This is a genomic window from Parafrankia irregularis (assembly GCF_001536285.1).
GTDB classification, from domain to species: Bacteria; Actinomycetota; Actinomycetes; order Frankiales; family Frankiaceae; genus Parafrankia; species Parafrankia irregularis.
In genome coordinates, this window is record NZ_FAOZ01000033.1 from 57,672 (window position 1) to 101,946 (window position 44,275).

Annotated in this window: 43 protein-coding genes and 2 pseudogenes (1 of these 45 running past the window's edge); 28 read left to right on the top strand and 17 right to left on the bottom strand. The window is 70.0% G+C overall.

The window, feature by feature from the left end:
• Positions 1-324: the 5' portion of a hypothetical protein gene (locus AWX74_RS31990; protein WP_091284364.1), read on the bottom strand. The gene continues 186 nt to the left of window position 1, outside the view; the window shows 324 of its 510 coding nt (coding positions 1-324); its start codon is at positions 322-324; its stop codon lies beyond the left edge, outside the window.
• A gap of 789 nt (positions 325-1,113) precedes the next feature.
• On the opposite strand from AWX74_RS31990, the gene AWX74_RS32000 reads away from it, so the two are divergent.
• Positions 1,114-2,565, top strand: a complete 1,452-nt coding sequence (locus AWX74_RS32000; RefSeq protein WP_091284365.1) for a YhgE/Pip domain-containing protein — start codon at positions 1,114-1,116, stop codon at positions 2,563-2,565.
• A 266-nt stretch (positions 2,566-2,831) separates the two neighbouring features.
• Here the strand turns inward: AWX74_RS32000 and AWX74_RS32005 are convergent, their stop codons facing one another.
• A complete protein-coding gene (locus AWX74_RS32005) occupies positions 2,832-3,809 on the bottom strand; it encodes an SRA domain-containing endonuclease (protein WP_226931370.1) in 978 nt (325 codons plus the stop codon).
• Between the two features lie 939 nt (positions 3,810-4,748).
• Here AWX74_RS32005 and AWX74_RS32010 point away from each other — a divergent pair.
• The 6 genes from AWX74_RS32010 (at position 4,749) to AWX74_RS32035 (ending at position 12,667) form a co-directional block, all read left to right on the top strand.
• Positions 4,749-7,979, top strand: a complete 3,231-nt coding sequence (locus AWX74_RS32010; RefSeq protein WP_091284367.1) for an FG-GAP-like repeat-containing protein — start codon at positions 4,749-4,751, stop codon at positions 7,977-7,979.
• Between the two features lie 165 nt (positions 7,980-8,144).
• Positions 8,145-8,579, top strand: a complete 435-nt coding sequence (locus AWX74_RS32015) for a hypothetical protein (RefSeq protein ID WP_091284369.1) — start codon at positions 8,145-8,147, stop codon at positions 8,577-8,579.
• 8 nt (positions 8,580-8,587) lie between these two features.
• Complete coding sequence (locus AWX74_RS32020; RefSeq protein WP_226931372.1) at positions 8,588-8,821, top strand: helix-turn-helix transcriptional regulator; 234 nt, start codon at positions 8,588-8,590, stop codon at positions 8,819-8,821.
• Entirely contained in the window at positions 8,818-9,753 is a 936-nt protein-coding gene (locus tag AWX74_RS32025; protein ID WP_226931373.1) for an SCO6745 family protein, read from the top strand. Before AWX74_RS32020 ends, AWX74_RS32025 begins: the two co-directional genes overlap by 4 nt.
• Positions 9,754-9,994: 241 nt before the next feature.
• Positions 9,995-11,266 carry an FAD-binding protein gene (locus tag AWX74_RS32030; RefSeq protein WP_091284373.1) on the top strand — a complete coding sequence of 424 codons (1,272 nt, stop codon included), beginning with the start codon at positions 9,995-9,997 and terminating at the stop codon, positions 11,264-11,266.
• Between the two features lie 27 nt (positions 11,267-11,293).
• Positions 11,294-12,667, top strand: coding sequence for a M20/M25/M40 family metallo-hydrolase (locus AWX74_RS32035; RefSeq protein WP_091284374.1), 1,374 nt, complete (start codon positions 11,294-11,296; stop codon positions 12,665-12,667).
• A 124-nt stretch (positions 12,668-12,791) separates the two neighbouring features.
• On the opposite strand, the gene AWX74_RS32040 is transcribed toward AWX74_RS32035, so the two are convergent.
• The 6 genes from AWX74_RS32040 to AWX74_RS32065 form a co-directional block, all read right to left on the bottom strand.
• Positions 12,792-13,823 carry an NAD(P)H-dependent amine dehydrogenase family protein gene (locus AWX74_RS32040; protein ID WP_091284376.1) on the bottom strand — a complete coding sequence of 344 codons (1,032 nt, stop codon included), beginning with the start codon at positions 13,821-13,823 and terminating at the stop codon, positions 12,792-12,794.
• Between the two features lie 57 nt (positions 13,824-13,880).
• Entirely contained in the window at positions 13,881-14,738 is an 858-nt protein-coding gene (locus AWX74_RS32045) for an SDR family NAD(P)-dependent oxidoreductase (protein ID WP_091284378.1), read from the bottom strand.
• Positions 14,739-14,894: 156 nt separating this feature from the next.
• The gene (locus AWX74_RS32050; RefSeq protein WP_091284379.1) at positions 14,895-15,872 is read right to left on the bottom strand and encodes an NAD(P)H-dependent amine dehydrogenase family protein; all 978 of its coding nucleotides are present in this window, start codon (positions 15,870-15,872) and stop codon (positions 14,895-14,897) included.
• On the bottom strand, positions 15,869-16,273 hold the full coding sequence (locus AWX74_RS32055) for an SDR family oxidoreductase (protein ID WP_242666508.1): 405 nt from the start codon (positions 16,271-16,273) through the stop codon (positions 15,869-15,871). The genes AWX74_RS32050 and AWX74_RS32055 overlap by 4 nt, the downstream gene beginning before the upstream one ends.
• Positions 16,274-16,307: 34 nt before the next feature.
• The gene (locus AWX74_RS32060; protein WP_091284381.1) at positions 16,308-17,021 is read right to left on the bottom strand and encodes a TetR/AcrR family transcriptional regulator; all 714 of its coding nucleotides are present in this window, start codon (positions 17,019-17,021) and stop codon (positions 16,308-16,310) included.
• The gene (locus tag AWX74_RS32065; protein ID WP_091284383.1) at positions 17,018-18,088 is read right to left on the bottom strand and encodes an NAD(P)H-dependent amine dehydrogenase family protein; all 1,071 of its coding nucleotides are present in this window, start codon (positions 18,086-18,088) and stop codon (positions 17,018-17,020) included. The genes AWX74_RS32060 and AWX74_RS32065 overlap by 4 nt, the downstream gene beginning before the upstream one ends.
• A gap of 367 nt (positions 18,089-18,455) precedes the next feature.
• On the opposite strand from AWX74_RS32065, the gene acpP reads away from it, so the two are divergent.
• Entirely contained in the window at positions 18,456-18,692 is a 237-nt protein-coding gene (acpP, locus tag AWX74_RS32070; protein ID WP_091284385.1) for an acyl carrier protein, read from the top strand.
• Positions 18,693-19,087: 395 nt separating this feature from the next.
• On the opposite strand, the gene AWX74_RS32075 is transcribed toward acpP, so the two are convergent.
• Positions 19,088-19,603: an SRPBCC family protein gene (locus AWX74_RS32075; RefSeq protein WP_091284388.1), complete on the bottom strand. Its 516-nt coding sequence runs from the start codon at positions 19,601-19,603 to the stop codon at positions 19,088-19,090.
• A gap of 10 nt (positions 19,604-19,613) precedes the next feature.
• Positions 19,614-20,171 (bottom strand): CGNR zinc finger domain-containing protein, encoded by a 558-nt coding sequence (locus tag AWX74_RS32080; RefSeq protein ID WP_226931374.1) that lies wholly within the window; start codon positions 20,169-20,171, stop codon positions 19,614-19,616.
• An 86-nt stretch (positions 20,172-20,257) separates the two neighbouring features.
• Between AWX74_RS32080 and AWX74_RS32085 the strand changes: the two genes are divergently transcribed.
• Positions 20,258-20,602 (top strand): hypothetical protein, encoded by a 345-nt coding sequence (locus tag AWX74_RS32085; protein ID WP_207550463.1) that lies wholly within the window; start codon positions 20,258-20,260, stop codon positions 20,600-20,602.
• Positions 20,568-21,518 carry an EamA family transporter gene (locus tag AWX74_RS32090; protein ID WP_114476443.1) on the top strand — a complete coding sequence of 317 codons (951 nt, stop codon included), beginning with the start codon at positions 20,568-20,570 and terminating at the stop codon, positions 21,516-21,518. Before AWX74_RS32085 ends, AWX74_RS32090 begins: the two co-directional genes overlap by 35 nt.
• A 71-nt stretch (positions 21,519-21,589) precedes the next feature.
• Here the strand turns inward: AWX74_RS32090 and AWX74_RS32095 are convergent, their stop codons facing one another.
• Entirely contained in the window at positions 21,590-22,456 is an 867-nt protein-coding gene (locus AWX74_RS32095) for a polysaccharide deacetylase family protein (RefSeq protein WP_091284394.1), read from the bottom strand.
• A 335-nt stretch (positions 22,457-22,791) separates the two neighbouring features.
• Here AWX74_RS32095 and AWX74_RS32100 point away from each other — a divergent pair, with 335 nt between their 5' ends.
• The 3 genes from AWX74_RS32100 (at position 22,792) to AWX74_RS32110 (ending at position 24,803) form a co-directional block, all read left to right on the top strand.
• Complete coding sequence (locus AWX74_RS32100) at positions 22,792-24,069, top strand: YncE family protein (RefSeq protein ID WP_091284435.1); 1,278 nt, start codon at positions 22,792-22,794, stop codon at positions 24,067-24,069.
• 171 nt (positions 24,070-24,240) lie between these two features.
• The gene (locus AWX74_RS32105) at positions 24,241-24,426 is read left to right on the top strand and encodes a hypothetical protein (protein ID WP_232295235.1); all 186 of its coding nucleotides are present in this window, start codon (positions 24,241-24,243) and stop codon (positions 24,424-24,426) included.
• Entirely contained in the window at positions 24,423-24,803 is a 381-nt protein-coding gene (locus AWX74_RS32110; protein ID WP_091284396.1) for a type II toxin-antitoxin system death-on-curing family toxin, read from the top strand. Before AWX74_RS32105 ends, AWX74_RS32110 begins: the two co-directional genes overlap by 4 nt.
• 221 nt (positions 24,804-25,024) lie before the next feature.
• On the opposite strand, the gene AWX74_RS32115 is transcribed toward AWX74_RS32110, so the two are convergent.
• Positions 25,025-26,221, bottom strand: coding sequence for a nucleotidyltransferase family protein (locus AWX74_RS32115; protein ID WP_193209877.1), 1,197 nt, complete (start codon positions 26,219-26,221; stop codon positions 25,025-25,027).
• A gap of 61 nt (positions 26,222-26,282) precedes the next feature.
• Between AWX74_RS32115 and AWX74_RS32120 the strand changes: the two genes are divergently transcribed.
• The 9 genes and pseudogenes from AWX74_RS32120 to AWX74_RS32155 all read left to right on the top strand — a co-directional run.
• A complete protein-coding gene (locus AWX74_RS32120; protein WP_242666509.1) occupies positions 26,283-28,082 on the top strand; it encodes an ATP-binding cassette domain-containing protein in 1,800 nt (599 codons plus the stop codon).
• A gap of 57 nt (positions 28,083-28,139) precedes the next feature.
• The gene (locus AWX74_RS32125) at positions 28,140-28,505 is read left to right on the top strand and encodes a PqqD family protein (RefSeq protein ID WP_207550464.1); all 366 of its coding nucleotides are present in this window, start codon (positions 28,140-28,142) and stop codon (positions 28,503-28,505) included.
• A gap of 125 nt (positions 28,506-28,630) precedes the next feature.
• A complete protein-coding gene (locus tag AWX74_RS32130) occupies positions 28,631-29,167 on the top strand; it encodes a lasso peptide biosynthesis B2 protein (protein WP_091284399.1) in 537 nt (178 codons plus the stop codon).
• Positions 29,164-31,011, top strand: coding sequence for an asparagine synthase-related protein (locus AWX74_RS32135; protein ID WP_091284401.1), 1,848 nt, complete (start codon positions 29,164-29,166; stop codon positions 31,009-31,011). Before AWX74_RS32130 ends, AWX74_RS32135 begins: the two co-directional genes overlap by 4 nt.
• A 63-nt stretch (positions 31,012-31,074) precedes the next feature.
• Complete coding sequence (locus tag AWX74_RS40340) at positions 31,075-31,236, top strand: hypothetical protein (RefSeq protein ID WP_165615876.1); 162 nt, start codon at positions 31,075-31,077, stop codon at positions 31,234-31,236.
• Between the two features lie 43 nt (positions 31,237-31,279).
• On the top strand, positions 31,280-32,341 hold the full coding sequence (locus tag AWX74_RS32140; protein ID WP_091284403.1) for an AAA family ATPase: 1,062 nt from the start codon (positions 31,280-31,282) through the stop codon (positions 32,339-32,341).
• A 104-nt stretch (positions 32,342-32,445) separates the two neighbouring features.
• Positions 32,446-32,805 (top strand): type II toxin-antitoxin system PemK/MazF family toxin, encoded by a 360-nt coding sequence (locus AWX74_RS32145; RefSeq protein ID WP_091284405.1) that lies wholly within the window; start codon positions 32,446-32,448, stop codon positions 32,803-32,805.
• A 200-nt stretch (positions 32,806-33,005) separates the two neighbouring features.
• Positions 33,006-33,287 (top strand): PfkB family carbohydrate kinase, encoded by a 282-nt coding sequence (locus AWX74_RS32150; RefSeq protein WP_242666510.1) that lies wholly within the window; start codon positions 33,006-33,008, stop codon positions 33,285-33,287.
• A gap of 196 nt (positions 33,288-33,483) precedes the next feature.
• A pseudogene (locus AWX74_RS32155) lies at positions 33,484-34,083 on the top strand (methylenetetrahydrofolate reductase); the annotation flags it as partial.
• A gap of 153 nt (positions 34,084-34,236) precedes the next feature.
• On the opposite strand, the gene AWX74_RS32160 reads toward AWX74_RS32155, so the two are convergent.
• Complete coding sequence (locus AWX74_RS32160; RefSeq protein WP_091284407.1) at positions 34,237-35,112, bottom strand: LysR family transcriptional regulator; 876 nt, start codon at positions 35,110-35,112, stop codon at positions 34,237-34,239.
• 346 nt (positions 35,113-35,458) lie between these two features.
• Here AWX74_RS32160 and AWX74_RS42895 point away from each other — a divergent pair.
• From AWX74_RS42895 to AWX74_RS32170, 3 genes and pseudogenes are all read left to right on the top strand, one after another.
• A pseudogene (locus AWX74_RS42895) lies at positions 35,459-35,764 on the top strand (mycothiol-dependent nitroreductase Rv2466c family protein); the annotation flags it as partial.
• 70 nt (positions 35,765-35,834) lie between these two features.
• Positions 35,835-36,011, top strand: a complete 177-nt coding sequence (locus AWX74_RS42900) for a mycothiol-dependent nitroreductase Rv2466c family protein (RefSeq protein WP_242666512.1) — start codon at positions 35,835-35,837, stop codon at positions 36,009-36,011.
• 48 nt (positions 36,012-36,059) lie between these two features.
• Positions 36,060-37,013 (top strand): EamA family transporter, encoded by a 954-nt coding sequence (locus AWX74_RS32170; protein ID WP_091284441.1) that lies wholly within the window; start codon positions 36,060-36,062, stop codon positions 37,011-37,013.
• 59 nt (positions 37,014-37,072) lie between these two features.
• Here the strand turns inward: AWX74_RS32170 and AWX74_RS39220 are convergent, their stop codons facing one another.
• Genes AWX74_RS39220 through AWX74_RS32180 form a run of 3 tightly spaced genes read right to left on the bottom strand, consistent with a single transcriptional unit; the run spans position 37,073 to position 40,740 of the window.
• A complete protein-coding gene (locus AWX74_RS39220) occupies positions 37,073-37,231 on the bottom strand; it encodes a hypothetical protein (RefSeq protein WP_207550465.1) in 159 nt (52 codons plus the stop codon).
• 60 nt (positions 37,232-37,291) lie between these two features.
• Positions 37,292-38,374, bottom strand: coding sequence for an endonuclease domain-containing protein (locus AWX74_RS42175; protein WP_091284409.1), 1,083 nt, complete (start codon positions 38,372-38,374; stop codon positions 37,292-37,294).
• The gene (locus AWX74_RS32180; RefSeq protein WP_091284442.1) at positions 38,374-40,740 is read right to left on the bottom strand and encodes a nuclease-related domain-containing DEAD/DEAH box helicase; all 2,367 of its coding nucleotides are present in this window, start codon (positions 40,738-40,740) and stop codon (positions 38,374-38,376) included. Before AWX74_RS32180 ends, AWX74_RS42175 begins: the two co-directional genes overlap by 1 nt.
• A 427-nt stretch (positions 40,741-41,167) precedes the next feature.
• On the opposite strand from AWX74_RS32180, the gene AWX74_RS40950 reads away from it, so the two are divergent.
• The 3 genes from AWX74_RS40950 to AWX74_RS32190 are packed head-to-tail and all read left to right on the top strand — an operon-like array spanning position 41,168 to position 41,948.
• Positions 41,168-41,404, top strand: a complete 237-nt coding sequence (locus AWX74_RS40950) for a hypothetical protein (protein WP_207550467.1) — start codon at positions 41,168-41,170, stop codon at positions 41,402-41,404.
• A gap of 41 nt (positions 41,405-41,445) precedes the next feature.
• Positions 41,446-41,574: a hypothetical protein gene (locus AWX74_RS42180; protein ID WP_278184671.1), complete on the top strand. Its 129-nt coding sequence runs from the start codon at positions 41,446-41,448 to the stop codon at positions 41,572-41,574.
• On the top strand, positions 41,571-41,948 hold the full coding sequence (locus AWX74_RS32190; RefSeq protein WP_091284411.1) for a helix-turn-helix domain-containing protein: 378 nt from the start codon (positions 41,571-41,573) through the stop codon (positions 41,946-41,948). The genes AWX74_RS42180 and AWX74_RS32190 overlap by 4 nt, the downstream gene beginning before the upstream one ends.
• Positions 41,949-42,459: 511 nt before the next feature.
• Here AWX74_RS32190 and AWX74_RS32195 read toward each other — a convergent pair.
• Positions 42,460-43,605 (bottom strand): IS630 family transposase, encoded by a 1,146-nt coding sequence (locus AWX74_RS32195; RefSeq protein WP_091284413.1) that lies wholly within the window; start codon positions 43,603-43,605, stop codon positions 42,460-42,462.
• Between the last annotated feature and the right edge of the window lie 670 nt (positions 43,606-44,275).

A 44,275-nucleotide genomic window follows, 5' to 3' on the forward strand; every position in this document is an offset into this window, starting at 1 on the left:
GACGGTCTCCCGGTGGCGGGCAACCAGCCTGATCTCGATCTGCAGCTTGAGCGTCTCCACCTGCGCCGGGCCGCCGTCCGCATGCCGCCCGCGGGCGACGTTGCCGCCCTCCCGGACAACCACCTGATCGCTTTGCACGACCGCGCGCCACTCGCGAGCCGAGGAGATGAACCTGGCATAGACCGACTGGCGGGTGTCCCTTTCGCGGCCGGCTTCCTCCCGCCGCCAGGTGACGGTCTGCGCCCGGCCGGCGATGATCCCGCCGGTGGCCACCCCGACGAGAGTTCCCAGCGAGGCGATCAGCGGTTCGACAATCCCGCCCAACACCCCTCCCAACGAGGATGGTCAGTGCCGGAATTACATCACGGTTGTCGCGTTCATGCCGCCTCGTGGGACGGGCCCGATCGTCGTGAGGCCTGGGTCGCCGGGATCGGGGACCCTGACGGATTCCCGCCCACGCGGCCCGCAGACGGCGGTGTTCAGACGCGACGCCGGCTGCGGCCGGAGGGCCCGGGGCTGCGCTCATCCAGCGGCGTTCGTGTTGGTCCCGGCCGCCGTCGGCGATATCGGCGACCAGTGCACGAGATCAGGGTTGCCTGCCGGCGGGATCTCGGGCGGGCCCTGTCGGATTCCGGTCCGTGTCGTTGTCTTCGGCCGCGAGATCTGGAAACCTCGAATTCAGCCGTAACAGAGGGAAGGCTTGCCATGGGGCTCGTACTGATCGGTTTCCTGTTGCTCTTCGTCTTCGTGGCTCTCGTCCTGCGTGGACGGGCGGTCCGGCGGCTGCGAGCCACCCCGCAGGACATGCTGAGGGCAGGAGTCGATTCCACTTCGGTTGATTCGCATCAGGCCGCACGGAACGCATCGGGCCAAACTGCGTGGATGATGGGTCCGTTCTAGTCGCAACGACATCTGACGGCTTGTCTGCGCGATGTTCCTCTACCTGAGGAAGCCGCGCATCCGGTGCGCCATTGCCAAAGAGCGGCCGAAACGGGATCGCCTGGTTCAGTGATCGTGCACAGATCGTCCAGTACTCCCTGGTGTACTCGCAGCGGCTGCTGGCGGCCACATACCGTGTGGCCCACGGGGGACTGAGCGAAACGAGACAGTCTGTTGGCTCCGAAGGACGCAACGCCGCCGCGGGACGACTTCCCGGTTCGGGTTCATGACCTGCTGCGGGAACGCGCGGTGTGGGTGCTGCCGCTGATCCTGGCCTCGGTCGTCGTCTCGGCGATGACCGCGCTGTACCTCGCGTCGGCGGTCGACCCCCTCGGCCATGTGCGTGGCCTGCCGGTCGAGGTGGTCAACAACGACCGCGGCGCCACGCTGGGAGCAGAGCACCTCGACATCGGTGCGCGTATCGAGGCCGGTCTGCGGACGAGCCCGGAGGTGTCCCGCCGGCTACGGCTGGAATCCGTCACCCTGCCGGAGGCAGAACGGGCCATGAGCCGCGGGCGGGCCTACGCGACCGTGGTGATCCCGCCCGGCTTCACCGCCTCGCTCCTGGCCCAGGCCGGCCTGCCGGCAGCTGGGGCGTCGGGGGGCGCGGCTGCCCAGGCAGGAGACCGATCGGTCCAACTGCTGACCAACCCGCGGGCCAGCACGCTCGGAGTGAGCCTGGCCAGCGGTGTCCTGCAGCCCGCCCTCGCCGCCGCCTCCCGGACGATCAGTGCTCAGCTCACCGCGGCGGCCGACACGACGGCCGGGGCCTCGACCGGCGCCGGAAGCGCGACGACCGGCGGTGCGGCGACTGAGGGCGCGGGCGCTGGCGGCGCGGCGACGCAGGCGTTCCTGGCGAACCCGGTCACGGTCACCACCAGCCAGTTCCACCCTCCGCCCGCGAACAGCGCGCTCGGCCTGAGTGCCTTCTACCTGGCCCTGCTGACCCTCATGTGTGGATTCCTCGTCGGGACCCTCCTGCATTCCACGGTGGACGCAGCCCTCGGCTACGGCACCTCCGAGGTCGGCCCCCGCTGGACCCAGCTCCAGCCGAAGGCGATCAGCCGCTGGCGAACCCTGCTGATCAAATGGGTGATGGCGGCGGCGTTGACCGCGGTCGTCACCGGCCTGATGATCGCGATCGGAGCCGGCGCGGTGGGCATGGACGCCCCGCATCCGCTGCTGTTGTGGGCCTTCTCCTGGCTGTGCGCGGCCAGTGTCGCCGCCGGGACGATCGTGCTCTTCGCGGCGCTCGGCACCCCCGGGCAGCTGGTCGCGCTCCTGCTGTTCGTCTACGCCGGTCTGGCCTCGGCCGGTGGAACCGTGCCCATCGAAGCGCTGCCCGGCTTCTTCCGGCTGCTCAGCGAGGCCGAGCCGCTGCGGCAGATCCTCGCCGGCGACCGGGCCATCCTGTACTTCGACGCCCAGGCCGACACGGGCCTGACCCGCGGAGCCGTGTCCGCCGTGATCGGGCTGCTCTGCTGGCTCGCCCTGGGCGCACTGATCGTCCGCTGGTACGACCGCCGAGCGCTGCACCGGATGAACCCGGAACTCCTCACCTACGTCAACCGCGCCGTCCAGGAATATCGGGCCCAAGACCAGGCCACAGAAGCCCACGGACCGTAAGTACCGTGATCTGCCTCCGGGCCCCGTGCAGCGGATGGTCACCGGTGCGACTGAGACCGCCTCTTCGCTACCGTCACAAAGTTCGGTGGTCAAAGTCGGGGGGTCGGAGATGTGGTGCGACCTCAACGCCAAGGTGATTCGAGCCTTCTATACCGCGACCTCTGAGCCGGTCTCCGAAACCGCGGCCGCGGATTATGTACCCAACCAGGACCACCGATGAGGCCTACGACGTCGTGATGACCACCGCGATCACCGAGACTGGCGCCTCAGGGCAATCTCAGGGATGCGTTCCGTTGCCAGTCGTTGCCGGCCTTCCATACGACGCTGACGTCCACGGTGGAGCAAAGGTGTAGCAGGTCCGGGCGCGGTTTCGAGTCGACAAGAAGGACTAGACGCGGGGATGGATCTATGAAGCGTTGGTAGTCGAGGAGTTGGCCTATGCCCATGCGGATAGCCTCGCGTGTGCTGGTGCCTTTGGCTTCGATGAGCTCGCCGGCCGTCGCGTCATAGAGATCAGTGAACAGGGGTCGCATCTCGTTAGGCGGCACGATCTGCTTTCTGCACACCTCGTGACCGAGTGACCGAAGATGCTCGGCGTAGGACTGGACAAGCGCGGCCTCCCGACGGAAAGCGGTGGTCGGCTCCTCTGGGCCAATCATTCCGTACTGCTCGGTATTCGACGCCTCTACCGGTATAGAGGTGACACGGCCGGCCGCAGTGGGGGTCGCAGGAAGGGGCGCGTCGAACGGCTGGACGGGTCCCTCAGGGCGTAGCCGGAACATGATGACCGTCCGAAGCGGCCCGCCGCCGGTCTCGGGGGCTTCGCTGGTATACCAGGGGCGGTCAGGGTCCACCTCGAACGGTCCCAGATACTCGACACCTTCTTGGACGGCACGGAAGAGGCGAAGGGTGCGGCCCTGCTCTCTGTGGCGCAAGATGGCCAGGTTTCCCTGGGTCATCTGCTGATCTCCGAGCTGTCCTTCCCCGGTGTAGTGGAAGCAGCCATCGTCGCCCCACCCATCGAAGTAGCCATGTGCCCTCCCTCGCTCCGGATTGACGAAGATCAGAACGTTGGGCGTGGTCCGGGACGGACCGATACCGCCTTGTCTGCGACCGCCGTACCGCGCGTGGATGTCGCGCCGCATCGCGACCACCCCCGGCTGGATCTCCCAGAACACGTCAGCGGTCTCGCGCACACCGGTGGCCTGCGCCGCCAAAGCGCTTAAAGCGTAATCGATATCCACTGTGTAACCGTACGGCGCGTGCCCCTTGGTGTGATGCCTGGATGTCGCTACCGACGCACGAACAGACCTCTGTTTTGCAAAGTGGTTTCGGTTCGTCAGTCGACGTCCGCGCCCGTGCACGGTGGGTGTTTGTTCCGATGCTGCCCATGATCGTCTGATCGCTTGGCTGCTCGAACCTAAACCTGCAGGTCAACGGCTCGACGTCGGGTTGGCCGGTCTCTGTCGAACCCGCTTACGCGAACATCGCCTCTCGTGCCACCCGCGAGATTGGCGAGTTCAGCATGATCGCGTCCAGGAGTTGTGGTGTATGGAGAGTGGCTCCGTGTGGAACCAGTCGCCCTTCCGGAGGTCGAACGGTCTACGTTCCCCGGCGGGCTTACGCGACCGCGGTGATCCCGCCCGGCTTCACCGCCTCGCTCCTGGCCCAGGCCGGCCCGCCGGCATCCGGGGGGTCGGAGGAGGCGGCGGTCCAGACAGAAGGGGCCGATCGGTCCAACTGCTGACCCGATGTTTGCACCATGCGCAGGGTTTGATGTTCATCCTTCGGACTTTCAGTCTTCATCAAATTCTCCGTGTCCTCGCCATGTTCGGGTGGGTCGTTATTTCGCGGGCAGTGATCATGTGGTGCTTGGAATGGCGTCGCAGTCGCCGGGCGCGTCTTTGGCTGGGTAAGGGGCGGCGTCGCCGGAGTGCCGTACCGCGCTAATTAGGTCGAACCAGGCCGGAATGTCTCCCGGGAATGCCTGAAAGTGGATAGTCTGCGCGAGCTGTTTCCGGTGGTCGGTGCCTGTCGTGCTCCGGCGATCGCTCGGTTCCGGCGCCCGCCAGGGTGGTCCGGTACGGACTCCAGGCAGGGAGCGCCCAGGAATGGACGGCCGTTCTCAGGTAGGACCTCGGCTGAGGGGAACGCTGACGCGCATCCGCCGGATCGCCGTAGGCATGGTCGTGGCTGTCGCGCTCGGCGCCGGCGCCGTGCATCCGGTCGCGGAGACTGCCCAGCTGGCCGGGCCGAACGAGTCGATGGTGATCGACGGGGTCGGCGCGATCACGCTCGCGGCGGCCCTGGAGGACCTCGCCGCGGGGGTCACGCCCCAGGACATCGTTGTCGAGGTGGAGCTCGGTGACGATGTGGACCGCGCCTTCCTGGAGGATCTCGTCGCCGAGCAGAACTCCCGGCAGGGGTCGCTGAGCGACGTGTTCAAGCAGAATCTGCTCGCGCTTCCGACGGACCTGCCGGGAGGCGCGGCCGATGTCGGCGCCTACCCGGACGTCGACGGCGTCGTCGAGGTGACGGACACCGTCCTGCGCGTGACCATCCCCGCGGCCGAGGTAAGCACCCAGGTGAGCGCGCTGTTTCACACCATCGCGATCGCTCTCGGCACCGGGCTGGGCATGGTGGTGCGTGCCGCCTGCATCGGGGGGACGGCGGTGGCCGGCGCGTTGTGCGCGGCCATTGGCGGCGCGATCGGCGGGTTCGCCGGGCAGTTCCTGGTGCAGGCGATAGACAAGAAGCTCGGCACGCTCGACGCGTGGGCCAAGATCATCGTCTCCACCGTCATCGGCGCCGCGGCCGGCTACGCCTGGGAAACCTGGATCAAGAACTGGGCGAAAGACGACCTGCCCGGCTATTTCGCGGCGATCGGCCGGACCGCGGTCAAGGTCGGCAAGACGCTGGCGGGCTGGTGGACCGGCGGCGCCGGCGTGGCCCTGGAGGACGCGGGCCTCGAGCTCCAGAACCTCGCGCCGATCCTCGAACGCATCGCCCGGGACGCGGCGGGCGCGGCGTCGGTCCTGTCCGGGATACGCCTGATGCCGGTGGGTGACTCGATCACCTACGGCGTCGGGTCGTCGGACGAGAACGGCTATCGGGACGAGCTGTGGGACTCCCTGAGCCAGACGGTGCTGACGCTGGACTTCGTGGGCTCCAACTCGTCGGGGACCATGTCCGACAGGAACCACAACGGGTGGCGGGGCGCGGTGATCGACGAGATCGCGAACGTGGCGGTCCCCGACGCGGCGTCGATGCGGCCGAACGTCGTGACGCTGATGGCGGGCACGAACGACATCCAGAAGGACCTGGATGTCGCGGGCGCGCCGGCCCGGCTGGGCGAGCTGATCGACGGGCTGCGGGCGGCCTCGCCGGGGGTGGCGATCGTGGTGGCGACGCTGGTGCCGGTGAAGGGCGACACGGAGGCGCAGAAGCGGCGCAACGCCTACAACGTGGCGGTGCGGTCGCTGGTGGCGGACCGGCAGGAGGGCGGGCAGAAGCTGGTGCTCGCCGAGATGGGACCCATGACGGACGCCATGATGTACGACCGGCTGCACCCGAACGACGCCGGCTACGACTACATGGCGGTCCAGTTCGACGGCGCCGTCCGGAAGCTGCTGGAGTACGGCTGGGTGAGCGAACCGGCGGCCGTCGACGGCTCGGGCGGAGGCTCCGGCGGCGGCGAGGCCGGTACGTGCGCGGTTCCCGGCGGCGGCTGGGAGGCGCTCGGCCGGATCGCGCAGGGCCCGATCAACCCCGACAGCTCCAGCGCCGGCGTGATCGGCGACGTGCACCTGGCCGACTTCGACGGGAACGGCAGGACCGACTACGCGATCGTCACCGACACCGGCGCCGTCTACCTGTGGACCAGGATCACAGGTGGTTGGGAGAACCGGGGCAAGGTCGCCTCCGGCAACGGGGTTGCCGGTCGCGGGCCGCAGGTCCGCTTCGCCGACCTCGACGGCGACCATGACGCCGACTACCTCGTGCTGCACATCAACGGTTCCGTCGAGGCGTGGCGCAACGACGACGCCTGGATCAACGGCAGCTCCGCCTGGACGTCGAAGGGCGTCGTCGCCTCCGGCACCGGCGCCGCCGCCGACGCGCGGGTCGTGTTCGCCGACCTCGACGGCGACCTGGACGACGACTACCTGGTGGTGAACGCCGACGGGTCGGTCAACGCCTGGCTCAACGGCAACGTGTTCGTCAACGGGAAGAGCGCCTGGGCCGGGCTGGGCCGGATCGCCGCGGGCACCGGGAACCCGGGCTCGAAGGTGCGCCTGGCCGACATCGACGGCGACCTGGACGCCGACTACCTGGTCGTGCACTCCGACGGCTCGACCGAGGCCTGGACCAACGACAACGTGGCGGAGGACCTGGGCGCGGGCTGGGACTCGATCGGGAAGATCGCGGCGGGCACCGGTACGGGCGGCACGGCGGTGCAGTTCGCCGACGCCGACGCCGACCGGGACGTCGACTACTTCATCCTCGGTACGGACGGCACCGTGACCTGGTGGGAGAACGACGAGGTCGCGACGCGTGACGACTGGCAGAACGGCCTCAGGAGCCAGGGCGTGTACGGCAACCACCTGGCCGACGCCGCGTCCAACGCCAGGTCGGTGACCTTCGCCGACCTGGACGGCGACGGGGATGACGACTACCTCCTCGTCGGGCCCAAGGGCGAGGTCGAGGCCTGGCGCAACGACAACGTCGCCTACCGGGGCACCAACGCCTGGATCAAGATCGGTCGGGTCGCCGACGGCGTGTCCCCGGCCGCCGGCGAGCGGGTCGTGTTCGCCGACATCGACGGCGACGGGCGCGACGACTACCTCGTGGTGGACACCGCCAACGGCCGGGTGCGGGGCTGGCGCAACAACAACCCCTTCGCGAACGGCATCACCGCCTGGGCCGGGCTCGGCGTCATCGCCCAGGGACCGTCGGGGGCCGCCGGGAACGAGGTGCAGTTCGCCGACATCGACGGTGACGGTGACGACGACTACCTGCTCGTGGCGGTCGACCACTCCGTGCGCGCCTGGAAGAACAACGGCACGGACGTCGGCGGCGGCTGGGCCGCGAAGGTCGTGATCGCGCAGCCGCAGGGGACCATCGCCGTCACGGAGCGGACCGTGTTCGGGGACATGAACTGCGACGACCGCGCCGACTACGTCCTGCGTGACCCCGGGCAGAACAACCTGCTCCACGGCTGGTTCAACCTCGGCGGTTTCGACAACCTGTGGTCCGCGAAGAAGCTCGTCGCCTACGGCGTCGCGATGAACTTCCCGGTGGAGGTCCGCCTCGCCGACATCTCCGGCGACGGCCTCGACGACTACCTCGTCGTCGATCCGACGAACGGCGCCGTCCGCGCCTGGCTCAACAGGGGCGGCAACCAGGTGGACGCCTGACCGCGGCCCGGCGCAGGCGGAGATCCTCTCCAGAAGGAGACGCCCGGGTTCCAGCGCTCGCAGCAACGCATCGCACCGACCAGCGCCGCACCGACCAGCGCCGCGACGTCCGCCCAGGCGGCCGCGGTCGGGCGACGTGCGGGGATGACAAGCGAGCTTGACTAGATGGAAAGCGAGCTTTACGTTCGGGACATGGTTGACGAGACCCGCCAGGACAACATGACGCGCGACGCCCGCAGGGCGATCATGATCGACGGCATCCCGGTCTCTCTCCTCGGGATGATCGCGCTTGCGCTGGGCAGCTCGCCTGACCAGAGCGCCGCAGACAAGGGCTGGTGGCTTGGTGTGACCGCCGCCTTCACCCTCGCCGTCGTGTGGGTACTGGTGCGGGCCTTCCGTCGGGCCGACGAGTATCAGCGCAAGATCCAGCTCGAGAGCATGGCGATCGCCTTCGCCGCCGTCCTCGTGGGTCTGCAGGTCGCCGTCCTGCTCGACGCCACCGACATCGTCGGGCTGCGCCCACTCAGCGAGGCGATCGTCATCGGTGGCGTGGGGCTCTGGTTCGCCGTCGCGGACGTGCGCACCCGCCTGCATCGGTGAGGAACCGGTTGCGCACTCTGCGGGCCGAGCGCCGCTGGAGCCAGGCGGACCTGGCCGACCGATGCCAGGTGTCGCGGCAGACCATCAACGCGATCGAGACCGAACGCTACGACCCCGGCCTGCCCCTGGCGTTCACCCTCGCGGACATCTTCGAGCTGACCATCGAGGAGATCTTCTTCCCCGACCGCGCCGACCGCGCCGACGGTCCCGACCGCCCTGCCGCGTCCGGCACGCGTCGATGAAGCGCCCGTCGGACGAGGGCCCGCCGCCCGAGGCTGTGCCGGGCGGCACCGTGGCCCGGCGGATGTGGCGGCTGTTCGAGCCGGTGCATGCCGTCACGTACTTCGCGCCGGCCTGCGCCGGGGCCTTCGAACGCGCGGGCCTGCGCGGTTTCTGGCGCGGCTATTTCGCCGGGCGGTCGGCGCCGCTCGGCCCGGTTGGCGCGGGGCCCGTCGTCGGATGTTTCTTCGGGTTCGCGCCGGCGATGGTCTCGCGGGCGCTGCCGGAGGTCTGGACGAGGATCACGCCCGCGGAGGCGCTGGACGCGCGGCTCGCCGGTGCTCGCGAGGCCCTCGGCCAGGTGCTGGGGCAGCCTGGTCCGGGCGAGGCGGCTCATCTCTCCGAGCCGGCCGACCTGACCGAGCTGGCCGGTCTGCTGCGGGCCGCCGCCGAGCACGCCCCGGTCGCGGGCCGCGTCCTCGCCGCCGCGAACGCGGCCCTGAGCTGGCCGTCGGATCCGCTCGGCGTCGTCTGGCATGCCACGACGATCCTGCGTGAGCATCGAGGTGACGGTCATGTGGCTGCTCTGGTGACCGCTGGTCTTGACGGTGTCGAGACCGCCGTCTGGAGGGCCAGCATGGGTGGCGTCGGGAGGGAGGACTTCCAGCGCGTGCGCGGCTGGTCCGACGACGAGTGGACGGCCGCCGCCGGCAGGTTGCGCGCCCGTGGCTGGCTCAGTACCGCAGGCCGGCCGACGGAGGCGTCGCTGTCCGCCTTCAGATCGATCGAGACGACGACGGACCGGGTAGCCGCCTCGGTCTGGGACGAGCTCGGCACCGACGGAGTCGAACGCTGCGCGGCGCTCCTGGCTCCCGTCGCGCGCCGGGCCGCCGCGTTGCTGCGGTGGCCGAACCCGATCGGTGTGCCCGATCCACGCGAACCGATCTCGGGGTAGCCGACGCCGGCCGTGGCGGCGACCGGTTTCGGCCTCGCCCCCCGATGCGTAACCAGCACGGCAGGCTGACCGTCAGACGGGCCCGATCGTCGCGGGGGCAGGGCGGTCGGGGTGGAACGATATCCATCGGCACCGGCGGCGGCCCCACCGGCGGCGGCCCCAGCAGCGGGGGCACCAGCAGCGGTGGTGATGGCCCGGTCATCCCGGCGTGCTCGTCGCGGCAGAACCTGGAGGATGCGCGATGCGTGAGGGCTCGGACGAGACCAACTGGGCCGGGAACATCGTCTACCGGGCAGAACGGTGGGCCGCGCCGACGTCCGTCGAGGAGCTGTGCGAGATCGTGGCCGCCTGTGATCAGGCCCGGCCTGTCGGCACACGTCACTCGTTCAACACGATCGCGGACACGGCGGGGACGCTCATCTCGACCACCCGGCTGCCTGCCCTGTTCCGGCTCGATGCCGACGCGCGTGAGGTCACCGTGAGTGCCGGGACCCGCTACGGCGATCTCGCCCGCGAGCTGGACGCGCGGGGCTGGGCGCTGCGGAACCTCGGCTCGCTGCCCCACATCTGTGTCGCCGGTGCGTGTGCGACGGCGACGCATGGCTCCGGTGACCGTAACGGGAATCTGGCGACTTCCGTCGTCGCGCTTGATCTGGTCACCGCGTTGGGTGACGTCGTCACGGTTCGCCGGGATGTGGACCGCGACTTCGCCGGTCATGTCGTCGCACTCGGTGCGCTGGGGGTGGTCGTGGCGGTGACGCTCGCGATCGTGCCGACGTTCCGTGTTCGTCAGAACGTCTACCAGGGCCTGGCGCGCGCCGCGTTGCTGGACCATCTCGACGAGATCTTCGCCGTGGCCTACAGCGTCAGCGTCTTCACGACCTGGTGCTCCGACTCATCCCTGCTGTGGGTGAAGCAGCGGGTCGATGCGGTCGACGAGGCCGCTCCGGCGCCGGGGGAGATGTTCGGGGCCGGAGCACTGCTCCATCCGGTCCACCCGATATGCGGCCTCGACCCGATCCACACCACGCGACAGCTTGGCGTTGCCGGCCCTTGGCATGAACGACTGCCGCATTTCCGGGCGGGCTTCACCCCCAGCGCCGGAAACGAGCTGCAGTCGGAGTACTTCGTCTCCCGCGACCGCGCCGCCGCGGCGGTTGAGGCGATCCACCAGATCGGCGAGCAGATCCGGCCAGCCCTGCACGTCAGCGAACTGCGCTCGATCGCCTCCGACGATCTGTGGCTCAGCCCCACCCACGGCCGCGCGGCGATCAGCCTGCATTTCACCTGGCGGCCGGCCGAAGCCGCCGTCACCCGCGCGGTCGCCGCGGTGGAACGCCAACTGGCCCCCTTCGAGCCGCGCCCGCACTGGGGAAAGATCTTCACTCTGCCCGCGGAGACGATCCGCGCCGCCTACCCACGAGTCGCTGATTTCACCGCGCTGGCCGAACGCCACGACCCGACCGGTGTCTTCCGGAACACCTTCCTGGCGAACACGCTGGGCCTGACCTGACCAGGCCCTCGACGGGATGATGCGGGCATGGTGACCACGCCTGCGGGAGCGTCGACCGGGGGAGCCGAGCCGGTGGTCGGCGCCGCGGTCGCCGAGGTGGTCCGGCTGGCCAGCGAGCTGATCGCGATCGACACCACGAACACCGGCGACGCGGAACGGAGAGGCTCCGAGCAGCCTGCCGCGGAGTATGTGGCGGCGCGGCTGGCGGAGGCCGGGTACGAGCCGGCCTACGTGGAGTCGGGCGGCCGGGGGCGTGGCAACGTCGTCGTCAGGCTGCCCGGTGCCGACCCGGCGCGCGGCGCGCTGTTGGTGCACGGCCATCTGGACGTCGTTCCGGCGGACGCGAGCGAGTGGTCCGTGCACCCGTTCTCCGGCGAGGTGCGGGACGGCTACGTCTGGGGGCGCGGCGCGGTCGACATGAAGGGCATGCTGGCGATGATGCTGGCCGTCGCCCGCGCCCTGCGGCGTGGTGGCGCCCGCCCGCCGCGCGACCTGATCTTCGCGTTCGTCGCCGACGAGGAAGCCGGCGGGTTTCAGGGCGCCCGGTGGCTGGTGGAGCACCGCCCGGAGCTGTTCGAGGGCGCCACCGAAGCGATTGGCGAAGTCGGCGGGTTCTCGGTCACGCTCGGCGCCCAGCGGGACGGCACACCCGGCGGACCTCGGGTGTATCTGGTGCAGACCGCGGAGAAGGGCTCGGTGTGGCTGCGGCTACGAGCACGTGGAACGGCTGGCCACGGCTCGTTGCTGAACGAGGACAACGCGGTCGTCAAGCTCGCCGCCGCGGTCAGCCGGCTCGGCGGGCACCGGTTTCCGCTCGTCCTCACCGGACCGGTGCGCGAACTGCTCCAGGGCCTGGCGGAGCTGACCGGGCATCCGTTCGACGAGCGTGACCCGCAGGCCACGGTCGCCCGGCTGGGTGGCCTGTCGCGCCTGGTGGGAGCTGCGCTGCGGGATACGGCCAACGTCACGATGTTCGAGGCCGGCTACAAGTCGAACGTCGTGCCGTCAGTGGCGCGGGCCACCGTCGACGGCCGCGTGCTGCCCGGTCGGGAGGCCGCGTTCCGGGCGGAGGTCGAGGCTGTTCTCGGGCCGGAGATCGAATGCGAATGGGCGAGCCTGCCCGCGGTTGAGACCAGGTTCGGTGGCGCGCTGGTGGACGCGATGGCCGCGTCGCTGGTCGGCGAGGATCCGGGTGCGCGGATCCTGCCCTACCTGCTTCCGGCCGCGACCGACGCGAAGTCGTTCCAGCGTCTCGGTATTCGCACGTTCGGGTTCGCGCCGCTGCGGCTGCCCCCCGACCTCGATTTCACCGCCCTGTTCCATGGCGTCGACGAACGGGTTCCGGTCGACGCGCTCGAGTTCGGCACCCGCGTCCTGTACCGCTTCCTCTTGTCATGCTGACGGTTCACGATCCTGCCGCCGCGGGCGACCTCGCCGACCCTGTCGGCGCCCGGGCGCGCCGCAGACGGTGACCCGGGCGACCAGGAGTTTGCGGCCTACGGTGTTGGCTCAGGGTCGAAAGGCGCTACACGTTCTCGCGGTTCAGCAGGTGGCGGCCGGTGACGAACGGCAGGTCGCCGTGGTTGACGATGCCCGGGGCCGCGGCGACGACATGGGGAATCGCGTTGATCGCGGGCATCGCGGTCGGCCCGGCCGAGGCGAAGTGGGCGCTGCCGATCGGCGCGAGCCGTACCTGGACACCGGGGTCGCCCTCGATCTCCAGGACGTAGCCGTCCTCGACCGGCCAGTTCGGCGTCATCTGGTCGCCAACCTTCCAGACGAAGCGACACTCGATCACCGACCGGCCACCGGAAATGCCGGCGATGACACCCTTGAAGCCCGAGATCTGGCCCTTCTCCAGCTTCATGAATCCGAAGTCGACGTCGTCGGTCGCGGCGGCGAACTCGGCGGTGAACCGGACCTCGTCGAGCTCGATCGCGAGGGCCTGCGCGAGGACGCGGATCTGCTCCTTGAAGGACCCGCAGTTGACCTCGATCATGCCGGGGGCGGCCGGGTCGTCGGGGTCCAGCCCGATGCTCATCGCGCGGAACATCCGCTCATTGGCATAGCCGCTCATGTCGAGTGACTCCAGCATCGAGATCCGGTCGATCCGGGTGCACATCGCGCTCGCCGCCAGCACGGTCATTCCCATGTGCCCGGGGTAGACGCCAGTCGTGTAAAGCGAGGACCGGCCGCGTTCGCAGGCCGCCGCGAGCCGGTCGCGGACGTCCTCGCCGTAACCGGCGCCGGCGAGCATGTACATCGTGGACACGATGTTCACCCCGGCTGACAGGATCCGGTCGAGCTGGTCGAAATCCGGCCGGTAGGCCATGTAGGCGACGCAGTCCGGCTTCAGCGCCAGCAGCGCCTCGACGTCGTCGGTCGCCGTGACGCCGATCGGCGCGATCCCGGCCAGCTCGCCGACGTCCCTGCCGACCTTCTCCGGCGAGTAGGCGTAGCAGCCGACCAGCTCCAACGCCGGATGCCCGACCAGCCCGCGGACAGCGGCGGTCCCCGTCTTTCCTGTCGTCCACTGAACGACACGCAGCTTGCTCATCGAAATCACCGTCTCCTCGAGGTCTTCGTCTTCGTCTCCGTCTCCGCGGGTCCGGGCCTACCGGGCCTGCCGCTCGGGCGGGCGGGTCGAGGTCTCCATGAGCGCCCGCCAGGTCAGGGTGACCTCGCCGCGCGGCATGGCCAGCGACCGGGTGGTGATCCACTCGTCGAGGGGCTTGGCCCAGGTCACCGGCCCGTTCGGCAGCCCGTCGTACAGCGACGTGGCCACCGTCTCCGGCTCGGCCGGGTTGAACAGGCCGTTGCGCATCCGGTCGAGCAGATCCTCCGAGTCGGCCCGGTTGCACAGCTCCGGGTCGAGGGTGTCCTTGAAGGCGTTGAAGTTCGGCGACGCGGTCGCACCGACGAGCATCGCGGTGACATCCACACCGTGGTCGCCGAGCTCGCCCCACAGCGACTCGGCGAGGATCCACTCGAAGGCCTTGCCCGCGTTGTAGGTGGCGCTGGTGACGGCGCCCTGCGTGCCGCCGGTGGAGCTGACCAGGGAGATCCCACCCCGGCCGCGCGCCACCATCTTCGGCGCGAACAGGTTGAGCAGGATGAGCGGCGTCGCGCAGTTCGCCTGCACCGACCGCAGCTGCAGCTCGAGCGGATGGGTGAGGAACAGCCCGATCGGCGCCACCGCCGCGTTGTACACGAACAGTCCGATCTCCAGATCGTCCGTCGCCGCGGCCACGATCTCGCCGATCTTCGGATCGGTCAGGTCCGCGGCTAACTCGCGCACCTGCACGCCGTGCGTCGCCCGCACCTCCGCGGCGGTCGCGGCAAGCGTCTCGGCACCGCGGGCGTTCATCACGACGTTCAGCCCACGGGCCGCCGCCTCCAGGGAAAGCGCCCGGCCGATGCCCATCGACGCGCCGGCGATGAAGGCCCACGGCCCGTACCTGTGCTTGAACATGCTTCTCCCACCATTCGGTCGGCGCCGACGAGCGGCACGCTGATGCCTTGCAGGCTGATGCCTTGCAGGCTGATGCCCTGCAGGCTGGTGCGGTCCACGCTGGTGCGCTGCAGGCTGGAATGCTGATGCGCTGGCTGGAATGAGAACGCGGCGGGGTCAGGACCGCACGACGGTGGCCGGCTCGGGCCGGACGAGACCCACCGGGCGCACAAGCGGCAGGTCCAGATGGGTGTGGATCCCGGGCGGGGCGGCGCAGACGGCCGGGATCGCGTTGACGGCGTTCATCGCCGTCCACACCCGGCCCCAGTAACCCTCGTCCCCGGTCGGGTGCCTGCGGGACGGTTCGAGGGTGAGGGTTGTCGACGGCTCGCCCTCGATGCTCACCGAGTATTTGACGGTGCCGTAGCCCCAGTTCGGCTCCAGGTCGTCGGACATCTTCCAGAAGCTGCGGAACACGATGACGGGCCGGCCGCCGGCCAGGGCGATCCACTCGTGGCGCATGCCCCCGACGGTTCCGGCGGGGATCTCGCCCGACCGCACGGTCAGGTCCGTCTTCGCCACCGCGACGTCGAAGTCCAGCCCGTCGAAGTTCATCGCGTGCGACGGGTGTGGCGCGAGGTCCGCGACCTCCTGAACGGTGACCCGGTCGACGCGGGTGCACAGCCGAGCGACGGTCAGCGGCAGCAGGTCACCGGAGAAGCCCGGGTGGATGCCCGCGCCGAACAGGGAGCTGCCGCCGTCCCGGCAGGCCGCGGCGAGCCGCGCGACCGGCTCCTGGTTCGCGAGCCCGGCCGGGAACACCCAGCCCGTCGGCGTGACGATGCTCTTGCCCGACCGCAGGATCCGGCACATCTCGTCGACGTCCGCGTACAGCGGCGCGTAGTTCACGCAGTCCGCCTCCAACGCGAGGACGTCGTCGACGGAGCCGGTCGCCGCGACGCCGACGGGGTCGATCCCCGCGAGCGTCCCCGCGTCGACCCCCACCTTCTCCGCGCTGGTGACGTAGACCCCGACCAGCTCGTAGCCCGGGGTGTCGACGACGTGCCGGATCGAGATCCGGCCGATCGAGCCCGTCGCCCACTGGATGACCCGGTAGGTGCGCCCGGGTAAGCCGGTTTCGGTTGAGGTGCTCATGACAGCCACTGACCTCCGTTGACCGCGAGATGCTGGCCAGTGACGACACTGGCCAGGTCGGACGCGAGGAACAGCACCGCTCCGGCGCACTGGTCCGGCGACGGGACGATCCCCAGCGGCATCTCCGTGGCTTTCGTCCTGAGCCACGCCTCGACGCTCGTGCCCGCCGCCGCCGCGCCGGCTCCCAGACGCTCCAGGTTCTCTCCCAGAACCGGGCCGAGGAAGACCCCGTTCACCCGGACACCCCAGCCGCCGAGGCGCTGGCAGGCGCCCGCGTCGGTGATGTCCGTGGGGACGGACAGCGGCTCCCGGCCGAGTGCCCTGATCTCGGCGGCCACCGCCGCCAGCCGGTCCGCCCGCCGCGCCGCGAGCCTCGCCGGCCCACGTTTCCGGTCGTCCACTGGACCACGCGAAGCGGTGCGGTCGGCGGGACCGTCATGAGACATCTCCTGTCAGGTGTTCGCCTGCGGGGGTTGTGCCTGCGGGGGTTGCGCCCGCGGGAGGCACGCCCGCGGGCGCGGGCTCCAGATGCGCGGCGAGCAGGTCGACCAGCGCGGCGCGCTCGCGGGACGTGTCGAGCGGCTCGCGGGTGGCCAGCTGGGCGAAGACGAGCCCACGCAGCGCCGCCCAGAGCAGGTGACCGACGGCCCGCGCGTCGCCGTGGTGCTGTCGTTCGGCGATCAGCTCCTCGCCGAGGCGCGTCAGCTCGGCCGCGACCAGGGCGAAGTGCTCCCCCGTCTCCGCGTCGCGCTGGCTGCGCGTCGCGACGGCGATCTCCAGACTGGCGCGCGAAGCCGGTGTGCAGAACGCGGCCCAGGCGGCCTCGACGAGCGCGCTGACCTGGTCGCGGACGGAGCCCACCGGGACCCCGAGCGCGGCCATGCGCCGGCGCAGCTCGTCGAAGCTCGCGTCGACGACGGCGGTCAGCAGGCCGTCACGGTCTCCGAAGTGGTACTGGATCACGCCCCAGGTGACGCCCGCCCGCTCGGCGATGTGCTTGGCGCTGGCGGCGGCGAAGCCCTCCTCGACGACACAGCGCACGGTCTCTTCCATGATCAGGGCGCGGGTCCGCTCGGCACGCTCCTGCGCGCCGCTCGCCGGCCGGGTCGGCGCGATCGACCCGCCGCGACGCGTGCCGCGCGACGTCACGGCATCAGGCCGTGGGCCTGGGCGACCGGCAGGTCGGACAGGTGAGTGAGCCCCGGGGGTGCCGCGCAGACCGCGGGGATCGCGTTCACGGCCTTGGCCGCCGTCGCGATGACGCCGGCCATGTTGTGATCGGTGCTCTCGTCACCGACATGGGTGTTGATCTCGACGCCGGGCACGCCCCTGACCACGACCCGGTGCACGCCTGGGCGCCCGTCGGGCGGGAACGGCCACTCGGGCGCGGCCTGGGCGGTCAGCCGGTTCACGTGCTCCATGACGATCGCGGGACGTCCGTGCACGATGCCCTCGACGGCGAAACGGGCGGCGGCGACCTGGCCCGGCTCGACGGTCATCATCGTGCAGGTGATGGTCTCGGTGGCCGTCCAGGTCTCGTGGCGCTCGCGGAGCTCCTCGACCTGCACCCCGAGGCGGTCGGCCAGCAGCCGGATCGGGCCGCCCCAGATCGACGCGAGCACGCCGGGCAGGAACAGGGCGGGCACGGTGTCGGGAGTGGTGCCGAACCCGAAGCTCGCTCCGGTGAACGCGGCGTCGTCATACGTGCCGTAGTCGAAGATCTCCTGCACGAGGATCTCATCGGCCCGTTCGGTCAGGCTCAGCGCCGCGAGCGGCAGGAGATCACCGGAGAAACCAGGGTCGATGCCGTTCACGAACATGGTGGTGCCCCCGGCCGCGCAGGCCGCCTCGATCGGCTCGCGCAGCCAGGCATCGGCGTGGGGCGGATAGACGAGCCACACCAGGGACGTCGCGACGACGTTGGTGCCCGCGGCGAGGAAGGCCGTGATGTCCGCGAGGGCGGCCTGCGGGCGGGTCTCCGCCTGCGACGTGTAGACGACGCAGTCGGCCTTCAACGCCAGCAGCGCCTGCAGGTCGTCCGTCGCGGTGATGCCCGTGGCGGCGTCGAGACCGCAGAGCTCGGCCGCGTCCCGGCCGACCTTGTCGGGGCTGCTGGCGTGTACCCCCACCAGTTCCAGCCCGGGCCGGTTGATGATCGAACGTAAGGAGTGACGACCAACGTTCCCGGTGGAGAACTGGATCACGCGCAGCGACATGGAAGCTCCCGACTGTGCGAGCCGACGACCTCCGAGTGAGCCGACGACCTCCGACCGGGGCATCATAAACCGCTTAATGGTTTTGTTGTCCAGTGGTCGCCTGCGGATCCCGCCGCGACGGCGAGAGCAGAACGGGACCGGCGCAGCAGCGCGTCCGCCTCCTGCTCATGGACCCGGTGCGCCGCGGACGCCCCGACGGTTCGGGCGGTATGGGGCGCCGACGAGGTCCCCGGCGGCGTCCCCGGCGACGTGCAGGTCTGCGACGTGCAGGTGGCCAGAAGTGGACAGTGGAGTTCGTGGTGTGGGCCGACCAGAGATCATGCGAGTTCTGTCCGTTTCCATGCACGCCGGAGCAGGAGGCCGCTAAATGTCCACCGTTGAGGAGCGCGTGAAGAGCGTCGTCGCGGAGCAGCTGAACGTCGAGCTGGAGGAGGTGACCAACAACGCGTCCTTCGTCGATGACCTGGGGGCGGACTCCCTGGACCTTGTCGAGCTGGGTGTGGCCCTGGAAGAGGAATTCCAGATCGGTATATCCGACGAGGATGCCGAGGGGATCAACACCGTGCAGAACGCCATCGACTGGATCAGGGCGCGCCGGCCGTAGGAGCGTGGTCGGGCTGTCGACGCGATCCGCCGGAGTCGGTGCTGCTGGAAACTGTCACGGAGGGACCTGCGGTCTCCGTCTGCGCCGGAAGCGCAGGTGGGAATCACGGCGTCCGTGACCGCTGCTCCGGCGGAATCCGTGAAGCTGCTCGATCGGGTTCTTCGGACCGCACCAACAGCTCGCGCCGAAGGTGTGGAGGGACGTGGAAGTCGGCGCGCCGCTGCCTGACAGACGGCAGCGGCCGCTGCCGGGTCGCGATGTGGGAGATCCTGACCGTGGCGGCGACCGGGCGGTCGGCATTTGTGCCGCTGGGGCGGTGCGTCGGAAAGTCAGGCCGGACAGTCAGGCAGGTGACTGGGCCAGGATTCCCGTCCTTACGCCGAGACCGGTTCGTCTCAGGCGACCGTCGACGTGAAGGTACGTCGCAGACGTCGGTGGCGATGCGCGAACACCTTGGACACGACCGAGGCCAGCGTGGCGTCGAGACCGGGAAGGCGGGCGAGAGGCTGCCGCAGCTCGAAGGTGACCCGGTCGTGGACCACGGTCCGGGTACCGGCGTTGCCCGGTTCGAGGGTCCGTTCGTGCTCCCACCGCCGCATCGACAGCATCGTCGAAGTCTCGAGGAACCGCCGGCCCGGCTCGCATTCGGCGATGACGAGGTTGTCGTAGTCGAACGGGAGGAACCCGAGCAGCAGCAGCCAGCTTCGGCCGGCCTTGCCCCCCACCGGCAGGTCGTCGAGGGTGGCCCCGCGCAGCAATCGCGGGACCGTCATCCGAATCCACGGCCTGAGCTCGTCGTTCACTCCTTCGATTCGGCTCGCCCGAGCCCACACCCGGGCCGCCGTGGCGGGGACCTCGCTCCACCGCTCGACGACCTGTACGCCCTGCTCCTTCCGGCGGCCGCTGGTCATTCCATGAACCTCAAGGCAGGCTACTTTGGCGGTGCGACCGGACGCCGCGCAGAGATGCCGGGTCCGCCATCTCCGCTGCCGTGGCGCGATGGCGTGCCACGGCAGCCGTGTTCGCGCATCGCACGGAGCAGTAGCTGCGCCGGCCGTTGCGGGACACGTCAACGAACGCCATCTCGCACCTCGCGCGTTCGCATCGCCCGAGTCGGCCCGCGCCGCCACCGCAGATCACCTGAGCCAACCCCGCACTCGTGATCGCCTTGATCCGCGCGACAACGCCAGAATCGGGAAGCCGATAATGCAGGTGCGGACGTCCGTCATGCGCGGATATATACGGCGAACCGGTCGCTTCCGCCAGCAGGTCATTGACCAGGTCGTGGAGCCGGTGGTCCGCCGGCAGGCCGAAACACGCGTCCAGCCGGTCGGCCCAGCGCAGCAGATCCGTCCGCGCGGCGTCGTTGTCGAGCTCCGCCTCGACCACCGCATGGCCCCGCAGAACCGCCCGCACCAGATGCGCGGGCGCATTCCTCTCGAGATTTGCCAGGTCAGCCGCCAGATGCGCCCCGTGCATACTGTAATGGTTGAACTGCACCTTGTCATTGCAGCACTCTCGGAGGCGCCATGCAAGACGCGCCTACCGCCAGAGAGGCTGAGTCCATGACGGTGATGCACGCGACGGCTGTGAGCACCCTGAGGGAAGAGATCGAGAAGATGGGCGGCTCCGTCTTCCGACACGAGGCGCTGCGGAACGCCTTCTGTGAGAGGTGGACGACCCGTTCCCTGCCGGCGGAGGAAGTCAGTGTGTTCGCCGTCGAATACCTGACCAGAACCATCAGGACGAGCGAGATGGTAGCGCTGTCCGTAGTGAATACGGTGGACCGTGCCGCGCGGACGGAATGCGTGAAAAACCTGGTCTCCGAATATGGGGGAGGCGATCCCGAGAAAGGGGGTCTGGAGTTCCGAGCCCATGCGAACGCGGTACCTGCTGCTCGGGCCCGCTAGCGACGCCGGCCCGCGGGACCCGAGCCGTGACCCGGAACACCGCCACCAGGCCGGTGCCCGGGGCCGGTGGGTGCCCGCAGGCCTCGTGCTCGCCCAGGTCCTGAGCCTGCAGTGCGGCGCCGCGGCGGCCAAGAACCTGTTCCCCGCCGTGGGCACCACCGCGACCGTCCTGATGCGCCTGTGGTTCGCCGCGCTGCTCCTGCTCGCCCTGGCGCGGCCCAGCCTTCGGGTCACCCGTGCCAGGGGCATACGCCCGACAGCCGCACTGGGGTGCGTTCTCGCGGCCATGAACATGGCGTACTTCCAGGCCGTCGCGCACCTACCCCTCGGCATCGCGGCCGTCCTGGAACTGCTCGGACCACTCGCGGTGGCGACCGTCATGTCGCGGAGTCGGGCAGACGTCCTCGCGGCGGTACTGGCCTTCGGCGGAATCACATTGATCGCCTTTCCCCACGGGGCTGGGGTCACCGCCGCCGGCCTGACACCGGGCCTGCTCGCGGCGATCCTGCGTGCCTCCTACGTCCTGCTGACCGGGCACATCGGACGCACGACCGCCGACCTGTCAGGTCTCGCCGTCGCCCTCCTCGTCGGCGCTTGCGTCTTCACCCCGTTCGCCCTGGCCTTCGGGCACGTCCACCGCCTCGGTGACCCGAGGAACCTGGCCCTGGGGCTGCTGGTCGCGGTCCTCTCCTCGGCGCTGCCCTACACACTTGACGTCCACACGCTGCGGAGAACCAGCGCCAGGGTCTTCGGTGTCCTGCTCTGCCTGGGGCCCGCGGTCGGCGCCGTCGTCGGATATCTCCTGCTGGGGGAGCAGCTCAGCCCGCGGCAGGTGATCGCGGTTCTGCTCATCACCACGGCCACCCTTGTGGTCTCCCGTCGAAAGGAGGCCACTCACCGCATTCCGCCGCCGTGAGGACCAAACAGAGTGAATCGCCCCGGGTTACCTGGAGGCCGGCTGGTTTGAGGGAAGTGCGTTGCGTCGGGTCAGATGAGGAGGTCGTGTACTCGGACCGGAGTGAGGCCGGCTGTGCGTAGGTTCGCGACGATTCTGGGAAACGCGCTGACGGTGCCCGGGTACCCGAAGTGCATGCTCACGATCGAGCCCGGCCTGGTGTCTGCGCGGATGCGGGCGACGACGGCGTCGGCTCCCGGGGAGGTGTAGTCGAGCGGGTCGACGTCGAAGTCGACGACCGTGCGGTAACCGGCGGCGCCGGCCTCGGTGAGGATCAGCGGGGTGGCGGTGCTCGTGCCGGAAGGCCGGAAGTAGCGGCCCTGGGTCGGGGCGAGCCGGGCGAGGACGTCCCGGCAGCCGGCGATCTCGGCGGCCACCTGATCGGCGGGCAGCGCGGTCAGCGTCGGGTGGGTGAGGGTGTGGTTCGCCAGTTCGTTACCGGCCGCCAGGATCGTCGGGACGAGATCGCGATGGCCGTCCAGCCACTGGCCGACCGCGAACACCGTGATCGGCACGGAGAGCTGGGCGGCGTCGGCGAGCAGTTGGTGGGCCAGTGAGAGATCCTGGCCGGCCTCGTGCGGACCGAGATGGAAGGTGAGAGCGACCTGGGGCCGGTCCCGCGGGCCGTGGGTGATCGCAGCCGCGGGCCCTCCCGGCACCAGTCCCGGGCCGGTCAGGGCCGACGCCACGGAGGGTGCCGCCGTGCCGGTCTCCACGGTGCCGAGGGCCGCGGCGGAAGGCTGCGGGGTGGACGACGGTGAGGCTGACTCCGCCGGTTGTGGCCCTCCGACGGCACAGGCCGCGAGGCCGCCGGCGGCGGCTGCGGCTGCGGCCGCCGCGACGCCGGTCGCGGTCAGGAAGCGGCGGCGGGAGAGGTCGTGGTCGAATATCTCGGTCATAGCGGAGGCTGCTCGACGTGGCCCGCGGTCATCGGGTGCGATGGTAGCCGGGAAAATCCCGTCCGCTTCCTGGCCACAGTAGGTGTTCCCTTCCGTAAGTCCCGAAGGCGTCCGGCTTCGCTCACCGAATCCGTCCCCAGTATTCCGTGGCGGGATGTGAGAGCTATGAGACGGGCGAGGAATCGAGGCACATCCACCTCCACTCCTCCGGCCGAAATGGGAGTGCCTGAGCCCAGCTCATCCGGCGTGGCTATGCTGACCCCGTGCCGGACCGAGCATCCTCCCGTCGTCGGCGAACAACGAAAAGATTTCGCCGTTGGGATCCGGGTGTGCTGGTGGTGGCGGTGACGCCGGTCGTCGCGGTACTCGCCCTTGGTCTCTACCTGGCCACCGATATCGGGCGTGGCTCCGATGCACAGACCACCGCCGCCAGAGCCACCGCCAATGCCACTGCCGGCGCCTCGCACCCGGGGATGTCGCACCCGGGGACGGGTGGTCCGGTGAGCCCCTCCGGCGCCGCCGGTGGCGGTGGCGTCCCGGCTGTCGACGTCTACTCGCAGGCCCGCGCGGGGATGCTGAGCCCGGCCGTACGCGACGACCCGCCGCTGGTCTACGTGCCGAACCTGCGCGACGGCACGGTCACCGTGATCGACCAGCGCACCCTGCGGGTGGTGGAGAGCTACCACACCGGCCGTGCGCCGCAGCACGTCGTCCCCTCCTGGGATCTGCGGACCCTGTGGGTGAACAACAACCAGGGCAACAGCCTGTCGCCGATCGACCCGCGCACCGGGCGGCTGGCTGGGCCCGCTGTGCCCGTCGCTGACCCGTACAACCTGTACTTCACACCCGACGGTGCCAATGCGATGGTCATCGCGGAGGCGAACCACGAAATCGACTTCCGTGATCCGCGCACGTTCGCGCTGCGGCACAGCCTCGACGTGGGAAGCGCCTGCGCGGGCGTGAACCACGTCGACTTCTCCGTCGACGGCACCTACGCGATCGCCACCTGTGAGTTCGCCGGCCGGCTCGTCAAGGTCGACCTCGCCCACCAGAGCGTCCTCGGCTACCTCGACCTCGGCCGGGAGGCGGCACCGCAGGACATCAAGATCGACCCGGCCGGCGGGGTCTGGTACGTCGCCGACATGAACTCCGACGGAGTCCACCTCATCGACGGGGACAACTTCACCAAGGTCGGTTTCGTGCACACCGGGCCGGAGACCCACGGGCTCTACCCGAGCCGCGACGGCCGGTTCCTCTACGTAGCCAACCGCGGCGGGCAGATGCAGTCGATGAAACCACCGTTCCCGCACGCCGGAACGCAGGGCTCGGTCTCGGTCATCTCCTTCGCCACCCGCGCGGTGGTGGCCAACTGGCCGATTCCCGGCGGGGGAACCCCGGACATGGGCAACGTCAACGCCGACGGCACCCGCCTGTGGCTCGCCGGCCGGCGCAGCGACGTCGTCTACGTGTTCGACACCGGTGGCGGGAACGGCGCGGATCCGACCACCGGCAGGCTCCTCACCGAGATCCCCGTCGGGCACGAACCGCACGGCCTCACGGTCTGGCCGCAACCCGGGCGCTATTCCCTGGGCCACACCGGAATCATGCGCTGATCCTTGCCTCACCGGGCAGCTTGTCCCAGCCCTCTCCTGTCACGCTCGCGGCTCGCGGCCAGCCCGGCGATGGCGCCGGTCGGCAGGTGCGTCCTTCGCGTCGTGACCGCGGTACGGGACCGGTGGTGGTATCAACAGTGATACCGTTGGTTGATGGCGATGACACTGCGCTTGACGGATGATGAGGCGGAGGCTCTGCGTCTGCGTTCGGAGCTGGAACAGCGGTCGATGCAGGAGATCGCCCGGGAGGCGATCAGGGAGTACATCGAGGCACACAGCCGGGCGGAGCTGCTGGATCAGGTGTTGGACGAGGAGCTTCCGCGGTACGCGGAGGCGCTTCGCCGGCTTGGCGAATGATCTACCTGACGCTTCGCGAACTGCTGTACATCGCCGAGCGTGCCATCGGCTCCGAGCCGGTGGTCAGGGACCATGGCCTGCTTGAATCCGCTCTCGCGCGCCCGCGGGCGACGGTGTTCGGCCGTGACGCCTATCCCACTCCTGACGGCAAGGCCGCCGCGCTCCTGCATTCGCTGGCTCGCAACCATGCCCTCGTCGATGGGAACAAGCGGCTCGCTCTCGCCGGTCTGATCGCCTTCTACGGTGTCAACGGCCGCCGCCTGACGCTGACCAACGACGAGGCCTACGACCTCGTGGTGAGAATCGCCTCCGGCGTCCTCGATTCCGTCGAGGACATCACCAAGATCCTTGAAGGGGCGACCCGGAGTCGTCGGTGAGGACCGGACATGTCTCGCCGTATCGGGCTGGGGCCCTCAATACACCAGCGACGTCGAACCGCGGCGATGACGCTCGCGGGGCTTGGGGGTCGCTTTGGCACCCGGACGAGTAGTCGTGGTTCCGGGCGACGACGGCGGGTCCGACGGGCCGGATGTGGCCCGACCGCGGATGCCGGACGACGTAACCGGCGGTAAGCCGGCGCGACCGCCGGCGGCGGGCCTTATCCCGGGCGCCCGTTGCGTCGTGGGAATGCTGGATCATCGGGCTGGCGCTCTGAGTCCGGAGCACTGACCCGGGACGCATCGACCCAGAGAGCACTGGGCTGGGGAGCGCTGGGCTGGCTTCGGTATCCCCGGCTGCCGCATCGCTGGGCGCGAGGTCCGGTCCGGTTGCTCTCGGCCGCCCGCACGAGGGTACGGAGGAGCCACCCGACCTGCCGGATGCGGAACAGGACCAGCCGCAGGCCGGGGGGCAGCCCGGTGGGTGTTGCCGCGGCAATATCGGGCCGGTGCGCCGCGGCCGCCATCTCGGCTCGGGTCGGCCGGAGCCAGCGGCGCAGCAGCGCCCGGCGTTGCGACGCGGGGGCGAGACGCAGCAGTCGGGTCGCGCCGATCAGCCCCGCCGCGTCCTCGGCGAGCCATAGCCGCTGCGCGAACGGGATCCGCCGGGGTAGTCCGAGAGCGTCGGCGAGGCTGGCCGCGGCCGGGGAGCTCAGACGCAGGGCCGTCGTCAGCGCCGGTTCGGCGCCGATCTGCCGGGCCAGGTCATGCGCGTCCGCCCAGACGGGAAGCGGGAAGGTGTCGACGGCGCGTTCGAGGTCGCGCCCGGCGTTCTCCCGCTTCGTCGGCGCCTGGATGGCGTGGATCGCGAGGTGGCAGGCGTGCGCCGCGGGGTCGTAGGCGTTGACGGCGTGGCCCTGCAGGTCAAAGTCGATCAGGTGGGCGCTCAGGGCCGCCCAGATCTCCGCAGGCGTCGCGGTCGCGATCGGCAACGTCCAATGCAGATCAACGGTCTCCCCGGCGCCGCGCACGAAAGTCTGGGCGTGGATTGCCGGGTCCATCGGTCGATACCCCTGCCGCACCAGGACCTCCGCGGCCGTCGCGAACGTGGCCGGGTGGACGAGCAGGTCGGTGTCGCGCCGTGGTCGTGGGACACCGGGGTACAGGCGGCGGGTGGTGACCGGACCCTTGAGCAGGATCGTGCCCACGCCCGCGTCGGTGAGGATGGTGATGATCTGGGCGGCGCGGGCGTCCAGCAACAACGTCTGAGCGGCGGCCACGATGTGGGCGATGTCCCGCTCCCGGCCGGCACCGACGGCCTGTTCCCGCTCCGCCGCGGCCGGCACCGACCGCTCGGGGCGGGTCGCAGCATCGCTTCCTACCTGACTCGTGGCGATGCGCCAGTGCGGGTCCGACACACGCCACACTCTTCCTTGCGAAGAGTAACGAGTCAACTTCTTAACGTTAGGATCACGTCTCGTGACGGTACCCTTGGCCACGTTGCGTGCCTGGTGGGAACGGTCCACGATGGGTAGCCGCCGGCCCGGGCGCAGGGTCGCGGCGCTTGCGGTTCTTGGTCTGCTCGCCGGCGCGGGGGAGTTCCTGCTCATCGTGCTGGTGGTGCGGCTGCCCGGGGGAGACAGCCGGCTCGGGTCCTTCCTGCCGGACAGGTTGACCTCGGATCGGGCGGCCACGGCCGCCGCCGCCCTCGCTGTGACGGCGTTTGTCGCCGGGGTACACGTCGCGTCGGCCCGGACGGCCACGCGCACCGGCGTCGAAGCGCTCGGCTGGGCGCGCGGCCGACTGCTGGATCACTATCTCGCCGCGCCCTACCTCGCCCAGCGCGCCGAGCCGACCGGGCGGCTGCAGGAACTGGTGCTCGGCGAGGCGTCGCAGGTCGCCTTCGGGGCGCAGCGCGCGGCCGAGGCGGTGGCGGCAGCCCTCAACATCGCGGCACTGACGGCGCTCGCCCTGGCGATCAGCCCGGTTGCCACCGGCGCCTTGCTCGGGGTCGTGGCGGTCACGGCGACGGCGGTGCGCAGGGCGCGGCGGCACAGCCGTGCCCTTGCCGCCCGGGCTGTGGCGGCATCCTCGGCGCTGGCAGAGAGCGTGACCGAGACCACTACGATCACGGCCGAACTCCGTGTCTTCGGGGTCACGGCCAGCGCGCAGCACCTCCTTTTCGACCAGGCCGGGCACGCCGGGGCGGAGTTCGGACGGATGCAGCTGCGCGTGGCACTGACGCCGCTCCTCGGCCGGGATCTCGGCGTGGCGATGATGATCCCGGCTCTGTTGGCCGTGCTGGCGCTCCGTGACCTCCGGATCGAGACCCTCGGGGTCACGATCGTGCTGGCGCTGCGCAGCCTCGGCCAGGCGTCGTCGCTGGTCGCGGCGATCCACCAGCTCGACGAACGCGGCCTGCACCTGGACCGCATCGACGACCACCTGCGGCGCTGGCGCGATCCACGACCGCCGGTGGCGGGCGTGGCCCACCCAGGTGCTGCCCGCTGCCAACCGGGTGCTGGCCGCCTGCGCATGGAGGCCGTGGCCGTGACCTACCCGGGCGCCGATCGCCCGGCGCTGCGGGATATTGACCTGGAGCTCCGCCCCGGCGAGCGGCTCGGCGTCGTCGGCCGCAGTGGCGCCGGCAAGTCCACCCTCGCCGGCGTCCTGCTCGGTCTGCTGGCCCCCGACCGGGGGCGCGTCCTCGTCGATGGCGTGGACCGGTCCACCATCGATCCGGCTGGCTGGTTTCGCCGCGTCGCGACCGTGACTCAGCAACCTGCCATGATCACCGGGACGGTGGCGGAGAACATCCGGTTCCTGCGCGCGGGCATCCCGGATGCCGCCCTGCGGGAGGCCGCGCTGGCCGCCGGGCTGGCCGCCGACCTGGCTCGCTGGCCGGACGGGCTGGACCATCCGGCGGGTGTGCACGGCTCGCGCGTCTCCGGCGGGCAGCGCCAGCGGATCGCGCTCGCCCGCGCCCTGGCCGGCGCTCCGGACCTGCTCGTCCTGGACGAGCCGAGCAGTGCCCTGGACGCCCATGCCGAGCAGGCGCTGCGGGCCGCGCTCGCGGCGCTTGGGCCGCGGACCACGGTGCTGATCATCGCGCATCGTCTTTCGACCGTGCTCGACTGCGATCGCCTGGCCGTCCTCGACGGCGGCCGGATGGTCGCGCTCGGGAGCCCCGCCGAGCTGGCGGGAACCGACGGGTACTTCCGCGACGCGCTCGCGCTGTCGGAGGTTGCTCTACCAAGTTCGATTACTGTCAGTGATTAAATAGGTACGTTCGAGTAGCGGTCACAGCTCCAGGCCGCTGCCACCTGGAGGTAATCCATGACCGAATCCGGGAGCCACGGCTCGACCGCGGACCCGCCGGACCAGGCGGCCCCGGCATCCTCCGCCGCCCCCGCCCCACTGGACATGATCGAGGTCCGGCGGGACGTCCTCGCCGCGGACCTGGGCGAGGAGATCGTCCTCCTGCACCCCGAGGACGGGTCCTACTTCGCGCTGAACGAGACCGGCGCCCGGCTGTGGCGGCTGCTCGGTGATGGTCCGGTTGCCGAGGACGTGGTGGCCGTTCGGGTCGCCGGCGAGTTGGCCGCCGGGTGGACCGTTGACCAGCCCACCGCCAAGGCGGACGCTCGGGCGCTGCTCGCCGCGCTGGTCGAGCGCGGCCTGGTCACCCGCGTCCGGCCGTGACGGCCGCCCGGCTTCGCTCCGCGGGTGGGAGGCTTCGCCGATTTTCCCAGCCGCTTCACTTGGTGGCCGCCCGGCTTCGCTCCGCGGCTGGGAGGCTTCGCCGATTTTCCCAGCCGCTTCACTCGGTGGCCGCCCGGCGCGGCGCCCGGTCGGTGGCGCTGGAACGCGCCGTCGCCGCCCAGTTGTGGCTCGCGGCCGCCGCGATCGAGGTCGCGCTGCGGGTCTGGCCGTTGCCGGCCCTGCTCGCCCGGGCGCCGGCGGCCCGGTCCGCGCGGATGCGGTGGTTCCCGGCCGGCCGCGGCCACCTCGCCGAAGCCCGGCTCGACCGCCTCGCCTTCCGGGCGACCACCTGGTGGCGCGGCAGCCGGGCCTGCCTGCCGCTGGCATTGCTGCGGGGCTGGCTCGCGGCGAGCGCCGGCCACGACGCGGCGGTCGTGCTCGGGGTCCGCCGGGAGGTCTCCGCCCCGTTCACCGCGCACGCCTGGGTCGAGGTCGACGGCGAGGTGCGCGGCGAGCCCGCCGACCCGGCGACCGCGTTCCACCGCATCGCTCGCTATCACCTGACCCCACAGCATCACCTGACCCCACAGCATCACCCGACCCCACAGCATCACCCGACGCCACAGCATCACCTGACGCCACAGCCGGGAGGAAGACCATGACGTTCTGCGGCGAGCTCCGCCTTGACGGCCGGCCGGCGGCCCCGGAGACGGCGCGCGCCATGCTCGCCGCGTCGGTTGTCCCGGTCGATCCCGATTCGGTCCGGGTGCATACCGACGGGCCGCTGACCCTCGCGGGGGCGCCGGATCCCGCCCTCGGCGCAGGCGCCGACCTCGCGACGTCCCCCACCGGACTGTTCGCGCTCGTCGACGGGCCGGCGTCGGTGGAGAACCCGGCCCGGACGGAGGACCGCCTGGCCGGTGCGGCGGCGAGCTGGCTTGCCAGCACGTTCGCCACCCGGGACACGACCTGCCTCGACGACCTGCTGGGCGACTGGTTGGCCCTGCTGTGGGACCCTTGTTCGACGCGACTGGTGCTGGCCCGCGCCGTGCTGGGCTGGCGCCGCCCGGTCGTCTACGCGGACAGCACCAGGGTGGTTTTCGGTACCGAGCTGAGCCACCTGCGTGCCGCCGGCGTCCCGTTCCGGCTGGCTGAGACCGTGTTCGCCGAGACGCTGATGTGCACCCAGACCACCGTGCACGAGACCATGATCCAGGGCGTCCAGCGCGTGCCCGGCGGCGAACTGCTCGACATCCAGGCAGGCAAGGCACCGCAGCGGCGGTCGTTCTCGTCCTTGCTGACGCAGGTGCCTCCGCTGGGCTCGACGAGTCTTGCGGCCTCGGCCAGTTCCCTGCGTACCGCCTTGGACGCGGCTGTCACGTCGGCCGTTCTCCCCGGCGGAGCGGCCGTGCAGCTTTCCGGTGGCCTCGACTCCAGCACGCTGACCGGGATCGGGCACCGACTCCCGTCCCGCCGCGGAGTGGGCGCGCGGCTGCTCCCCGTCAGCCTGGTGTTCCCGGGCCAGCCGCACGACGAGTCGGCGTGGATTGCGGCGGTGGAGGAGCACCTCGGCGTCACCGCGCTGCGGGTCGAACCGGGTCCGTACGACTGGGACCGCTGGCGAGCCTGGGTGGCCGACACCGCGGAGGTGCCACCTCGGCCGAACGCGGCGCTGGCGATGCAGTTGCCGGAGCCCGTCCGGGCCGAGGGGCTCAGCGTCGTCCTGACCGGCGAGGGGGGCGACGACTGGTTGAAGGGTTGGCGCTACCACTGGCCCGACCTGCTACGCGCCGGCCATCTGGCGCCGCTGTGGCGGCAGAGCGGCCCGGGACGCCGTCCGCGGGACCTGGCACGGCGAGTGCGGCTCCTTGGGCGGGCCGCCTACCGGCCGCTGCGTCAGGGTCGCGTCATGCCCCGCCCGGCCTTCCCCTGGGTCCGCCCGGAACGGCTGAAAGGCCTCGGCCTTGACGACCGCTGGCAGCAGATGGTGGCCCGGGACGGGACCACCTTCGCCTCTCACGACCACTACGGACGGTGGGCGGTGATGCCCCGGCGGCAGGCGGCGCCCATCCTGGACTCGCTTCGGCTGGCCACCGCGGCGGCGGGCATCGACAGCCGCCATCCCTTCCACGACAAGCGGGTCGTCCGCTGCGCCCTGACGATGCCGGGTAGCACGATGTACGCCCCTGACCTCACCAAGCGGGTGATGCGCGCCGCGGCGCACGACGCGCTTCCCCCCGCGATAGGCCGCCGTCGCGGCAAGGCACGGTTCGATCTGGAAGTCCTGCGGACGACCGAGGCCGGCGGTGGCCTGCGGACGCTCGCTGCCGGTCCGTTGGCCGCTGACGGCTGGATAGACCTGACCGGAGCGGAGAGCGCCTGGGAGCATGCCGCCGGGCTGGCCCGAACGGGTGGCCTTCCGCGGGTCCCGCAACACAGCCTGGGGGTCTTCTGGCAGCTCGTTGAGCTCGACACCTGGCTTACTCACGCCGGCGTGCAAGGGTAGAGCCCTCGATCACTGCTACTCTCCGTAGCGGATCGATACCTACAGTGAACTTTGGAGGGGCACATGAGCGCCACGTCGGACGCCACCACCGAGCCGACTTCCCTCGCGCGTAGGCCATACGAGAGGCCCAGCATGACCGACTACGGCAGCCTCGCGAGGCGCACCGCGGACATCGGGCCCCTACTCATCTTCGACCTCATCGTCTTCGCGGACCAGGTCAGCTAGGCGGAGTGGACACCCATCGCACGAACCGCCGGGCAGGATGGCGATGTTGACCACGGAGACAAGCTCGACCGCGTTGGACCGGTACCGGTTCGGCGCGGTCGAGGTCCGCTCGGATGTCCCGCTCCCCGGCTACCGGGAATACTGGACGGCGGCCGGCCGATCGCGGATTCTCGTCAACGTTCGCCGTGACACCGATCCGCCGGCACCGGGGCACCTCCTCGGGCGGCACAAGGGGCGCAGCGGCTTGCTGGAGATCCGGGAGACCGCGGACCGCGGTCGCGTCGTCGTGGCCGAAGGCCTGACCGCCTTCACGATCACGGCGGACGGGGCGGTGCGATGGCACCTGCCGGGCAGCCGGGATCCCGGCGTCGACGACGCCGACTTCCTGGTGTCATCCATTGTCCCGTGGGCAGTGGCCACCGAGCCTGGGACCGCGGTCGTGCACGCCGCGTGCCTCGCCACCTCCCGCGGCGCCGTCCTGCTCTGCGGCCCGTCCGGTGTCGGCAAGTCCACCCTCTCCACCGCGCTCCATCAGGACCTCGGATGGCACCTTCTCGGTGACGACGCCGCGTTGATCCGGGTCGACAACGGCCTGCCGGTGGCCCTTTCCTGCAGTCGTGAGGTGCGGCTCTGGGCGGACTCCGGCGAGTTGCTCGGGATGGGCGCGGGTGTCCTCCTGCCGCGCTACCAGTCCAAGAGCCGGCACCCCGTCGCCGGGCCGGCCGACAAGCCCGTCGAGGTCGGGTTCGTTGTGCGGCTGCTCGATCCGGACACGGATTCCCTCGCCGAGCCGCCCGGTGTCCGCCACGCCGTGCCATCCCCGACCGACGGGGTGCGCATGACCCGGCTCCGAGCCGGGGACGGCATCGCGATGCTGCGCCTGCGGCTGATGCGCCTGCCCTCGACGAGCATCACCGAAACCGCTCGGGACTTCACCCTCCTCACCGCCTGGGGCCGTCGGATCGCCTTTTCGACGCTGTGCTACCCGCGCACCGCCGACGCCCTCCCGGCAGCGGTTCAGGCCATTGCCCACCTGATCAGCGAGGCCGAGCGCCGGCCACTGACATCGGAGCTGAGAATTTCGGCGACCGGACGATCGTCGTAGTGATGTGATGGCAGTCGGTGCGGGAGTTCCGGGAGTGGCTGACGACCGATGCGTGTTCTGCGCGGTCGTGCGGGGTGCGCCCGCCGTCCCGTGTAGGAGGACACATGGAACGCGGCGAAGTCTGGTGGGTGGACTTCGATGAGCGGCGGCCGGTCGTTCTGCTCTCGGGAGAGGAGCCCGGTGGGTTTCGGGCCATACAGGTCGTCGCTCCAGCGAACATCGAGATCAGCGGCGTGGCTGTCGAGGTGGCAGTAGGCGCCCCCGAGGGCCTGCCCCTGGGCGGTGTCCTGCGAGTCGCGCTCCCACGCCCAGGCCTCGTTCCTTGCACGTGGCTGGTCACCCTGACCAGAGCAGACCTGATCGAGAAGGCCGGAAGCCTGTCGCCCGCGAAGCTCGGCGAGATCGACGAAGCTCTCCGTCTCAGTGGCCTGGAGCAGGTGGACGCTGCGGGAGCCGATGGTTGATGCTCGTAGAGCCGTTGGCAGGTCGCTACGGGTCCACTGGTCGCGAAGGCCGTCGATCCAGCGACAGAGGGGCTCGACGGAACATCAGCCGACACGCCGATCAACTTCTCAGACCCACCGGCACTTCTCAGATCACTTCTCGACTCCCGCGGAACTTCTCATAATCCCTGGGAACGGACAGTTAGCCGGCCTCGCTGCTCGTGGACGGCGCTCGGTTCCTCTTCACCAACGCGTACGAGAGCGCGCTGCTGCGGCAGCTGACCGGGTGGAGCGAGGCCGAGGTGCTGGCGCGCGTCGGCGTGTGGATCGTCACCCGGGGCGCTGACGGGGTCTCGTTCCTGACCGCCGACGGGCCGGCCGAGCACGTGCCCGCCGTCGCGACGGACCCCACCGGTGTGGGCGACGCCTTCCGGGCCGGCTTCCTCGCGGGCCTGTCCCGGGGCTGCCCCACCGCCGTGCCGCCCAACTGGGCTGCGGCGTAGCCACGATCGTCCTCGAGTCCGTCGGCACCCAGGAGTACAAGCTGCTGCCCTGGCTTCCTGCCCCGGATGGAGGCCGGCGCAGCCGCCCTGTGGGAGGCGATCCGCCGGATCGAGGCGTTCGCCCCGAGCTTCGTCTCGGTCACCTACGGGGCCGGGGGGGGCGTCCCGGGACCGCACGGTCGAGCTGACGAAGCGGATCGCGGCGGAGACCACACCACGCCCCGTGGCCCACCTGACGGCGGTGGCGCACTCGGTCGCCGAACTGCGGCACGTCATCGGCCAGTACGCGGACACCAGCGTCCGGGACGTTTTCCTGGCCTTGCGGGGTGACCCGCCGGGCGACCCGAACGCGTCCTGGATCCCGCACCCGCACGGCTTCTCCCGCGCCTGGGAGCTGGTCCGGCTGGTGCGGGAATCGGGAGCGTTCAGCGTCGGCGTGGCCGCGTTCCCCGAGCGCCATCCGCGCTCCACCGACTGGGAGTCCGACGTCCGACACTTCGTGGCCAAGTGCCGTGCGGGCGCGGACTACGCGGTCACCCAGATGTTCTTCCGGGCCGAGGACTACCTGCGGCTGCGAGACCGGGTCGTGATGGCGGGGTGCGACATCCCGATCATCCCCGCGATTGTGCCGGCCACGGACGCCCGGCAGATCGCCCGGTTCGCCGAGCTGAGCGGGGCCACGTTCCCGGAGGACCTGGCCCGGCGGCTGGAAGCAGTGGGTGGTTGGCCAGCGGGTCGGCGGATCGGCGTCGACTTCGCGGTGGCCATGGCCGAGCGGCTGCTCGTCGAGGGCGTTCCCGGCCTGCACTACATCACGCTCAACCAGTCCACGGCGACCTCGGAGATCCACCGCGCGCTGCTCGGCTCCAGGCTGACCGAACGCGCCCTGGCGGGGCCCGGACCTGAGCCGCTACCGCGCCGGCCAGGGACGAGCCGGGGGCGCCTGCGTTCACTCCTCCTCAATGCCCAACAGGTCCAGGAAGGCGGCGGCCGCCGGGGTGCGGCCTTCCCGGCCCCAGATCACGTACTCGGTGCGGGCCGGTGCGTCCGTGACCTCGATCGTGGCCATACCGGCAAGGCCCGCGACGTACGCGGGCGGGAGCAGGGCCACGCCCAGGCCCGCGCCGACCAGACGGGCCAGGTAATCCGCGTTGGTTACCTCGAAGGCGACCTCGCGGGTGAGACCGGCGGCGTCGAAGGCCAGATCGGACTGGGCCCGGCCGGCGGTCTTCGCCGGGAGGTCCACGAACACCTCCGAGGACAGCCGGCGGAGGTCGACCGAAGTCTCGCCGGCGAGCGGGTGGTCTGGGGAGACCACGGCGACCAGCCGTTCCCGGGCCAGCTCCCGGGCCATGACGCCCCGGGGGCGGGCCGTGACCGGGATGCCGAGGAAGGCCACCTCGATCTCGCCCTGCCTGACCCGCTCGACGAGCTCGTCGCTCGCTCCCACGCTGAGGCTGATCCGGGCCTTCGGATGGCGCTGGTGGAACTCTTTGAGGACGGTGGGAATGTCCACGGCGGCGACGGTGGGGATCAGCCCCAGCGCGAGGCGTCCGCGCACCTCCCCGACGGCCGCCGCGACTTCGGCGGCGGCCCGCTCCGCCGCGTCCAGGCACTGGCGGGCAGCGGGCAGGAAGGCCGCGCCCGCCGCGGTCAGCCGGACCCGGCGACTGGTGCGTTCGAAGAGCCTCGCACCCAGTTCTTTCTCCAGGCGCGCGATCTGGTGGCTGAGTGCGGACTGCACCACCAGGCAGCGCTGGGCCGCCCTCGTAAAGCTGTTCGTCTCGGCCACGGCGATCACGTAACGCATCTGCTGGAGCTCCATGGATCCATCGTGATACGAGATGCATCACGTGACAAACATGTGTTGGATTCATTGATACCCCCGGCCCGACACTGGTGACGACCGCACACCGCAGGAACGTCCTCAGGCCGACTCCGCCGGGCGGGCCCTCGATCGGGGCCCCTCCGGCATGCCCGCAAGCCGCGCCGCCGCTGCCCTCTCCCTATCTCCCGCACCTGGGCGCACCCCGCCGAGGCGTGCCTGCGCGCCCGCGACACCGAAAGGACGAGCGACCGCCATGAGCACCACGCCAGTGCGTTCCGAGACGACCATCGCCGACATCTGAGTGGACCCCCGCTGCCCCTGGGCATGGATCACCTCACGCTGGATGCTGGAGGTGGAGCAGGTCCGGCCGCTGGAGACCCGTTTCCGCATCATGAGCCTGTCGGTCCTCAACGAGGGCCGCGAGGTCCCAGAGAAGTACCGCCAGGGCATGATCGACGGCTGGGCCTGCGTGCGCGTGTGCGTCGCGGCGCAGCAGCAGCACGGCGACGAAGTGCTGCGCCCCCTCTACAACGCCATGGGCCGTCTGATCCACCACGAGAAGGCCGGGCTCGGCCACGACATGATCCGCGCCGCCCTGGAGGAGGCGGGTCTGCCCGCCGACGTCATCGAGGCCGCGGAGGACAACTCTTGGGACAAGAAGCTGCGGGCCGAGCACCACGAGGGGATGGACCCGGTCGGCTCCGAGGTCGGCACCCCCCGTGATCCACGTGCCCGGCCCGGACGGAGAGCCGCTGGCGTTCTTCGGCCCCGTGCTCACCCCTGCCCCCCGAGGCGAGGCGGCCGGAAAGCTCTGGGACGGCGTGCTGGCGGTGGCGAGCACCGACGGCTTCTTCGAGCTGAAGCGTGGCCGCGACCGCGACCCGATCTTCGACTGAGCCGGCCGGACGGACGTCGGAGGCCGGTGATGCGAGATGCGAGGCGAGATGAAGAGCAGACAGAACGTACTCACGGCGGCCGTGACCGGCCTGGCGCCGGCAGTCTGGGGCAGCACCTACCTGGTGACCACCGAACTGCTGCCACCGGACCGGCCGCTCCTGGCGACCACCATGCGAGCCCTGCCCAGCGGCCTGGTCCTGTTAGCCCTCGGCCGGCGGCTTCCTGCCGGCATCTGGTGGTGGCGCGCGCTGGTGCTGGGCGTTCTGAACATCGGCGCCTTCAACTTCCTGCTCTTCGTCGCGGCCTACCGACTGCCGGGTGGCATCGCCGCCATGATCATGTCGGCGCAGCCCATGTTCGTCGTGATCCTCGCTGCACTCTTCCTCGGCGAGAGGATCAGAGCCCTCCCCGCCCTGGCCTGCGCCATGGGCGCCGGAGGCGTGGTGCTGCTCGTCTTCAAGGGCACGGTGTCCCTCGACACCATGGGAGTCCTCGCCGCAGTCGGCGGAGCGCTGTGCATGGCCTCGGGCATCACCCTGACCAAGCGGTGGGGCCGGCCCGAGGGTGTCAGCCTGCTCACGTTCACCGGGTGGCAACTCACCGCGGGCGGTCTGGTCCTGCTGCCGTTCTGGTTGTCACTGGAAGATCTTCCCGACGGTCTCACCGGTTCCAACGTCTTCGGGTTCGCCTACCTCATCACCCTGGGCGCGGTCCTGAGCTACATCGTCTGGTTCCGGGGCCTCGAACGCCTGCCGGCCGTGGCGGTCTCCTTCCTCGCGCTGGGCAGCCCGGTCGTGGCGGCGCTGCTGGGCTACCTCTTCAAGGACCAGACGCTGACCGCCCCCCAGATCGTCGGCATCGTCGTCATCTTCCTGGCGATCCTGCTCGGCCAGCCCCGCCCACCCAAGAAGAAGTCCGAGGAAACCCCCTCGGCCGCACCCCGCACCACTACCTATCACCTCCCCGACCAACCCGCTCGGGAACAGGAACGCAGCGGATAACGGCCCGCCGGGTCGTGTCCGGGTCTGTAAAGTTATCGGTGCAACTGTGGCGAATCGGACTATTTGCGACCTGCGGTAAGCCGGCCGTCGAACGCGACGTCGAAGGCGTTGAGCGCGCCCTTCCAGCGGATCACCCAGCGTTTGCGGCCCTGCCCGGTGGGATCCAGGCTCATGACCGCCATGTAGACGCACTTCATCGCGCAGGCGGAGGGCCCCACGCTGCGCGGTGCTCCTGGCGTCCGGCGTGGGCCTCGCCCCCGATGCCTAACAGCCGTGATCTACACCGCGCTGGTCCCGCCGAGGTAGCTCAGGCTGGGCGGCAGGTATGGGGAGTACTGGAGAGGACTGCATCTCCAGCCCCTCAGTAGCGGACCGTTCTTCCGCTTCGCGAGCTGCCGGCCGATGCGTTCGGCCACGGCGATCGGGTCCGCGTCCACCTCGCCGTTGGTGACGCGAATGGTACTGATCTGCATTCGCTTGAGCTCCTGGTCGCGGCACGCGTCATCGGCACGGGAGCGCTCTGACAGGTGAGAGGTTCCGTCGATCTCCACGCAGGTTTTCGGCTCGGGGCAGAACAGATCCATCCGCCGGCCTCCGATCGGAACCTGGGGGATCCACTGGACTGGCATCTGGCGGAGATAGAACCACAATCGACGTTCCCGCGGATAAATCTTCGGCGGGTGCTGGGAGCCGTGCCCGTATGCGCCGGAAAGAATACCCTCCGCGTAGTTGCTGAGGCGAGATCTGTGGGTGGTGGCGCTGCGACCATGGACGGTTTGGACGATGTTTGCCCGCAGGACCTCAGGGTCGGGAAAGGAACCCGAGCGAGGGTGGGGAAAGGACGCGACCTGTTGCGCCAGATTCTCACGACGTCCAGGGCTCGGCCAGCGTACGGATGAGAGGTCGACAGGCCGGCCGGACGGTGACGCCCGCAGGGGTGCCGACAGCCATAACCGCAGGGGCGCGTATTCGTCCCGGCTCACGCGGGACAGCGTCAGCCACCCGGAGACGACCCGGCCCGCGCGGGCTTCCTGACCAACGAGGCCGGACCAACCCCGCCCCTCCGGCCCAGCCAGCACGGCGACCTGACCGGTTCCGCAGGTGACGGCGACCTTGTCGTCCGTCGCCTGATCCCTCCTCATCGGAAGTAGGAGCACCGGCACGACCGGAGGTCGCCGATCACGGTCGCGTCGAGATGTGACGGATCGGAAGGCGATACCTGCCGCCGTGGCGACCGTTCCGTCGCCGAGGTGGCGACGAAGCGGCACATCGACCAGCGGCCCGGACGACCACGCCAGCTCTGGGGGCAGGTCAAGCCATGCGGTCGGAAGGCGTCGGGACCAGAGAGAACCGGGTCTCATCAGACGGGCCCGGTCTGCGCGGGGCGTGGGTGGCCGGGATCGGGGCCCTGGCGGATTCCCGCCCACACGCTGTCGCGTGCCCTGGTGATGGCCACATACAACTGCCGGCGTTCCAGCCGGGTGCGTTCATGAAACGCGTCGGCGGACTCGGATGCCCGTCGAGGGCCCGGGAAGAGATTGCGGTCAGGGATGCAGACGTGGGCGAAGTCGAGGGCCTTGGCCCGGTGGTATGTGCCGATCTTGACGAACCCACGGCTGGTTCCGTCGTACTGCTTGAGCGACACCGCAGGGATATCGCACCCAGCGAGCACCCGCAGCCAGCGTGACTCCGCCTCGTTCGTCGACACGAGTACGGCCATGTCGCCGTACCGGGCATCCCTGTTGTCATGCAGCTGCGTGAGATGCGCGCACAGTGCCGCGTCCTGCGCGGCCGCGTCGGGCACGGTGACCTCGGCTATCTCGCCTCCGGGGCGGTCGATGTCGACCTCGCGCCGCCCGTGCTCCGGGGTGCCGTCGAGATCGTCGAAGCTGTCGTCCACGATCACTGTCTGGGCATAGCGCAGGATCTCCGCCCGGTTGCGGTAGTTTCTCGTCAGCACAGTGGAACGTCCCACGACAGGGACACCGGCCTCGGCGAGGGTGAATCCGCCGGGATAGATGGACTGCTGACCGTCGCCGACGACGAGCAGGCCGTCGGGCTTGTCCCCGACGAAGGCGTGTAACAGCTGGAGCCCGACGCAGGTCAGATCCTGCACCTCGTCGACGATCACCGCGTCGTACGGGGTCTCGGAGCTTGCGCGGACCAGGTCGCGGGCCAGGAGCAGCACGTCGTCGCGGTCGAGGACTTTGCGCTCCGTCCGGAGCCGCTCGTATCGCTCGTAGAGGTCCCAGACCGCGCGCCGGTGGGTTGGTTGCAACGGCGTGCTGCGCCCCACCCGTGCCAGGCTGGCGTACTGCGAGTAGGAGGTCAGGCCCCTGCCCTTGATGACGGTCGCGATCTCGTCCCGCCAGTACTGGTGGCCGAGGCCGAGGTCAGGCAGGACCGAGTTCCGCCCGACCTGGGCCCAGGCCCGCCAGAAGCAGGTGTCGGCGGCGTCCTGCTGATGCCGGCCCGACAGGCCGTGATCGCGAAGACAGCGCGCGGCGACGGCGTGGACGTTGGTGAACTCGATTCTCTCGACGTGGTCGGGTGCCATCCGGGTCAGCAGGGCGCGGTAGACCGGTCCCAGCGTTCGCACCAGCGAGGTGAACAGCACCCGGTCCCCGCGGGTCGCCAGGTGTTTGGCGCGGTGCAGCGCGACGACCGTCTTGCCGGTGCCTGCCGGGCCCCGGACCCGGGCCGGGCCAGACAACCGCCGCCCGGCGAGGCGGGCCTGCGTCGGGTGCAGCCAGGTCATCCAGGTCTCGATCGGTTCACGATCGGCGGCGTCGAGGAGCTCCCGCCACAGCTCGTCTCGGCTGAGCAACGAACCCTGGCCGGGTGCCCAGCTCTGGCCGGGCGACGAACCCGGATCCGGCCTGTCTGTGTCCGACGGCGCGGTCCGGGCCGACAGCTTCGGGGTGGATGTCCGTCCGCCGGCGATGGGCGGATCGGTCTGGTCCCTCCGGGGTGTCGGCGGGCGTGCTGCGGCCGGCGCGCGTGGCACGACCGGGTCCGCGGCGCGGGGCATCGGAGGACATCCGTGCTCGAGCTGTTCCAGTAACCGCTCGACCATGTCAGGTGTCAGTCGGGCACCGCGGCGCGCCAGTTCCCGGGCGAGGTCGTACTCTCCCAGCACCGTCACCTCGTCGATCGGCTCCCGGATGTTCCTCCGTCCGGCTAGGACCAGCAGCGCCACCACCTCGGTCGGCGGCAGGCCCGCGTCCGCCAGCACCTCCGCCACGGCGGCGGCCTGATCCGCGAGCTTGCGGATGTCGTCGTCCGCGTCGGCATCGCCGCGCCACAGGCGCCCCCTCTCGATGGCGGCCTCCCGCCAGTTCTTCACGTCCACGACGAACACCCCGCCGGACCCCGCCAGGATCACGTCGATGTTGGCCCGCCGGGTGCCCGGCCACCGCCGATCCGGCAGGACGTGCCACCCGGCGTCCTCCATGACCAGTAGCGCCCGGGCCACGTTCTGTTCGGCACGGCCGCCGGCCTCCCATCGCCTACGGTGACGGCTCAGCTGGCGCTGGGTATCGCTCAGGTGCTGGATCTGCCGCTCGACTCCGGCGATCTCCATGCCGAGCAGCACGGCCTGACCGAGAGCGGACGGCTCCGGTAGCCGGCGCGGACCCGCCACCGGCCCGGAGGTTGTAGGCGTCACAGCCGCAGGGGGCTGCGGCGACCCCGTGCCGAGTGTCGGAACAGCGGTCCCGGGGAGCATCGTCGGCGATCCGTCGGCAGGCACGTCACGACCTCCTCACCTTGCGTCATAGATGAGAATAGGTCGAGAGGGGAACGTTTGGCGCGGTTTGCGTTATGTAGGGCCACTTGAAGGCCGACCAAGAACCTTTACCGCCAGAAGCGCCGACTCGACCAAACAAATGTTCGAAGTTCTGGATGGGATGGTGGTTGTCGCGAGACGTAGCGAAAACCTGAAGCGGACCCCTGCCTGGCGGTGGGCTGTCCAAGGCGTTCGGGAAGGCCTGCGGCTCCGAGTCGCGCACTCGACTTTGTTGCTCCGTGGGTGCAGGTCGGTGGACATGGGAAGCCGGTTCGTGCGGCGTTGGGGACCGATGTGACCGGCTCCGATGGGCCGGTCGACGAGCCATGCCTTGCATGGAATATGCCTTCGATGTACTGCTGTTGCAGTGGACATTGACTGGCCTGAGGACTTCGGCCGGTGGCTCGACCACCTGGAGGAGGAGGTGCGTGCAGGCGACGAAAATTCGCGTCTCCTGCTGGCCTACGCCGCTCGTGCCCTCGACCAGTTGCGGAACCTGACAGATCCGCCCACCCGGGACAGCGAGATGGCGACCCTGCGCTGGGTGCGGCAGTCTCGCCGCTACCGCTCTGGCGGGTCTCGCACGCCTACGACCCACGGGTAGCTGTCAGGCTGATCTGCTGCTTTCCTCCCGCGACCGGCACCGTGGTCGTCGCGCTGTTCGCCGCCGACAAGGTCAGGTTGGGGGACGTCTTCTACGACGGAGTAGCCGCCAGAGCCGACCCCATGATCGACCAGTGGAAGCGCGAGACCTCTTACGAGGAGAAGCCATGACAGGGGACGCCCCGCGGCTCCCATCGAAGTTCGTCCGTGGCAACGACCACCTGGACCGGCTCCTGGCCGACCCCCAGCTCGCCGCCGATGTCGCCGAGGCCCACGTGGCGGCCGAGGAGATGGACCGGGTCTACGCCATGAACCTGGCGATGATCCGCAAGGCGGCGCAGATGACCCAGGCAGAGGTCGCCAAGAAGCTCGGTGTCGGCCAAGCTGCTGTCTCGCGCCTCGAAAGCCGTGAGGACATGCTCCTGTCGACCCTCTACGACTACCTCACCGCTACTGGCGCAGACACCGCGAGCATCGTCGTCACCGTCCACGGACGCCGCATCGAACTCGACCTCGGCATCATCCACGGCGCCCGGACCGCCTGACGACACGGACACCTCGACGGCATTCGCCGAGCCGGGGAGTCGCGGGCGGGCCCGCGGGCGACGAACCAGCGTCACAGCAGGAATGGCCACCCGACGTGGGTCGGTTGCGTGAAGCACCCGCCGGCGACCGGTGCCCGCTCAGGGCGCAGATCGGGTGCGTTGTAGACGGGCCTCGGCCCGAACGAGCCAGTAGGGCCGACGGTCTTCCCGCGTCGTAGCCGGTGCGAGCCCGGCCAGGGAATCAGTCGCTGCGTGCGACCCCTATCTGGCGCGGACCCTCTGCCGCATGCTGGTCGTTCATCATCGCCGGATGGACAGTCGCGGGAGCCACTGCCTGGGCATGTGGACCATAGCTGCAGCGCTCCGCGTCTGCCCGGTCACGCCATGGAGGTTCGCATTAGTGCTGGTCGCCACGATGCCTGATCTGGCCAATGCCCAGGTCGCACCGATGGTCGCGGTGACCGGTGCGCCCGGCAGGGATCGAACCTGCGACCCAGTGCTTAGTGCCGCATCAGGCAACGTTGGCCCGGTCGACGATTCGCCTGAGTTGCTGATCGTGAGCGTGGTTGTTCCGCCAGATGATGTAGCGGCGGATCATGCTGGCCTGGGCTCGGTGGTTGCGGTGGTCGGTCCCGTCGAGCGCGAAGTAGCGCAGGGCGGTGAACTGGGCCTCGATGCGGTTGAGCCAGGAACTGTTCGTCGGGGTGTAGGCGATCTCGACGTTGTTCGCCGTGGCCCAGTCCCCGACCCGGCTGTCGACGCGGGTCGTCAGGTGCGGGCTGTAGTTGTCACAGATGATCGCGATCCGGACGTCGGGTGGGTAGAGCGAGCGTAGGTAGCGGCAGAACGTCAGGAACGTGGTGCGGTTCTTCGTGACCTTCACATGGCCGTAGAGCCGGTCGCGGTTCAGGTCGTAGGCGGCGAGCAGATGCCGCACACCCTGGGTGCGGGTGTAGGTCGCGCGTAACCGCCGTCGTGGACCCCGTTTCGGGTCGGTGTTCTTCCCGCCGATGCCGGCCCACATCCGTCCGGGGCGGGGTTGGAGGTTGAGGGGGCCGAACTCGTCCATGCAGAAGATCACGGTGGGTTCGTCCGTCTCCGGGCGGACCTGCCCGTCGGCGATCGCGTAGAGGTGCTCGACGCGGGCCTTCTTGACCTCGTAGTTCGGGTCGGTGCTGGTCTTCCAGGTCTTCAGGCGTTGAAACGAGACGCCCTCCTCACGGAGGAGAACCCGTAGGCCCTCATGGCTGATGTCGTCGACCACCCCCTCGGCGACCAGGAACTCGCCCAGTTTCGACAGGCTCCAGGTCGAGAACGGGAGCTGGTGCTCCGACGGCCGCGACTTCGCGATCTTCTTGATCTCCCGGCGTTCCGGCAGGGTGAACTTCCTCGGCCGGCCGCCTGAGTACTTCGGGTACAGCGAGGTGAACCCGTCGGTGTTGAAGTTGTGGATCACATCGCGGACCCGGTCCTCGGACGTGAACGTGACCTCGGCGATCTTCGTCGGGGTCATGCCCTGCGCCGAGAGCAGGACCATCTGCGCTCGGCGCCAGGTCACCACCGACCCCGAGGACCGTCTGACGATCCTCAGCAGTTTCTGCCCCTCGTCCGGATCGATCTCCCGGACCCGTACCCGTTCCGCCACAGGACGGATCATCGAACCAGCAGCCGCACCGGCCGGGGATCCGGGCCGGCGCGCCGCTCACAACTCGGGGCAAACCTTCGCGGGAGCGGCATTAGAAGCAATTGAGGCTGGTGCGCAATGCTGAACTGCCTGTTCGCAGGTGGTGCGCGAGCGTAGGGGCCATAGTTATCAGTTGTCTGACGGAGTGGTTTTTCGCTGCCTGGTGGGTGGTGTTCTTGCGCTGTGCTCGGAGGTTTTTTGCCGGCCGTCGAACGCTGGTGGGATGTGTTGTGCCGAGTCGGCAGTGGCGCGACGCAATTACGGCCTGGCGTTCCGTTGGTGGTGCTGTGATCCGAGGATTCTACGGAATTTGGTAGCTCTGGGTGACGTGGCTGCGACGGTCGTTTTTGGTTTGACTGGAAGAAGTGTTGTCTGATGGTACACGCGGAGCTGGCTGCTTGAAGACTGTTGTTCGCTGAATTTCAGATCGGCGCACATCTCTCTGCGGGCTTCTTGATGTATTGGTGCTAGGGAAATTCGCTGGCGTTGGCCCGGTAGTGGTTCTCGTCCTTGGTTGGTGTCCATAGAAAAGTCGCCGCATCGTCGCCGGCGGTGGCGAGCAGGGTGGTGCCGTCGGGTCCGGGCACAGCGGTGAGGGCGGTCACCCGGTCGGTGTGGCCGGTGAGGGGTCGGCTGTGGGGTT

Coding starts and splice junctions, on each gene's coding strand:
- AWX74_RS32010 (WP_091284367.1), top strand. CDS start 4,749: ATGGTCGTGGCTGTCGCGCTCGGCGCCGGCGCCGTGCATCCGGTCGCG.
- AWX74_RS32015 (WP_091284369.1), top strand. CDS start 8,145: ATGGAAAGCGAGCTTTACGTTCGGGACATGGTTGACGAGACCCGCCAG.
- AWX74_RS32025 (WP_226931373.1), top strand. CDS start 8,818: ATGAAGCGCCCGTCGGACGAGGGCCCGCCGCCCGAGGCTGTGCCGGGC.
- AWX74_RS32030 (WP_091284373.1), top strand. CDS start 9,995: ATGCGTGAGGGCTCGGACGAGACCAACTGGGCCGGGAACATCGTCTAC.
- AWX74_RS32035 (WP_091284374.1), top strand. CDS start 11,294: ATGGTGACCACGCCTGCGGGAGCGTCGACCGGGGGAGCCGAGCCGGTG.
- AWX74_RS32040 (WP_091284376.1), bottom strand. CDS start 13,823: ATGAGCAAGCTGCGTGTCGTTCAGTGGACGACAGGAAAGACGGGGACC.
- AWX74_RS32045 (WP_091284378.1), bottom strand. CDS start 14,738: ATGTTCAAGCACAGGTACGGGCCGTGGGCCTTCATCGCCGGCGCGTCG.
- AWX74_RS32050 (WP_091284379.1), bottom strand. CDS start 15,872: ATGAGCACCTCAACCGAAACCGGCTTACCCGGGCGCACCTACCGGGTC.
- AWX74_RS32065 (WP_091284383.1), bottom strand. CDS start 18,088: ATGTCGCTGCGCGTGATCCAGTTCTCCACCGGGAACGTTGGTCGTCAC.
- acpP (WP_091284385.1), top strand. CDS start 18,456: ATGTCCACCGTTGAGGAGCGCGTGAAGAGCGTCGTCGCGGAGCAGCTG.
- AWX74_RS32075 (WP_091284388.1), bottom strand. CDS start 19,603: ATGACCAGCGGCCGCCGGAAGGAGCAGGGCGTACAGGTCGTCGAGCGG.
- AWX74_RS32080 (WP_226931374.1), bottom strand. CDS start 20,171: ATGCACGGGGCGCATCTGGCGGCTGACCTGGCAAATCTCGAGAGGAAT.
- AWX74_RS32085 (WP_207550463.1), top strand. CDS start 20,258: ATGACGGTGATGCACGCGACGGCTGTGAGCACCCTGAGGGAAGAGATC.
- AWX74_RS32090 (WP_114476443.1), top strand. CDS start 20,568: ATGCGAACGCGGTACCTGCTGCTCGGGCCCGCTAGCGACGCCGGCCCG.
- AWX74_RS32095 (WP_091284394.1), bottom strand. CDS start 22,456: ATGACCGAGATATTCGACCACGACCTCTCCCGCCGCCGCTTCCTGACC.
- AWX74_RS32110 (WP_091284396.1), top strand. CDS start 24,423: ATGATCTACCTGACGCTTCGCGAACTGCTGTACATCGCCGAGCGTGCC.
- AWX74_RS32125 (WP_207550464.1), top strand. CDS start 28,140: ATGACCGAATCCGGGAGCCACGGCTCGACCGCGGACCCGCCGGACCAG.
- AWX74_RS32135 (WP_091284401.1), top strand. CDS start 29,164: ATGACGTTCTGCGGCGAGCTCCGCCTTGACGGCCGGCCGGCGGCCCCG.
- AWX74_RS40340 (WP_165615876.1), top strand. CDS start 31,075: ATGAGCGCCACGTCGGACGCCACCACCGAGCCGACTTCCCTCGCGCGT.
- AWX74_RS32140 (WP_091284403.1), top strand. CDS start 31,280: ATGTTGACCACGGAGACAAGCTCGACCGCGTTGGACCGGTACCGGTTC.
- AWX74_RS32145 (WP_091284405.1), top strand. CDS start 32,446: ATGGAACGCGGCGAAGTCTGGTGGGTGGACTTCGATGAGCGGCGGCCG.
- AWX74_RS32160 (WP_091284407.1), bottom strand. CDS start 35,112: ATGGAGCTCCAGCAGATGCGTTACGTGATCGCCGTGGCCGAGACGAAC.
- AWX74_RS32170 (WP_091284441.1), top strand. CDS start 36,060: ATGAAGAGCAGACAGAACGTACTCACGGCGGCCGTGACCGGCCTGGCG.
- AWX74_RS42175 (WP_091284409.1), bottom strand. CDS start 38,374: ATGAGACCCGGTTCTCTCTGGTCCCGACGCCTTCCGACCGCATGGCTT.
- AWX74_RS32180 (WP_091284442.1), bottom strand. CDS start 40,740: ATGCTCCCCGGGACCGCTGTTCCGACACTCGGCACGGGGTCGCCGCAG.
- AWX74_RS32190 (WP_091284411.1), top strand. CDS start 41,571: ATGACAGGGGACGCCCCGCGGCTCCCATCGAAGTTCGTCCGTGGCAAC.
- AWX74_RS32195 (WP_091284413.1), bottom strand. CDS start 43,605: ATGATCCGTCCTGTGGCGGAACGGGTACGGGTCCGGGAGATCGATCCG.